This window comes from Cryobacterium tepidiphilum (genome assembly GCF_003716325.1).
Taxonomy (GTDB): domain Bacteria; phylum Actinomycetota; class Actinomycetes; order Actinomycetales; family Microbacteriaceae; genus Cryobacterium; species Cryobacterium tepidiphilum.
Genome location: NZ_RDSR01000014.1, coordinates 1 through 54196 on the forward strand (window position 1 = coordinate 1; position 54196 = coordinate 54196).

Sequence of the window (54196 nt, forward strand, 5' to 3'; positions counted from 1 at the left end):
TGGAGTTCGCCGCCCGCCACGAGTTGCACAACACCGCCGTCGTCGCGCTCGAGGGCTCGCCCGACGGCGGGGGAGCCGTCGACGAGGGTCTGCAGACCGGCCCGGGCGAGCCGGCCTAGAGCGGTCCGGTCAGCGTCCGCCGTCTTCGCACGGCGGCTCGGGGGCGCCCGCGCGCAGGCGATCACACAGCGAGATCAATTGGGTGAGTTCGTCGTCGCTCAGCGCCCCGCCGACCCGCTCGGCGATGGAGCCCATGTGCGCCACGGCAACCCGCCGGAACAACTCGTACCCGGCATCCGTCAGCGTCACAACGGCCCCGCGCCCGTCGGCGGGGTCGCTCTCCTTCGCCACGTACCCGCGCGACACCAGGCGATCCACCAGGCGGCTCACGCTGGGCTGGGTGAGCAGCACATGCTGGTTGAGGTCGCGCAAACGGATGCGACGCTCCGGCTGGCGCGACAGATTGAAGAGCACGTCGTATTCGTTGAGGGAGATCTCCCGGGACGGGAACGTCGCGGCCAGGCAGCGCATGACGCTCACCTGCGCGCGGAACAGCGACTCCCACGCCGTGACGGCCAGATTGCGGTTCGACATCGCGCTCCTCTCGCTGCTCCAACAATAGGGAGTGTCGCGCGGATCGGCAGGGATGCGCTCAGTGGCCCGGGAGGTGCCGTTCGGCGTGACCGGTGTACGGGGCCGTCATCGGTGGCGGCAGCGGGCCCTTGATCCTGCGCCGGGAGCCGCTCTCCTCCCACGCGTGGGCGAGGATCCCGACCGACCGGCTGAGCACGAACAGGCCGCGCGCGAGCTCCGGCTCGAAGCCCAGCTCGGCGTAGATGGTGGCGGTCGCCCCGTCGATGTTCATCGGCACGGGCTTGCTTCCCCGCCGCGCGAGCGCGGACTCCAGCGCGGTGATGTTCGCGAGATGGTCGCCCGAGATCTCACCCCGCCCGGCGGCCTCCTGCAGGAGCGTCAACAGCGGGTCCCGCCGCGGGTCGTGCCGGTGGAAGCGGTGACCGAACCCCGGGACGAAGCCGCCGCGCTCCCGGTAGCCGGCGACGATGGAATCTGCCACCTCGGCCCTGTCCTGGCCGGCGTCGACGCGCCGTTGCATGCCGTGCAGCAGGCCCAGGCACTCCTGGCCGGCGCCGCCGTGCACGTCGCCGAGCGTGTTGACGGCGCTCGCCATGGCACCGTTCAGGCCGATCCCGCACGTGATCGCCATCCGTGCCACGGCGATGGACGGCGCCTGCGGGCCATGGTCGGCGCCCGACATGAGCGCCGCCTCGAGGAGGGCCGACTGCGCTGGAGTGGGAAGGTCACCGCGCACGAGGAGCCAGATGGTGTCGACGAAACTGACCGCGCCGATCAGTTCCTGCACGGGGTAACCCCGGTACTGGATGACGTCCGGCTCGATCCGGCTCACACCGGTCGACCACCAGTTGGCCGCATCCGCGGCTGTCGGTGAGGCGGGCATGGTCATAGTCCTCCTTCGTTTCGCAACCGCAGAATGTCAGCGGCGGTGAAGCCCACTTCGACGAGCACCTCGTCCGTGTGCTGGCCCAGGCGCGGCGGCCCGGTGCGTGGAACGCTCGTGCCGCCGTTGACGTGAATGCCGTGCCCGATCACCGCCACGACGTCGGACTCGGCGACAGAGCCCTCATCGCCCGTGGACGGGAACGGCACGTGGTGAACGAGATCCCGGTGCCGGATCTGCTCATGCTCGAGTGCGCGCGCGACCGGCAGCACCTGGCCCACGGGCACGCCGGCCGCGGAGAGCACGCGCTCCCAGTTCTCCGCCGTGTCCTCAGCCAGGGCCGCTTCCAGCTCGTCGCGGAGGGCGTCGCGGTTCCGCTTGCGCGGTTCGCGCTCGCTGAAGCGAGCGTCGCCGGCGAGGTGCTCGGCGCGGAGGAGCCTGCAGAGCGTCTCGAACTGGCTCTGCTCGTTGGCGGCGATATTGAGCAGGCCCTCGCGGGTGCGGAACGTGCCCGATGGCGCGGCCGTGAAATTCTCGTTCCCCATCGGGACGGGCTCCTTGCCGGCCACGAGGTAGTTGGAGACGACCCAGCCCATGGAGGTCATGGCGGTCTCCAACATGGAGATGTCGATGACCACCCCCGCCCCGGTGCGCGCGCGGTGATACAGGGCAGCGCTGATGGCGAATGCCGCGGCCGTTCCGCCGAGCGTGTCTGCGAGGGGGTAGCCGGCGCGCATGGGCCCGGTGTGCCCCGTGCCCGTGGACGACATCATGCCGCTCAGGCCCTGGATGATCTGGTCGTAGGCCGGCCGGTCCCGCAGGGGCCCCGTCGCCCCGAACCCCGAAACGGCGCAATAGACGAGTGTGGGTTGAATGGCCAGCAACTGCTCTCCGCTGAAGCCCAGACGGGCGAGGACCCCCGGACGGAAGTTCTCCACCAGCACATCCGCGCTCTTCACCAGTGCGGTGAAGGCCTCCTTGCCGGCCGCCGTCTTGAGGTTGACGGTGATCGACCGCTTGCCGGCGTTCTGGGCGATGAAGGATGCGCCCATCTTCTGGGCGTTCAGGGCCGGGTCCGCCCCCAGCTGCCGGGCCAGATCGCCGGTTCCCGGCGTTTCGACCTTGATCACGTCGGCCCCGAGCAGGCTGAGCTGGTAGCTGGCGAACGGGCCGGCGAGCACGTTGGTGAGATCGAGGACGCGGACGCCGCCGAGGAGGTTCGAATCGCCGGGAAGGGACGTCGGGGAGGTCACTGGTGCGAAATCCCGTTCATCGGCTGCCGAGATTCGTCAGGTATTCAGCGGATGCGGAGCTCATGGTGTTCGGAACGCCGAGGTCGGCGAGGTACGACGAGGTGTCCCGCATCTCCTGGGCGCGGCGCTTGGCGTGGGTCACGCTGCCCGTGCGGAACCGGTCGATGACGGCGTAACCGTCGCCGGCGAGCTGGTTGGCCACCTGGTCGCGGGTCCAGTCGACCAGGTCAGCGGCTTCCGCCGCCTCCATGGCTTCGCAGATGATGGACGCGAGGCCCTTCATGAACACGCTTCGCAGGAGTTTGTGTGCCATGGCGTCGCCGGGCCGCGACCCAGGCAGGAGCTCCACGTCCGCGCCGCAGGCGGTGAAGAGGTCGGCAGCGACGGCGGTCTGCGTGCCGGCGATCATCACCGGCGTGCGGGAACCGTGAACGGAAACCGGACCCAGGACGGCGACGTCGACGAAGTGTGCGCCGCTGGCATCCACCCGCTCGCCGAGCGCGGCCATGACCTTCGGCGACGCGGAGGTCAGGTCGATGTAGCTGCAGCCAGCCGGGAGGTGGTCGATCGTGGCGTCGACGATCGCGGGGGCCACGGCGGCGCCCGTCATGACCAGGACCGCATCGGCACCCGCCACCGCCGCGGCGGGCGAGTCGACGAGGGTGACACCCGGCACGCCCGTGATGACGGGGTCGAAGCCCACCACATCGTGGCCGTTCTCCAGCAGTGCAGCGGCGTATCGTGAACCGACCTCACCGAGGCCAATGACTGCACATTTCATTCCGTTCGCTTCTTTCTGTTTCAACTCGGGGTGTTCTTCAGCTGGTGGGGTGCGTCAAGTCAGGCGGCCGATGGCGTGCGCCGCCCGGGTCACCTCGGGAACCAGGGCTTCCAGGTCTTGCCTGGTGTGGGTCTCCGTGGGACTCAGGAGCGCGAGGATGGCGATGACGTCACCGGAGGCATCCGTCACCGGAACGCCGAGGCTTCGGGTGCCGATGGCCCGCTCCTCTTCGGAGACGTGGTATCCCCGGGCGCGGATCTGCTGGAGTTCCTGCCACAGATCGTCGGGGGTGAAGACGTCGCCCCTGATGGTGCGCATGGTGCCACCGACAGCGTCCATGAGGGCGTCGAACTCCGGCCGCTCCATGTACGCGGCGAAGACCTTTCCCGCACCGAGGTGCAGGGGAAGGGGGCGGCCGTTGGGAAGTTCGTAGCGCAGCGGATCCTTGCCGCTCACCCGGGCGATCGGCACGCGCTGGAGTCCGTACCGCACCTGCAGGGCGACCGACAGGCCGGTTGCCGCGGCCAGCTCCTGCATGAAGCGCTTCGCGTGGCTGGACAGGGTGTCGTCGCGCGTGAACGCGTACGAGGTCACGAGGTTGACGACGCCGAGCCGGTAGCGGAGGTTCTCGGCGATGACGAACTGCCTGCGTTCGAGCACGGTGAGAATTCGCAGGGCCGTCGCGGGAGAGAGGCCGGTCGCCTGGGCGATGTCCACCAGGCGCTGGGGTTGGCCGGCGTGCGCGAGCGCTTCGAGGACGTCGAGCGATCGTTCAAGCGATCGCATGCCGCCCGGTCGGGTCTTGCCGTCGTTCGCCTCGGCCAGCGTGGTTTCCGTCATCGTCTCCGCCTCGTTGTGGGTGGGGGCCGCGATCATCTGACCACGGCCCCCGTTCCGCTCATCCTGCCGCTAATCCTCGTCGCTCGGCGTGGCCAGCCGCGCCAGGATGCCGGCTTCTTTTTCGCGCTTGACTTCTCCCGCTTCGATGACGGAGTCGACGTGGGCGGGTGCGATCACGACAACGCCGTCCGCATCGCCGATGATGTAGTCGCCGGGCAGCACCGCGACGCCGCCGACCGACACGGGCACGTTGATCCTGCCGGGACCGAACTTGTACGGCCCCGCCGGGGTGACGGCCCGCGCGAACACCGGAACTCCGAGCTCGGCGAGGCCGTCGACATCCCGCACGGCCCCGTCGATGACGAAACCGGCACCCCCGGCGACCTGTGCGCGCCGGCCGATGAGCTCGCCGATCAGCGCGCGCGTCTCGTCTCCTTCGCCGCTGATCACCAGCACGTCGTCCTGGCGCACGAGCGGGAGGGCCTCGTGGATCGTCTTGTTGTCGCCGGCCCGCGTCCAGATCGTCAGGGCGCGTCCGACCAGCACCGCACCGCGCCACATCGGCTTGATCGCCGAGTGCATGAGGCCGAGCCGGTCCATCACGTCACCGAGAGTCGCGGTGGGAACGAGTGCGAGGCGCTCAAGCCGTTCCCGTTCGCCCAAGCCCGGCAGCACGCCGGCTTCGATCGTGTCCGTCATTTCGCGTCGGCCATCATCTGTGGGAGGAGCTTCTTGTACTGGGTCTCCTGCTTGGTCCAGTAGTCGATGTAGTCCGCCGAGTTCAGGTACGCCGTGGGGAGTCCGAGCTTGTTCAGCTGGTCCACGACGGCGGGGTCCTGGATCACCTTGCCGAGGGCATCCTCGAGCTTGGTGGCGACATCCTCGGGAAGGCCGGCCGGGGCGACGTAGCCGCGAGCGGTTCCCTCATCCACGTCGTAGCCCTCTTCCTTGAACGTGTGCGCATCCGGCAGGGAGGGGCTGCGCTCCGCGCCCATGACGCCGATTACCCTGATGTCGTTCGACCCGGAATCCACGATGTCGGAGACGTTCCCGACGTAGATGTCGACGTGGTCGCCGAGGAACGCGGCCATGGCGGATGCGGCACCTTCGGAGAACGCAACGAGGTTGAACTTGGCACCGGTTGCCTCTTCGACAGAGGTCATGGCGAAGTGCTCACCGGTCTGGATGCCGGTGGTCGTGGCGGAGAGCTCGCCCGGGTGCGCCTTCGCGTAGTCGATCAGGGCACCGAGGTCCTCGAATTTGCTGTCCTTCTTCACGGCGATGACCTGCGGGTCGAAGACCTGGCGGGCCAGCGGGAGGAAGCTCTCACGGGTGAAGGTGGCACCGCGGGACGGGTCGAGCGGGGTGACGACGACCGACGGAGCACTCACGGCGCCGATCGTGTAGCCGTCCGGCTTCGAGTTGGCCAGGGCGGTGTAACCGATCTGGCCGCCGGCTCCCGGCTTGTTGGTCACCTGCACGTTGACGCCCAGTTCTTTCTCGAGCGCCGGAGCCACCACGCGAGCGGCCGTGTCGACGGAGCCGCCGGGGGCGTAGGCGACGATGAGGTCGATGGTCTTTCCCTTCTGGGGCCAGTTCGACTCGGACTTCGCTGCGGGGCCGGACGCGCCGCCGGCGGCATCCGCTGTGTTGCTGCATGCGGTGAGGCCGGCCAGCAGGATTCCTGCGGACAGGAGGGCGGCGATCTTCGTTGATTTCATGTCGTTCCTCTTTCTTTGGTGGTGGGGTGGATCAGGCTTCGGGGTCGACGTTCAGTGCCGCGGGCTTGCGGATCTTCAGGAGGGGCGTCAGCAGCACGAACGCGCCGATGACGATGAAGGTCAGGGCGAACGGCCGGGTGAAGATGGAGAAGTCGCCCTGGGAGATCTCGAGGGACTCCCGGAGGGAGCGTTCCATCAGCGGGCCGAGCACGAGGGTCAGCACGAGGGGCGCGAGCGGGATGTCGAGTCGGCGGAAGACGAGTCCCACGATGCCGAACAGGATCATCACGAAGACGTCGAACACGTTGTAGTTGATCGTGTACGAGCCCACGACCAGGAAGATCATGATGATGGCGAGCAGGATGCCGTGGGGGATCTTCAGGATCGACGTCCACACACCGATGAGCGGCACGTTGAGGATCAGGCAGATCAGGTTGCCGATGAACAGGCTGGCGATGATCGCCCACGCGACCTCGGAGTGCTGGGTGAACAGCGAGGGACCCGGGGTGAGGCCCTGCTGCAGGAACGCGCCCATCAGCACGGCGATCGTCGGCGAGGCGGGGATGCCCAGGGTGAACAACGGGATGAGGGCCGAGTTCGCGTGTGCGTTGTTGGCCGTCTCGGGCCCGGCGACGCCCTCGATGGCGCCGGTGCCGAGTTGCTTGCGGAAACGGGAGAACTTGCTCTCGGCCCCGTAGGACAGCAGCGAGGTGACGGTGCCGGTGAGGCCCGGCACGAGGCCGGTGGAGAAGCCGATCACGGTTCCGCGACCGATGGCCGGCGCTGCCCGGCGGAGGTCCTGCCGGTTCGGCAGCATCCCGCGCAGTCCGCCGGTGAGCGACTTCGTGGAACCCTGCGCCGTTGCGCTCACGAGGATCTCGCTGAGGCCGAAGATGCCGACGATCACCGCGACGAAGCTGACGCCGTCGAGCAGGTTGGGCGAGCCGAAGGTGAACCGCGGAGCCCCGATCGTGGGGTCGATTCCGACGAGTGCGATGAGGAGCCCGATCACGCCGGAGAGCAGCGCCTTGACCATCGACTTGCCCGCAAGTGCGACCAGCAGCGAGATGCCCAGGATCATGAGGCCGAAGAACTCCGGCGGCCCGACCTTCAGGCCGAGGGAGCCCAGCGGCTTTGCCGCCACGACGAGTCCGGCCGTCGCGACGGTGCCGCCGACGAAGGAGCCGATCGCCGCGATGCCGAGGGCGACGCCCGCGCGGCCCTTCTTGGTCATCTGGTAGCCGTCGATCACTGTGACAGCGGATGCCGCCTCGCCGGGTGTGTTCAGCAGCACGCTCGTGATCGTTCCGCCGTACTGGCTGCCGTAGAAGATGGCGCCCAGCATGATGATGGCGCTCGTCGGGTCCATGCCGAGGGTCAGCGGGATCAGGATAGCGGTACCGGCGACCGGTCCCACGCCCGGCAGCACGCCGACGAGAGTGCCGATGATGCAGCCGATCAGGGCGAACAACAGGTTCTGCAGCGTGAGGGCGCTGGCGAAGCCGCCGAGCAGATCGTTCAGAACGTCCATGGGTCAGAGTCCGATCGTGTTCAGGAAGCCGAACATCGAGAGGGGCAGCGTCACCGACAGAAGGTCGGTGAAGACGTGGAAGACGCCGACGCTTCCGGCGAGGGCGATGATCAGCGATGTGTACCAGGTGCGCTTGGCCCGGATGGCCAGGTGGAAGTAGAGGAACAGGAACATCGCAATCTGGTAGCCGAGGACGCCCATGAGCGCCGCGAGCACGATGAGGCTCACGATCACCGTGACCACGTGCGGGTAGTCGATGGCCTCGTCGATCGCGGTGTCGCCGGCGGCGCCCGATCGAATCGCTCGCCGCGACTGCACGATCCAGGCCAGCACGAGCAGGCCCATCGCGATCGAGAGGTAGAAGGGGAAGAACCCGGGGCCCGGACCGAACGCGACCATCAGGCCGAGGTCCAGGGAGTTCAGCGCGGTGACGATCGCGACGATGAAGAAGAACGCCTGCACGCCGAGCTCGAGGCGACGATAGCCGGCAGAATCCGCCGGGCGGCTGGGGGGAGCGTCGACGATGTCCGTCGCAGGGTGCGGAGAATCAGGGAGCACGCGTGTACCTTTCGCCATTGAAAAGCCGTCGGCCTGGAGCCGACGCATCGAAGGGAAGTGAGGAGGAGAGAAACGACAATTTCATTGTGTGAAACTTCGTTTTATTTTCTTGCCTAACTAAAACCTACGTCCGGAAAGATGTCAAGCGCGGGGCCACGTTCCGCGTGCTCGAGCCGCGTGGCCGCAAAGCAAAAGGGTCGGTCACGAAGGACCGACCGAAATGCCACCGCAAAAAAACTTCTGAAAAATAACGGTTGGATAACTGGCGCCCGTTACCCGTTCGTTATATATTGATTGAGCGTCAACCGTTTGCTGTGGCGGGGAAACGCGAATGTGATTGCAGGACACTCTTGGTGCAAGGGAAGAGGGTCGGTCGTTAGCCTCTACGACCGGCCCTCAATCACGTTAACCGCGACCCGCGGCATCCGTTGCGGTGCGACGCGCGGGTTGAACGCCGTTACGCGCGCTGAATTCAACCCGCGCAGGGGCGTTCAACCCGCGCAGCTCCAGACTCAGGGCGGGGGCGGGCGCGCAGCCCGCGCCGCGTCTCAGAAGAGGTCGGGGCTCGGCGTCGACGCCTGGCGGATCGACACATCGGCGTGACGATCGAAGCGGTAGCCGACACCGCGCACGGTGCGCACGATCCCCTCGTAGTGCCCGAGCTTGGAGCGCAGCCGGCGCACGTGCACGTCGATCGTGCGCTCGCTGGGAACGTCGTCCTCGTCGGCGGCGCTCCACAGTGACGAGATGAGCTCGGTGCGCTCGATCGTACGGCCCTCCCGCAGCACCAGGTACTGCAGCAACTCGAACTCCTTGTAGGTGAGGGAGGCCGGCTGGTGGTCGAGCAGCACGCGCTTGCGCGAGATGTCGATGACGACACCGTCCCGCGCGCGGTCGAGCTCTTCGTGCTCCCGCTGGCCGGCGAGGGCCGACGGGTCCTGCAGCGCCAGCCGCACGACGTCGACGTCGCGTCCGCCGGCACCCTGCGGGGCGAGCGCCACGGCCGCGTAGGTCTGCGAGTCGGGCGCGAGGTCTGCCGTGAGCGACTTCAGGGCCTCGACGATGCGGTGCAGGCTGGTGCCCGCCGCCGCCGCCTTGGCCTCGTCGATCCCCACATAGAGCACGAACCCGCGGGCTTCGGTGCCTTCGGGCACCGCGCGGATGCGAGGTGCCGGTGCGGCAGGCGCAGGCGCGGCCTGGGCGCGAGCCGGGAATGCCGGGTGGGCGATGCGAGTGGCACGGGCGGAATCGATCTGGGCGAGGGACATGGGAGAAATCCTTTGGAATGATGATGCGAGTGAACCCGGCGCGTCAGCGCCAGAACGGGTTCATGAGTGTGTTGGCCGCTCACGGGGAGCGGGGCCGGCCTGCGAGGCCGGGGCGAGGCTGGTGGTCAGCGACACATTCGGCAACACATGACCGCGCGCATGCCGGGCATCATCATGCCGGCAGTCCCAGGGGCCTCAACGGAGGTCAGGGGGTGCACGTTCGTGGTCATGAGTGCAGTAAACCCGAGTGTGACTTTGTGTGTCAATTCAACGGATGCGTGGGCGTAACATTCCGCCGAACGTCCCGGCGCCCCACCCCGCGCCCCGCGGCAGAAACCGCGCCCATCCGTTGATTCAGAGAAGGATCGGCTAAAAAGACGCTATCAAAAAAAGTTCCTTGCATTCCGACTGGGCTGCGCGCCGGCCGCCCGCAGAAGCTGCAGCAGAGGGCGGCGTCAGACCAGGCCGTAGAGCCGGTCACCGGCGTCACCGAGGCCCGGAACGATGTATCCGTGCTCGTCCAGGCGCTCGTCCACGGCACCGAGCACGATGGTGACCTCCCGGCCGGCCAGTGCCTTCTCCACGGCGGCGAGACCCTCGGGCGCCGCGAGGATGCAGATCGCCGTCACGTCGACCGCGCCGCGGTCGAACAGGTACTCGATGGCCGCGATCAGCGAGCCCCCGGTGGCGAGCATGGGGTCGAGCACGAAGCACTGCCGGTCCGACAGGTCCTCCGGCAGCCGCTCGGCATAGGTGGTCGGCTGCAGCGTCTCCTCGTTGCGCGCCATGCCCAGGAAGCCGACCTCGGCGGTGGGGAGCAGCTTCACCATGCCTTCCAGCATTCCGAGCCCCGCCCGGAGGATGGGGACGATGAGCGGCCGCGGGTCGCTGATCTTCACGCCGTGCGCCTCCGCCACGGGGGTCTGCACCGCCACGCCTTCAACCCGCACGTTCCGGGTGCCCTCGTATGCCAGGAGCGTCATGAGCTCTTCCACGAGCGCCCGGAACATGGGCGACGGGGTGGTCTTGTCGCGGAGCACCGTGAGCTTATGGGTGACGAGCGGGTGGTCGGCAACGTGGACTCGCATAGGCTCAATACTACGAGGCACGCGAGGAGCAGGCTTGGGCCGGTACGACGAGTGGATGGGGCTGGCCCTGGACGCTGCCCGCGGCGCCCTCGCGACGCATGACGTCCCGGTCGGCGCCGTCGTGCTCGACTCCGACGGAACGGTCATCGGCCGAGGTGCCAACGAGCGGGAACGCCGGCAGGACCCGACCGCCCACGCCGAGATCGTCGCGATCCGGCAGGCGGCGGAGGCGACCGGCGACTGGCACCTCACCGGGTGCACCCTCGTTGTCACGCTCGAGCCGTGCGTGATGTGCGCGGGCGCCATCCTGGCCGCGCGCCTGCCCACGGTCGTCTTCGGCGCGTGGGACGAGAAGGCCGGCGCCTCGGGCTCCGTCTACGACGTGCTGCGCGACCGGCGGCTCAACCACCGCGTCGAGGTGTTCGCCGGGGTGCGCGAGGGCGACTGCGGCGACCTGCTGCGCGACTTCTTCGAGGACCCGGCGCGGCGCGGCATCCGCTGAACCGGAACCGACCCTGCCGAGGGCGCTACTCGAGGCCCTTGATGACGATCGCGTCGGTGCTCGGGTTGGCGCCTTGCGGGTCGGCGTAGACGTCGGGTTCGATGTAGATGACGCGGGCGATCGGAACGGCCGAGCGGATGCGGGTCTCCACCGTGTCGATGGACGCCGCCACGTCGGCGAATCGGCTCTTCGCATCGAATGCCAGCTTCGCGGCCACCAGGAGCTCGTCCGGCCCGAGGTAGAGGGTCTTCATGTGGATGATCCGCATGGTCTCCGGCCCGTCCAGAATCGCCGAGCGGATCGACTCCAGGTCTTGCGGCCCCGCCCCCTCGCCCACGAGCAGGCTCTTGGTCTCGATGCCGAGGACGACGGCCACGGCCACCAGCAGCACGCCGATGGCCAGGGTGCCGATGCCATCCCACACCGGATCGCCGGTGAGGACGGTGAGGCCAACACCGAGGAAGGCGAAGACGAGGCCGGTGAGCGCGGCGACGTCCTCGAGCAGCACCACCGGCAGCTCGGGCGCCTTGGCGTGCCGGATGAACGCCATCCAGCTCTGTCCGTTGCGGTGCGGCGCGGCCTCCTTCATGGCGGTGCGGAGGGAGAACGACTCGAGCCCGATGGCCACCAGCAGCACCACGATGGGGAGCCACGGCACCTCCAGGGGGTGCGGGTGCTTCAGCTTCTCGATGCCCTCGTAGATGGAGAAGATGCCGCCCACGGAGAACAGGATGATGGCGACGACGAAGGCGTAGACGTAACGCTCGCGGCCGTGCCCGAACGGATGCTCCTGGTCGGCCTCCCGCCGGGAGCGCCGGCCGCCCAGCAGCAACAGCAGCTGGTTCGCGGAGTCGGCCACGGAGTGGATGGCCTCGGCGAGCATCGACGATGACCCGGAGAAGAACCAGGCGATGAACTTCGTCAACGCGATGCCGAGGTTGGCCGCCAGGGCGGCGAAGATGGCCTTGTTTCCACCCGATGCGCTCATGCGCCCCATCCTAGGGTGAGCGGGCGATCGGCGAGCGCCGCGCCGTAGACTCGCTGCATGAGCGCCGACGCGACCGTGACCCTGCCCACCATCGCCTTCCTCGGGGCCGGGTCGATGGCCCGCGCCATCCTCACCGGGCTGCTGCAGCCGGGCGTCACCGTCGAGGGCGGCATCCGCACAACGAACCGCACCGCGGCGAAGGCCGCCGAGCTGGCCGACGAGCCGGCCGTGACGGCGCTCGCCACCGAGGCCGACCCGCAGGCCAACATCACGGCGGTGACCGGCGCCCGGGTCGTCGTCGTCGCCGTCAAGCCGCACATGGTCCCCGACCTGCTCGCCGAGATCGCTCCCAGCCTGCAGCCCGGCACTCTCGTCGTGAGCGTGGCCGCCGGGATCACCCTGCACACCTTCGAGGCGCTGCTTCCCGACCACGTAGCGGTCGTGCGTTCGATGCCGAACACCCCGGCGACCGTCGGTCACGGCGTCACCGGGCTGAGCGCGGGCGCCCGCTGCACCGACGAGGACCTGGCTCTCGCCGTGGCGCTGTTCGAGACCGTGGGCGAGGTGCTGGTCGTTCCGGAGGAGAAGATCGACGCCGTCAGCTCCATCTCCGGCTCGGGGCCCGCCTACGTCTTCTATCTCATCGAGCAGCTCACCGCGACGGCCGTGGCGAAGGGTTTCACGCCGGAGCAGGCCGCCGTCATGGTCAACGGCACCTTTCTGGGTGCCAGCCTGCTCCTCGAGGAGCAGGGCCTGCCGCCGGCGGAGCTGCGCCGCCGGGTCACCAGCCCGAAGGGCACCACCGAACGTGCCATCGAGGTCCTCGAGCAGGCCGACCTGAAAGCCCTGTTCGACACGGCGACGGATGCGGCGGTCGCCCGCTCGCGCGAGCTCGCCGCCGCCTCGGCCCCGAAAACGCCGTAGCCCCTCGCGTCGCGGCCCGGTCCTCTGTTCCGTATTCAGCGCCCCTGGGGCGCTGAATACGGGACCGGGGCAGGAGGGACGAGGAGGGGCGAGAGCGCGCTAGGCCTCCAGTGCCGCGAACCGCTCGATGTCGCCCTCGGTGCCGGCCACGATGATGAGGTCGTGGTTGGAGACCACCGTCTCGGCCGTGGCATAGGTGAACGGCTTGCCGGGGCTCTTCACCCCGACCACCGTCACCCGGTACTTGCTGCGCACGCCCGACTCGATGAGGTTCTGACCGCGGATGGGCTTCGGCGGGTACATCTTCACCAGCGCGAAGTCGTCGTCGAACTCGATGAAGTCGATCATGCGCCCCGACACCAGGTGCGCCGTGCGCTCGCCGGCCTCCGCCTCCGGGTAGATCACGTGGTTCGCGCCGATGCGCTCCAGGATCTTGCCGTGCGACTTCGAGATGGCCTTGGCCCAGATCTGCGGGATCTTCAGGTCGACGAGGTTCGCGACGATGAGCACGCTGGCCTCGATCGAGGAGCCGACGGCGCACACGGCGATCGAGAAGTCCTGCGCGCCGATCTGCCGCAGCGCATCCATCGACCGCGCGTCGGCCTGCACCGCGTGCGTGACCCGCTCCGCCCACTTCTGCACCAGCGCGTCGCTCGCGTCGACCACGAGCACTTCGCGGCCGAGTCGGTCGAGCTGGCCGGCCGTGGCGGCGCCGAAGCGGCCGAGGCCGATCACGAGCACCGGCGCATCCGGTTTGTTTCGATCAACCAACGATGGGCCTCTCTTCCGGGCGTTTGAACAGCTGCCTGCTCGTCGACGCCGCCAGTGCCGCGGCGAGTGTCACTGTACCAACCCGGCCCATGAACATGGTCGCCGCCATGATGATGACACCGGATGGCGGCAGATCCTGGGTGAGGCCCGTCGAGAGCCCGCAGGTGGCGAAGGCGGAGATCACGTCGAAGAGCACGTGGTCGAGCGGCGCGTGGGTGATCTGCAGGATGAGGATGCTCGCGACGGCGACGGTGGTCGCCCCCCACAGTACGACGCTGACCGCCAGGCGCAGGATGTCGCGGGGGATGCGGCGGCCGAACGCCTCCATGCTGACCTTGCCGCGGGCCTCCGCGAAGGCGGCGAGGAAGAGCACGGCGAGGGTGGTCACCTTGATGCCGCCGCCCGTTGACGCGGAGCCGCCGCCGATGAACATGAGCATGTCGCTCACCAGCAGGCTCGAGCCGTGCAGCTCGCTGACATCGATGGTCGAGAAGCCGCCCGACCTCGTCATCACCGAGAGGAAGAGCGACTGGAAGACCGTGTCGCTCGCATCGAGATCGCCGAAGGTCTCGGGGTTGTCGAACTCGAGGATGATGTAGAGCACCATGCCGGCGACCATCAGCAGGAGCGTGGTGAGCAGGGTGAGCTTGACGTGCACCGACCAGCGGCGGGGGTTTCGCCACCCGCGTGCGAACGCGTAGATCACCGGGAAGCCGAGGCTGCCGAGGAAGACCCCGATCATGAGCGCGCCGAGAAACCAGTAGTCGTTCTCGAACGGGGTGAGCCCCTGCGCGTTGGGGTTGAAGCCCGTGTTGGTGAACGCCATGGCCGAGTAGTAGACGCTGTGCCAGAGGGCGTCACCGAGCGCGACCCCGTCGATCAGCATCCGCGGGAACAGCATCGCGGCGACGATGGCCTCGATCGCCAGGGCGCTCACGATCACGGTCAGCAGCAGGTTGCCGACCTCGCCGAGCCGCACCGCCTGCCCCTCGTTGACCGGGCCGACATGGATGCGGGACGGGTTGGTGTCGCTCGCGGCCATGAGCCGGGCGCGCAGTCCCAGGCGGCGGGAGATCGCCATGCCGAGGATCGACGCGAGGGTCAGCACGCCGATGCCGCCGATGTTCACGCCGATGAAGACGAGCGAGTTCCCGAAGCCGGACCAGTGCGTGGCCATGTCGACGGTGGACAGTCCCGTGACGCAGATGACGGACACCGCGGTGAACAGGGCGTCGTGCAGGTTCGTCACCGTGCGGGTCGCCGACGAGATCGGGAGGGAGAACAGCAGGGTGAACAGCAGGATCAGGGCGGTGAAGACCAGGATGGCGAACCGCGCCGGCGACGAACGCGCCAGTCCGTCGATAGCGTCGCGCACTCGGCCGTACCAGCTCATCGCACGATGGGGCGCGCGAGCCTGAAGTCCCTGTGCTCGCATCGTCGCCTTTCGTTGGGTGCCGACGAGGTGTCAATGGTACTCCTCCCGCGGAATGGCTACCCTTATGCCATGGGAGACATATTTGACGTCGTGGCGGATTCGACCCGGCGGGACATCCTGCAGATCCTGCTGGACCGCCTGGATCATGCCGGGGACGCCGGCGGGGAGATCAGCGTCTCCGACATCGTCCTCGCGCTCGGGCTGAGCCAGCCGACCGTCTCCAAGCACCTCAAGGTGCTGCGCGAAGCCGGCCTCGTCGCCGTGCGGGAGGAGGGCCAGCACCGCTTCTATCGGTTGGACCGTGCCCCGCTGGAGCAGGTCGAGGACTGGCTGATGCCCTTCCTCAGCGTCGATTTCGCCGGTCATGCGCAGGGCGCGGTGGCCGAATTCGAAGCCGGCCTGCGCCACGAGCAGCGCGCGTTCGCGGCATCGATCGGCAAGGCGATCGCCGACACGTCTTTCCAGGTGGCGCACGTCGTGAAGGACGCCACCCCGCGCAAATGGCGCAAGGGGGACTGAAGCCTCACTTTTTCCGGTAGAATGGGGCTTTCGTGTGGGTTGCGAGTTTCGCACCCGAACCAATTTCTTGTGAGGTCTGTGTGGGTTCTGTAATTAAGAAGCGACGCAAGCGCATGGCGAAGAAGAAGCACCGCAAGCTGCTTCGCAAAACTCGCCACCAGCGTCGCAACAAGAAGTAGACGGTCACCGACCACCTGCTGGCGTAAGCGTTAGGCCCTCGGGGTCTAACGCTTTTTGCTGTGTCGGCCCGGTGCTCGCGGCATGCGTCCAGCGCGCACCCCTAGTGTGGTGGGATGCAACCCGCCCACCTCACCCTGATCGGCAAGCCCGGCTGCCACCTGTGTGACGACGCCCGCGACGTCGTCGAAAGCGTCGTCGGCAAGCTCGCCGACGACCCGTCGGCACCCCCCGTGGTGCTCGACGAGCGTTCCATCCTCGACGACCCCGATCTCCACGCTCGGTTCGTCGAGGACATCCCCGTGCTCCTCATCAACGGGACCGTCCACAACTACTGGCGCATCGACCCGGTGCGTCTTCGCACCGCACTCCTGGAGCTCGCATGACCATTCGCCACATCGTCAGCTGGCAGCTGGCCGCCACCGATCCCGCCGAGAAGGCCGAGAGCGTGCGCACCATCAGCACGGCGTTGCACTCCCTCGTCGGCGTGGTCGACGACATCCGCTCGCTGCATGTCGGCACGGATGTGGTCGGTGGCGGCAACTGGGACATCGCGCTGGTCGCCGACTTCGACGACGTCGACGCTGTGGGTCGGTACCAGGTGCACCCGGCGCACCAGGAGGTCGCTGCCCTCGTCCGCTCGCTCGTCTCCGCGCGCGCCAGCGTCGACTTCGAGGTCTGACGCGAGCCGCACCCCGCCCCATGAGTGCGGGCTAACTGCCGCCTCCCGATGAGGCGCACGGCGGAAAGTCCGCACCGGCGGAGACGCCCCGTTCGCCGGTGCAGCCTACCTGCCGCCTCGCGGATCGAAGGGCGGCAGGTACCCCGCACCGGCGGGGGACCCGGAGCAGCTAGGGGAGCAGCTAGGGGAGCAGTCGCGTCGGGCCCCGGAAGAGGTAGGTGACCTCGCGGATCGACGCCTGGTGCAGCATGAGCATCAGCACGCGGGCGAGGCCCATGCCGAAACCGCCATGCGTCGGCGCGCCATAGCGGAAGAAGTCGAGGTAGAAGCCGAGCTCCTCCGGCTCGAGCCCCTTCTCGGTGGCCTGCTCGATGAGCACGTCGACGCGGTGCTCGCGCTGGGCGCCGGTCGAGATCTCGGTGCCATTGAAGATGAGGTCGTAGCTCTTCGTGAGGCCCGGCTCTCCCTCGTGACGCATGTGGTAGAACGGGCGGATGCTCGACGCATAGTCCGTGAGGAACACGAACTCGTGGTCGTAGGTCTCCTTGACGTACGCCGCGATCTGGCGCTCGCCCTCCGGGTCCATGTCGTCGTCGTCGCGCGGCACCTCGTAGCCGCGCTGCTTGACGATCTCCTTGGCCTCGGCCAGCGGGATGCGCGGGAACGGCGTGGTCGGAACGGTGATCTCGACGTCGAACAGCGCTGTGATCTCGTCGCCGTGCTTGGCCTTGACGGCGGAGAAGCCGGCCACGAGCAGTTCCTCATGCAGCTTCATGACGTCTTCGTGGCTGTCGATCCAGCTGATCTCCGCGTCGATGCTGGTGAACTCCGTGGCGTGCCGGCTGGTGAACGACGGGTCGGCGCGGAACGCGGGCGCGATCTCGAAGACCTTGCCGAGCCCGGCTGACTGCGCCATCTGCTTGAAGAACTGCGGGCTCTGCGCCAGGTAGGCCTTGGTGTCGAAGTAGTCCACCTCGAACAGCTCGGCCCGCGACTCGCTCGCACTCGCCATGAGCTTGGGCGTGTGGATCTCGATGAAGTCGCGCTCCACCCAGTAGGTGCGAAGGGCGTGCTCGAAGGTGGTCTGGATGCGGAAGATCAGGTTCTGCTTCGGGTTCCTGAGGTCGAGGAAGCGCCAGTCCATCCGCTTGTCGAGGCTCGAGTCCGCGGCGATCGGGGTCTCGGCGATCGCGTGGCTCTTCACCTCGACCGACGCCAGCTTGATCTCGATCCCGCCGAGCTTCACGCGCTCGTCGTGCTTCAGGTCGCCGGTGACGGTGATGAAGCTGCCCTGCGACAGTGCGGAGATCGTGGTGGCCGGCTCGTCGGCGACGACCACGCCGTCGGCATCCGTGGTGCGCGGGTTGACCAGCTGCACGGCGCCGGACTCGTCGCGCAGCACCACGAACTGCACCTTCTTCTGGTCGCGCACGGTGTCGACCCAGCCCGACACCGAAACGGGGCCGTCGTCTTGCGCGGAAAGGTCCTTGATGAGTACGCGAGAAGTCACACGCGCCAGTTTAGCGGCAGGGCCGTGCGGCCGCCCGGCGGCCGGGCGTTCGGCTAATTCATAGGCACCGCCTCCGTAGACTGGATGCCGTGGTAGCAAGCCAGGTGCATCTCGTGCGTCACGGCGAGGTTTTCAACCCCGAACGTGTGCTGTACGGCAGGCTGCCCGGATTCGGCCTTTCCGATCTCGGCGTGCAGATGGCCCGCGCGGCCGCCGACGACCTCGTCGAGCGCCAGCGCCACGTCGCCCGCGTGATCTCGTCGCCGCTGCAGCGCACCCAGGAGTCGGCCGAGCCGATCGCCGCCGCCTTCGACCTGCCCATCGACGTCGACGATCGCCTCATCGAACCCACCAACCGCTTCGAGGGCCGGCGGATGCGCGGCGCCGGCGGTGCGCTGCGCGACGTGCGCAGCTGGCCGGTGATGGTGAACCCCATTCAGCCGAGCTGGGGCGAGCCGTTCCGCAGCATCTCCTCGCGCATGCTCAGCGCCATCACCGACGCCTACCGTTCCGTCGACGACGGGGACGTGGTGCTGGTCAGCCACCAGCTGCCGATCTGGATGGTGCACCGCACGCTGGCGCGCACCTCCCTTCCGCACGACCCGCGCAAGCGCCGCTGCGGCCTCTCGAGCATCACGACGCTCGCCTGGCAGGGCGACCGGTTCGTGGAGATCGGCTACGCGAACCCGGCTGCCGAGCTGCAGGCCGGCGCGAGCGACGTGGGGGCGGTATGAGGCTCCACCGCCTGGCGCTCGTCGTCGCGGGCGTGGTCACCGCCGCCACGCTGGCCTTGACCGGATGCTCGTCCGACCCCCTCGCCGAGCAGTACCGGGCGGGAACCAACAAGGGCTACATCGCGGGCGACGGCAGCGTCACCGAGATCCCGGCCGCCAAGCGCGGTGAACCCGTCGAGTTCAGCGGCACGACAGCGAGCGGTGACACCGTCACCTCCCACGAGCTGGCGGGCACGGTCGTCGTCCTCAACTTCTGGTACGCCGGCTGCGCCCCCTGCCGGGCCGAGGCCCCCGACCTCGCGAAGCTGAGCGAGGAGTTCGACGGGAAGGGCGCCCAGTTCCTGGGGGTCAACGTGCGCGACCAGGCGGCCAGCGTCACCGCGTTCAACGCGAGCTACGACATCCGCTACCCGTCGGTGCTCGACGTCAACGACGGCAGCATGCAGCAGGCGTTCAGCGGCACCATCCCCCCGAACGCCGTGCCGACCACGCTGGTGCTCGACGGCTCCGGGCGGGTGGCGGCGCGCATCCTCGGCGAGCTGGAGGCCCCCTCGATCCTGGAGACCCTCATCCGCGACACGATCGCCGAGGCCGGCTGAGCGTGGGTAACCCGTTCGGCGAGATCGTCTTCAGCGGCCAGCTCCTCCTGGCGATCCCCGTGGCCATCCTCGCGGGGCTCGTCTCGTTCGCGTCGCCGTGCATCCTTCCCCTGGTCCCCGGCTACCTCGCCTACATCGGCGGCTTCACCGACGGTCGCAGCCGCGCACGCCGCGGCGACACCCGGGGGAGGCGCCGCCTCCTGGCCGGTGTGGCCCTGTTCATCCTCGGGTTCACCCTGGTCTTCGTGCTCACGGGCGTGGTGTTCGGGTTCGCCGGGTTCTGGCTCAACCAGTACCGCGACGTCATCACCCGGCTCGCCGGTGTCGTCGTCATCCTGATGGGGCTGGTCTTCGTCGGCCAGATCCGTTTCGCGCAGCGCACGGTGAAGAGCGGATGGCGCCCCCGCATGGGCCTGGCCGGCGCGCCCGTGCTCGGCGCCGTCTTCGCCGTCGGCTGGACGCCCTGCACGGGGCCCACGCTCACCGCCATCAACTCACTCAGCCTGAGTGCCGGCTCGCCGGGCCAGGGCGCCCTGCTCGCCGTGTTCTACGCGCTCGGGCTCGGCATCCCGTTCCTGCTGATCGCCCTCGGGCTCAGCTGGGCGACCGGGGCCGTCACATTTCTCAAACGGCATATCCGCGCCATCAACCTACTCGGAGGGACCCTCCTCATTGTCATCGGTGTGCTCATGGTGAGCGGCGTGTGGAACAACTGGCTGCTGGCGTTGCAAGGGGTGATCGGCGGATATGTCCCGGCCATCTGACCACTACGACTCGAGGCCGCCCGCCGCCGAAGACCTCCTGAACCAGCCCCGCCTCGGCGTCATGGGCTGGCTCCGCTGGACCTGGCGGCAGCTCACGAGCATGCGCACGGCGCTGTTCCTGCTCCTGATGCTCGCGATCGCCGCCGTGCCCGGGTCGCTGGTGCCCCAGCGCAGTTCCGACCCGAACGGCGTCACCCAGTACTTCGCCAACAACCCCGACCTCGCGCCGATCCTCGACAAGGTGCAGGCCTTCGACGTCTACTCCTCCGCCTGGTTCTCGGCCATCTACCTGCTGCTGTTCGTCTCGCTCATCGGCTGCATCATCCCGCGCACCCGGCACCACCTGCAGGCCCTGCGCGCCCGGCCCCCGAAGACGCCCGCCCGGCTCTCGCGGCTGGCCGGCTTCACCGAGCGCGAGGCGACAACGGATGCCCCGGCCGCCATCGACGAGGCCGCCCGGCTGCTGAAGGGCAGCGGCTACCGCACCGCCCGCTACGACGACGCCACCGTCCCCGGCCGCCGCGAATACTCCGTCTCCGCCGAGCGGGGCTACCTGCGCGAGACCGGCAACCTCGTCTTCCACTCGGCGCTCGTGGGGATTCTCGTCACCGTGGGCTTCGGCAGCGGGTTCGGGTTCAGCGGCCAGCGCGTGCTGGTCGAGGGCCAGACGTTCGTCAACACGATCAGCGCCTTCGACTCGTTCAACCCGGGCCGGTTCTTCAGCGACACGAGCCTCAACCCCTACAAGCTCACCCTGAAGGACTTCTCGGCCACCTACGAGTCGAAGAACATCCACGCCTACGGGCAGCCCATCGACTACACCGCCGACGTGGCCGTGACCCCCAAGGGTTCCCCGGCGCGAGACGCCCAGGTGAAGGTCAACGCGCCGCTCCGCACGGGCGGCACCGACGTCTACCTCCTCGGCAACGGCTACGCCCCCACCATCACCGTGAAAGACCCGAGCGGGAAGGTCGTCTTCACCGACTCCATCCCGTTCCTTCCCCAGGATGCGAACCTCACCTCCCTCGGCATCGTCAAGGTCCCCGACGGGCTGGCCAAGCAGATCGGCATGGTCGGCTTCTTCTACCCGACGCAGGCCGTGGGCCAGAGCGGCGCGTTCTACTCGGTGTACCCCGACCTCGAGCTGCCGGTGCTGACGCTGCAGGTCTACGCGGGCGACCTTGGCCTTGACAAGGGTGTCCCGACATCCGTGTACGCACTCGACGTCGACAAGCTCACCCAGATCGCCGGCGGCAAAAGCGGTGTGAAGTCGTTGGAGCTGAAGCCCGGCCAGACCGAGCAGTTGCCGAACGGCCTGGGTTCGGTCACATTCGAGAACGCCAGCCCCAACGCCGCACCGGGTGACTACTCGAACTCCGTGCTCCGGTTCGCGTCGTTCGACATCCACCACGACCCCACAGGTGGATGGGTGCTGTTCTTCGCGGTGCTGGTGCTGCTGGGCCTGCTCACCTCGCTGTTCGTTCCCCGCCGCCGGGTGTGGGTCAAGGCCACCGAGCAGGAGGACGGCTCCGTGCGCCTCGAGTACGCCGGCCTCGCCCGCGGTGAGGACCCAGCGCTCGAAGCGGCCGTCACCGCGCTCGCCGACCGGCACGGCGCCCTGCTGCCCGCCCCCACCGTCCCCGCCGATCAGACTTAGGCTTGTCACGTGAACCCCAACGATCTCTCCATCCTCAGCCTGTACTCGGCCATGGTCGTGTACGCCCTGGCGTTCATCGCCTTCGCGATGGACCTGGCCCGCCGGTCGTCGGCGGTGAAGGCGAGCACCGAGGCTGAGCCAACGGATGCCGTGCTGGTCGGCGCGAGCGTCGCGGCGGCGGGGGCCGGGGGTTCCGCCGGCGGCGCACCGTCCCGCCCGAACCGGCTCAGCCAGCGCCTGGCCAACGACGCCGCCATGCCATACGGCCGCTCGGCGAGCCTCCGCGTGGGGGTGTCGCTCACCGTGCTGGCCTGGGTGCTGCACCTCTTCGCCGACGTGATGCGCGGCGTCGCCGCCGGCCGGGTGCCCTGGGCGAACATGTACGAATTCGCCATGACCGGCACCCTGATCATCATGACGGTCTTCCTCGTCGTGCTCACGCGGGTCGACCTGCGCTTCCTCGGCACCTTCGTCACCGGCCTGATCCTGGTGCTGCTCGGCATCGCGACCCTCAAGTACTACGTGGTCGTGTCGCCGCTGCCGCCGGCGCTGCAATCGGTGTGGCTCGTCATCCACGTCTTCGTCGCCACCCTCGGCACCGGGTTCTTCGCGCTCGGCTTCGCCCTCTCGGTGTCGCAACTGCTCCAGGCGCGACGCGAGGCCCGGCCCGCCGCCATCGCGACCGAAGGCCCGCTGCGGCTGCTGGCGACCCTGCCGTCGTCGTTCACGCTGGAGAACCTCGCCTACCGGGTCAGCATCATCGGGTTCATCCTGTGGACCTTCACCCTCATGGCCGGCTCCATCTGGGCCGAGAAGGCGTGGGGCCGGTACTGGGGCTGGGACACCAAGGAAGTCTGGACCTTCATCATCTGGGTCATCTACGCCGGGTACATCCACGCCCGGGCCACCCGCGGCTGGCGCGGCTCCCGCTCGGCGTGGCTCGCCATCATCGGCTTCGCGGCCGTGCTGTTCAACTTCGGCATCGTCAACGTCTTCTTCAAGGGCCTGCACGCCTACTCCGGGCTCTGATCCCGACCCTCGCCGCCCAAACGGTCGGTTCCGGTCGAGACCCACCGGCGCGCCCGGCGGTTTCGCCGCAGGCGTCGGTCTCGGCGGTGGGCCGCGCGTCAGCCGGCGAGCACGGCGTAGGTACGGGCCAGGCGCGCCAGCCACCAGTCGCGCCGGCCGGCGGATGCCGCGTGGCGCTCAAGCAGGCCGCCGTCGACCTCGACGCGACGCACCGGGATCGACCCGTCCCAGGGCACCAGCGGGTCCCCGGTCACGTCCGCCGCCAGGAGCGACGCCGTCCCCAGTCCGCAGTCGAACTCGAGGCCGGGCACGGCGGCGGCCAGGTGGGCGCCCATCGCGATGCCCACGGACGTGTCGAGGGCGCTGGAGATCACCACCGGCAGTCCTGCCTCGGCGACGATCGACAACGCCTGGCGGATGCCGCCGAGCGGCTGCGCCTTGATCACCAGCAGGTCGGCGGCCCCGGCCCGCGCCACGGCCAGCGGATCGCTCGCCTTGCGCACGCTCTCGTCAGCGGCGATGGGGATGTCGAGATACCTGCCGGTGCGCTCCCGCAGCTCGGCGAGCTCGCCCACCGTGGCACACGGCTGCTCCGCGTACTCCAGATCGAACGGGGCCAGGGCGTTGAGGGCGTGTTCGGCCTCGTCGACGTTCCACAGCCCGTTCGCGTCGACCCGCACGCGCCCCTCCGGCCCGAGCGCCTCGCGCACGGCGGCAACGCGCGCCACGTCGTCGGCCAGGTGCTGGCCGGGGTCGGCGACCTTCACCTTCGCGGTGCGGCAGCCCGGGAACCGCTCAAGCACCCCGGCGACAGCGGATGCGGGCACGGCGGGCACGGTGGCGTTCACCCGCACCGACGACCGCAGCAGGCCAGGCGGCTGCTCCCAGCCGAACTCGACGGCGGCGCGCAGCCAGTTGGCGGACTCGGCGTCGTCGTACTCCACGAACGGCGAGAACTCGCTCCAGCCCTCGGGCCCGCGAAGCAGCAGCGCCTCGCGGGTGTCGATGCCGCGGAACCGGGTGCGCATCGGGAGGGAGACGACGCGGGCAGCGTCCAGCAAGTCGGCCAGGGGAGGGAGCATCGGGCGCGGCTCAGAGCAGGTCGGGGATGGCGATGCCGCCGCCCGATGCCTCGTTGTCGCTCTGGCCGAGGTCGGAGGTTCCGCTCGGGGTGGGATTGACGATGGAGATGGGAATGCCGGGCGTGATGAGGATGAAGGCGTCCTGCCCGAGCCCCTCGCCGTTCTGTACCTGCAGCCAGTGCGACCCGCTCCCGCGCAGCGCGTGGTCGACAGTGTCCCGCACGGATTCCATGCTGGTGTCGGGGATGGAGTAGATCCGGCCCTGGTAGTGCACCTCGACGCGCTTCATCAGAGCTCCGTCGTGTTGCCGTTGGGCTTGGGCTCGGGCACGAGCTGCAGGCCGCCGGCGGAGTTGGCACTCACCATGAGGGATTCGATCCAGTCCCGGTTGAGCTTCGGTGCGCGGCCGCCGAAGTACTTGAAGGCGAGCGGGATTCCCGGGTTCAACCAGATGGTGCTGCGGCCGTCGCCGACCGCCGGGTCGTCCTGCCAGCTGAAGTAGAACGACTCGCCCCGGCGCAGCTTCGCGCCGATGACCATCTGGATGTGCGCGAGTACGCGATCGTCGAAATCCGCGGTCATCGTGGAGTCGTAGGTGAGCTTTCCCATGGACCCTCCTCGTCGTTACGGTTCCGAGACTACCGTGATGAGGCTCAGTCCCTCAGGTAATTCTGCAGGCAGGGAACGTTGAGCAGTCCGAGGGCCCGTTTCTCGAGCTGCCGTACGCGCTCCCGAGTGACGCCCTCGACGAGGGCGATCTGGTCGAGGGTCTGCGGTTCCGCGCCGTCGAGGCCGAACCGCGCCTGGAGGATCGAGCGCTCCCGGGGCGGCAGGGCCTCGAGGTAGAACGTGATGTCGGCGCTCCGCATGGTGATGGTGGCGTACTCGTCGGGTTGCGGCATGTCGTCGTCCACGATCAGCTCGCTGATGTCGCCCAGCCCGTCGCCCACGGGCGTGTGCAGCGACACCGGCTCGTTGTCGTAGCGCAGCAGCTTGTTCACGTCCTTCAACGGCACCTGCGACGCATCTGCGATCTCCTGCGCCGTGGGCTCCCGGTCGAGCACCCCGGTCAGGTCGCGCCGGATGCGCTTGATCTTGTTGAGCTTCTCGACGGTGTGCACCGGAATGCGGATCATCCGCGACTTGTCCGCCATGCCACGGTGGATGGCCTGCCGGATCCACCAGGTGGCGTAGGTGGAGAACTTGTAGCCGGTCGTGAAGTCGTATTTCTCGACGGCACGCAGGAGGCCGATATTGCCGTCCTGCACGAGGTCCATGATCGGCACCCCGCGACCGGAGTAGTGCTTGGCGATGCTCACGACGAGACGGAGGTTGGCCTCCACGAACCGGTTCTTGGCCCGCTCTCCCTCGTGGGCGAGCGTCGAGAGCTCCCGGCGGAGTTCGGGGTCGTCGACCCCCTGCAGCAGCTTCGCACCGGCGAACAAGCCCACCTCGATGCGTTTGGCCAGGTCCACTTCGCCTTCCGCGCTGAGGAGCGGCCCCTTCCCGATCTGCCGAAGGTAATCCCCGAAGGTGTCGGTCGCCCGGCTGTAGGTCGCCCGCTCCTGAACCACTGCGCTCATCTCGAACCTCCCCGATGTGGTTGAGGTTCCAGTACACGCCACCGCACACCCCCCGTTCAAGGGGTTGACTTATCCTCATCACGCCGATACCGCTGACGAGCGGTTGCGGCCGGGAGGTCAGGGGCGGGAGCGGCCCCGGGACAGGCGCAGGATGCGCCCATCGCGCACGTCGCCCGCCTCGGCGAGATCGGCCTTGACGATCTGCTGCCGATCCCGCGTCTCGAGCCGCAGGTTCTCCTCCGCACGGATGCCGCCCTGGAGCTCGCGGCCCCGTTCCAGCTCGGAGTCGAACTCGGCGCCGAACAGCAGGGCGAGGTTGGCGATCCACAACCAGAGCAGGAAGACGATGACGCCGCCCAGGGAGCCATAGGTGCGGTCGTAGTTGGCGAAATTGCTGACATAGAAGCCGAAACCGAGGGTGGCCACCCCCAGCACGAGGACGGCGAGGATCGAGCCCAGGCTCACCCAGCGGAAGTGCGGCTGCCTGACGTTCGGAGTGGCGTAGTAGAGCACGGCGACCATGAGGATCACCGCGGCGGCCAGCACCGGCCATTTGGCGATGGACCAGATGAGGAGCGAGGTCTCGCCGAGGCCCACGACGTTGCCGATCGCCTGGGCGATGGGGCCGGAGATGATCAGGATCGTGGCGATGACGATCACGAGCACCATCGCGGTGATGGTGACAAGCAGCTGGACGGGCCGCAGCACCCACACCGGCCGGCCCTCGCGCGTCTCGTAGATGCGGTTCATGGCCCGTCCGAAGGCGCCCACGTACCCCGACGCCGACCAGAGGGCGCCCAGGATGCCGATGACGAGCGTGAAACCGGTGGCCGGCGACTCGGTGAACTGCTGCACGGTGTCGCGGAGGATACCCACCGTGTCGCCCGGCGCGAGCTGCTCGACGACGCGGAGCAGGGCATCCGTTGTCTGCTGCGCCTGCCCCACGATGCCGAGCAGCGACACGAGCGCGAGCAGGCCGGGGAACAGCGACAGCACCATGTAGTAGGTGAGCGTCGCGGCGAGGTCGGTGCAGGAGTCGCGGCCGAACTCGTGCAGTGTCTGGCGGAGGATGTAGTGCCAGGTGGGGGCGTGCAGCTTGGTCGGGCTGGAGGGCTTGCGCCGCGTCGGATCGGCCGCGGTGCCGGGCGGTGGCCCGGTCTGCCCGGTGTCTTTGAGCGAGCGGATGCCCGCCGTCACGACAGCGACGACCGGCACTGCGGCGACGATGCCCCGCAGAACCGGCCGATGCCTGCGTGCCATGGCCTAGACGGCGCCTCCGGTCGATGCGGTCGACGTGTCGCCAGAGCCGCTGGTGTCTTCGTGGGCGGTGTCGTCGCCGGCGCTGGACACGGCCTCGGTCGCGTGGCCGAGCGCGCTGGAAACCTTGCTCTGCGCGGCTCCGGCCGTCTCCTTCGCGAGTGTTCCGGCCTGCGACACGGTCTTCTGCACGGCGGGGCTCTCCCAGAGGTCGCTCGCCTGCGACTTGATGCGCTCGTAGGCCTGGCGTCCGGCCTTCGACCCGAGCACGTAGCCCGTTGCCAAACCGGTGGCAAAGAGAATCTTTCCCTTCACGGGATACCTCCTGTGTGTTGTGGGTGAGCTCGTTGTACCCGACCATATGCCCCTCCCGAGGCGCGCAAAAGGGGTCTAGCGTGGGGCCAAAGGCAGCCATCGAGAAGGAAGGACTCCAATATGAGTGGAACCGACAAGATGAAGCACGAAGCTGAAGAAGCAATCGGCAAGGGAAAGGAAGCCATGGGCGACGCCACGGACGACCGGGACCTGAAGGCGGAGGGCAAGGGCGACCAGGCCAAGGCCAACCTCAAGCAGGCCGGTGACGACGTGAAAGACGCCTTCAGCTGATCCAACCCCGAGAAAGGAAGCCCCGTCGGCATTGCCGGCGGGGCTTCCCGCGTTTTCCCCGCACGTAGGCTGGAGTCATGACTCAGAAGGTTTCCGACCTCTTCGATCCGGCCAGCTGGCGTGACGTCGACGGTTTCGAGGGCCTCTCCGACATCACGTACCACCACGACGTCGAGGGCCGGGTCGCCCGCATCGCCTTCAACCGCCCCGAGGTGAGGAATGCCTTCCGTCCGCACACCGTCGACGAGCTGTACGCGGCGCTGGAGAACGCCCGGGTGAATCCGCGCATCGGTGTCGTGCTCCTCACCGGGAACGGCCCGAGCCCGAAGGACGGCGGCTGGGCGTTCTGCTCGGGAGGCGACCAGCGCATCCGTGGCCGAGACGGCTACAAGTACGCCGAGGGCGAGAGCGCCACGGGCATCGACGCGGCGCGGAACGGCCGCCTGCACATCCTCGAGGTGCAGCGTCTCATCCGCTTCATGCCCAAGGTCGTCATCGCGGTCGTGCCCGGGTGGGCGGCCGGCGGCGGCCACTCGCTGCACGTGGTGTGCGATCTCAGCATCGCCAGCCGCGAGCACGGCAGGTTCAAGCAGACGGATGCCGATGTCGGCTCGTTCGACGCCGGCTACGGCAGCGCCTACTTCGCCCGGCAGGTCGGCCAGAAGGCCGCCCGGGAGGTGTTCTTCCTCGCCCGGGAGTACTCGGCGGACCGCGCCTACGCGATGGGCGCCGTGAATGCCGTCGTGCCGCACGCCGAGCTGGAGGCCACGGCGCTGGACTGGGCGCGGGAGATCCTGACCAAGTCGCCCACCGCCATCCGCATGCTGAAGTTCGCATTCAACGCCGTCGATGACGGCCTCGTGGGCCAGCAGGTCTTCGCCGGGGAGGCCACGCGACTCGCCTACGGCACCGACGAGGCGGTCGAGGGCCGCGACGCGTTCCTTGAGAAGCGCGAGCCCGACTGGGCCCCCTACCCCTGGCAGTTCTGATGCCTCCCCACACCGCGAGTCGTGGCTTGTGGTCGTTCTGCACGCGTTGTAGCGAGCACACCTACGGTTTCGCGGGGGGAGTGCGGGGGATGCCGGAGGTGGCGCGGTGACGCGGGCGCTGCGGGTGGTGCCCGCGGAGGACGCGGGCGCGCTGGCGGCGGCGCTGCGGGATGCGCTGGCCGGTGACGGGCCGGCGATCCTTCCGGTGCCGGGGCGGGAGGCCTCGCGCCCGGTGCCGGCGGAGGTGCCCCGTGCCGTCGCGGTCGTCATCGAGACGTCGGGGTCGACGGATGCGCCGAAGCGCGTCATGCTGTCGACCGACGCGCTCCTGGCCAGCGCCGCCGGAAGCAACGCTGCCCTCGGCGGCCCGGGGCAGTGGCTGCTCGCCCTCCCCGGCCACTACATCGCCGGCGTGCAGGTGCTCGTGCGCTCCATCGCGGCCGGAACGACGCCGGTGATCATGCCGCCCGGGCACTTCGACCCCGCGGCCTTCGCGCCCGCCGCCGAGAAGCTCGCCGAGCCGGTGCGCTACACGTCGCTTGTTCCCGTGCAGCTCGCCCGGCTCGTCGATGCGGCCGCCGATGACGCCCGCCTCCGTCGGGCGCTGCGCCGCTTCGACGCCATCCTCGTCGGCGGCCAGGCGCTCGAGCCCGAGCTCCTCGCGCAGGCCGAGCGGCTCGACCTGCGCGTGGTGCGCACCTACGGCTCCTCAGAGACGGCCGGCGGCTGCGTCTACGACGGTGTGCCCATCGGCAACGCCGCCGTGCGCGCGCGGCCGGTGGATGGCGTCGACCAGCTCGAGATCTCCGGCAGCATGCTGGCACTCGGCTACCTCGGCGACGACGACCGCACCGACTCGCGCTTCATCGACGAGCACGGTGAGCGCTGGTACCGCACGGGCGACCTGGGCGAGGTCGACGGCAGCGGCCACGTGCGCGTGCTCGGCCGCGCCGACAACGTCATCATCTCCGGGGGCGAGAAGGTCTCGCTCGACGCGGTTGAGCGCGTGGTGCGCTCGCTGCCGGGACTCGCCGCAGCCGTGGTGGTCCCCGCGGACGACCCGGTCTGGGGGCAGGTGCCCGTCGTCGTGGTCGACGAAGGGGAGGGGCGGCCGGCGCTCGCCGCGGTGCGCGCGGCCGTCGCATCCGTTCTCGGGGCCCCGGCCCGACCCGCCCGCATCGTCAGCGTGCAGCGGATGCCGATGCTCGCGTCGGGCAAGCCCGACCGGCGGGCGCTGCGCCGGCTGGGCGCCGGCTCCTGACGACCGGCCGCTAACATGTCCCTGTGGCACAGGGAGCACGGCCGGCACGGCCGAAACAGCAGCGGCAGACCTCCTCCGGCAGCAGCGCGCGGTCGGGCAATCCGGCGAAGCGTTACGGCGGCGTCGCGGGCCCGGTGCGTCCCGCGACCGTGGCGGACTGGATCGGCGGAGCGCGGCTCCGCACCCTTCCCCTCGCCGTCGCCCCGGTCCTCCTCGGCACCGGCGCGGCGGTCGTCGCGAGCAGCAACGGCGCCTTCCACTGGGTGCGGGCACTGCTGGCGCTCGCCGTGGCCGTGTGCCTGCAGGTCGGCGTGAACTACGCCAACGACTACTCCGACGGCATCCGCGGCACCGACGCCCACCGCGTGGGCCCCAGCCGCCTGACCGGCTCTGGTCGGGCCAAGCCGCGGCACGTGCTCGTCGTAGCACTCGCCTTCTTCGCCCTCGCGGCCGTGGCCGGACTGGTGCTCGTGGTGGTGACGCAGCTCTGGTGGCTGCTCCTGGTAGGCGCCGCGGCGATCGTGGCCGCCTGGTTCTACACCGGCGGCAAGCGACCCTACGGATACCTGGGCCTCGGCGAGGTGTTCGTGTTCGTGTTCTTCGGGCTCGTGGCCACGGCGGGAACCACGCTGGTGCAGGTCGGCTGGGTCAACACCGAGAGCTGGCTGTCGGGTGTCGCCATCGGCCTCATGGCGTGCGCCGTGCTGATGGTGAACAACCTGCGTGACCTCGCACCCGACAAGGCGGCCGGCAAGCGCACTCTCGCGGTGCGCATCGGCGACCGGGCCTCCCGCGCGGTGTTCTGCGTGTTCCTTCTGCTGCCGTTCGTGATCGCCGGTTTCTTCGCCGTGCTCTACCCGGCGGCGCTGCTGACGCTCTTCGTGCTGCTGCTGGCGCTCCCCGCCTGCCTGATCACGGTCACGGCGGGCTCGTCACGGGAGCTCGTGCTTGCGCTGAAACTCACCAGCTTCGCGGCGCTCGCTTTCGGTCTGCTGCTCGGCGCCGCCTTCGCCCTCTGACAGCGGGGTCGCGGGAGTCGTTTCGTCGATCGCGGCGTCTTCGACGTCGGCGTCCGACGGCGCGGGCGTCGACGGCTCGTGGCGTGCCCGGTACACGGTGTCGGCCATCCGTGCCCGCGGGGTGCGCAGGAAGATGTACGACAGGCACAGCCCGATGATCGCCGCGATGATCGTCGCCACGATGGGGCCGACGCCGGTGACCAGGAGAATCACCAGCGGCACCGCGAACAGCAGCAAGCGGATGACCGAGTACGACAGCCACGCCGGAACAGACTTCATGCGTCAAGTCTAGGTCGCCGCCCCGCCCGCAGACGCCGGTCCGGTCCCGTCCGCACACGCCACGTTCACAGGCGGCGCGCGTAGAATCAGGTCATGGCCCGGGTCTGGTTCCTCCTCGCATTGGTGGTCATCGTCCTGACCGTCTACACACTGGTCGAGTGCGCGCTCATCGACCGGAACCGCATCCGTGCGCTGCCCCGCTGGGCCTGGCTCATCGTGATCATCGTGGTGCCCGTCATCGGCCCGGCCATGTGGGTGCTGCTCGGCCGCGGCGGCCGCCGTGATTCCGGTGCGCGGCCCGCGCGATCGTCCGCTCCCGACGACGACCCGGAGTTCCTGCGCCGGCTCGAACGCGAGAAGACCCAGCAGGAGCGCATCCGCAAACTCGAGCGTGAGCTGGCCGACCTCGACGAACCCGGGCCGACCGACGGCACGGGAACGGCGGGCACCACGGGCGCGCCGCCGAAGAAGACCGAACCGGGCGACGGCGACGTACCGGACCGCCGGGATGCCTGAGGGACCCACAGGCAGCCCCGCCACTGACTTCAGCGTGGCCCTGCTGCGCGCCTTCGTGAGGCACGGGGTGCGCCACCTCGTGCTCTCGCCCGGCTCCCGGTCGCAGGCGCTGGCCCTGGTCGCCGCCGAACTCGAACGCCTCGGCGAACTGCAGCTGCACGTGCGCGTCGACGAACGCGGCGCGGGATTCCTCGCGCTCGGCCTCGCCGTGGAGTCCGGCGCACCGACCCTGGTCGCGACCACCTCCGGCACGGCGGTGGCGAACCTGCATCCGGCCGTGCTCGAGGCCCACCACTCCGGGGTGCCCCTGGTGCTGCTGACCGCCGACCGGCCGGAGGAGCTCCGCGGCATCCGCTCGAACCAGACCACCGCCCAGCCCGGGATCTTCGGCGCCGCCACGCGGTTGAGCGTCGACGTGCCGGCGCCGAGCGACGACGATGACGCCGCGTCCGCCGTGTCGCTCGCCGGGCTGGCGATGCAGGCCGCCACCGGCGCGGCCGACCGCGACCCGGGCCCCGTGCAGCTGAACCTCGCCTTCCGCGAACCGCTGTCGGCCCACGTGAGGCTGGAGCCTGCGGCGGCGGCGCCGGCCGAGACGCCGGCGGTGGACCTGCCCGAGGACGGCGTGCTGTCCTCCCTCACCCTCGAGCCCGGCCCGCGCACGGTCGTGGTCGCGGGGGCCGGCGCGGGAGAGGACGCGGAGGAGCTCGCGCGCGCGGCAGGCTGGCCGCTGCTGGCCGAGGTGACCAGCGGCGCGCGCTTCGGGCCCAACCTTATCGCCGGCTACCGCGAGCTGCTGCAGGAGCCCGACTGGGGCGGCCGCATCGAGCGCGTCGTCGTGTTCGGGCACCCGACCCTCAGCCGCGAGGTGCCGGCGCTCATCCAGCGAGCGGATGTCGAGACCATCGTCGTGTCGCCGGCCGGCCTCGAGTGGTACAACCCCGGCCACGCCGCCCAGCAGTTCGCGCGGGCGGTCAGCGCGTCGCCGGCATCCGTTGCCGAAGCCGGCAGCCGCGAGGCGCGGGAATGGCTCGGGCGCTGGGTGGTCGCCGGGCGGCAGCTGCGCGACGCTCTCGACGCCTCGGAGCAGCCGCCGGATGTCGAGGCGGCCCGGTCGAAGGACTACCGGGTGCGCGGCGGTTTCGCAAAGGCGGAGCTCGCCGCCCTGCGAACGCCCGTCACGCGGGGGATGCTCGTCGACCAGGTGTGGCGCGCCAGCTGGCCCCACGACCGGCTCGTCTTCGGGGCCTCCCGCCTGATCCGCGAGGCGGACCGGCGGGTGCCGGGCAAGAAGATGCGCGTGCACGCGAACCGCGGCCTTGCCGGCATCGACGGCACCGTGGCCACGGCGCTCGGCATCGCGCTGGCCAGCCAGGGCGGTGACGACCCGGCATCCACGGGCGTCACCCGCCTGCTGCTGGGGGACCTCGCGCTGCTGCACGACGCCGGGTCGCTGCTGTTGCCCGCCGGCGAGGAACGACCTCGGCTGCAGGTGATCGTGGGCAACGACGGCGGCGGCACCATCTTCGACTCGCTCGAGGTCGCGGGCACGGCGCCGGCCGCCGCCATGGATCGGGTGCTGTTCACGCCGCAGGCCGTCGACCTCGCCGCGCTCGCCGCCGCCTACGGCTGGGAGTACACGCGGGCGGCCACCCGCAGCGAGCTCGAACGCGCCCTCACGGCACCGCACCCCGGCCTCTCCATCGTCGAGGTTCCGCTCGCCCGCGACTGAGCCGCCCGCCCCACGCGCTCGCCCCTGCCCGAGCCGTGTGCAGGAGCGCGCTCGGTGTGGCGCAGCGCCGCCGCGTGTTTCCGTGGCGCCGGCTGCCCGCGCCCGGCGCGCCTCCTGAAAACGGACCGGTGCGAACTGCGTGGTCCGGGAGCAGAATGGCCGGGAACGGAGGGCACAACGTGGGCAAGCACGATGCGAAGTGGAAGGCGAAGGAGGCCCGGCAGGCGTTGCGCGTCGGCGAGGGCTTCGACCTCTCCGCCGTCGACCCCGCCTCCACCCCGGGTTTCGGCGGCAAGAAGGAGGACGGCGAGCGGGCGCTGGCACGGGATGCGCAGCACCTCTCCGACCTGCAGGAGATGTTCTTCGCCGGGAGCCGGCACGGCGACACCCGCACGGTGCTGCTCGTGCTGCAGGGCATGGACACGTCGGGCAAGGGCGGGGTGGTGCGGCACGTCGTGGGCGCCATCGACCCGCAGGGCGTCGAGCTCACGGCGTTCAAGGCGCCCACCAAGGCCGAGCTGTCGCACGGCTTCCTCTGGCGCGTGCGGGGGCGCCTGCCCGGCGCCGGCATGATCGGCGTCTTCGACCGCTCGCACTACGAAGACGTGCTCATCGGCCGCGTGCAGCAGTTGGCGCCCGCCGACGAGATCGAGCACCGTTACGACCTGATCAACGACTTCGAACGCGATGTCGCGGGCGATGACACCACGATCATCAAGGTGATGCTGCACATCAGCAAGGAGGAGCAGCGCGAGCGGCTCCGGAAGCGGCTGGATCGGCCGGACAAGTACTGGAAGTTCGACCCCGGCGACATCGACCAGCGGATGCGCTGGGACGACTACCTCGAGGCGTACCAGGCGGCCCTCACCCGCACCTCGACCGAGCACGCGCCGTGGTTCGTCGTGCCCGCCGATCACAAGTGGTACGCCCGGCTGGCCGTGCAGCACCTGCTCCTCCACGCGCTGTCGGGCATGGACCTGGCGTGGCCGCCGGCCGACTTCGACATCGAAACCCAGAAGCAGCGGCTCGCCGACAGCTAGCACTGCACGGAAAGGCACCCATGCCAGGACAGACCGTCGCCAGCCCTCCCTCGAAGCTCAGGCAGGCCATCACCGGTCCGCTGCTCTACCTCTTCATCCTGGGCGACGTCCTCGGCGCCGGCATCTACGCGCTCATGGGCGTGCTCTCCGCCGAGGTGGGCGGCGCCCTGTGGGCGCCCCTGCTCCTGGCGCTGCTGCTGGCGCTCTTGACCGCCGGCTCCTATGCGGAACTGGTCACCAAGTATCCGAAGGCCGGCGGGGCCGCCGTGTTCGCCGAGCGGGCCTTCCGGCGGCCGATGCTGTCGTTCCTGGTGGGGTTCAGCATGCTCGCGGCCGGCGTCACAAGCGCCGCCGGGCTCTCGCTCGCGTTCGCCGGCGAATACCTGTCCACTTTCCTCGACGTCCCCCGGGTGCCGGCCGCGATCGTCTTCCTGGCGCTCGTGGCCTGCCTTAATGCACGCGGCATCAGCGAATCGCTGAAGAGCAACGTGGTGATGACCGTCATCGAGGTCTCCGGGCTCGTGATCGTCGTCGTATCCGTCGCGCTCATGCTCGGCGGGGGCGGCGGAGACGTCAGCCGCGTCGGCGAGTTCCGCGACGGGGTGTCACCGGCTGTCGCCACGCTCGGCGCGGCCATCATCGCCTACTACTCGTTCGTCGGATTCGAGACGTCGGCCAACGTCGCCGAAGAAGTGCGGGACCCGAGCCGGGTGTACCCGCGCGCCCTGTTCGGTGCGCTCCTCACCGCCGGTGTCGTCTACGTGCTCGTCGGGGTCGCCAGTTCGATCGCCCTTCCGCCCGACGACCTGGAGGCGTCGACCGGCCCCCTCCTGGCCGTGGTGTCGGCCAGCGGCGTGGTGGTGCCGGACTGGCTGTTCAGCCTGATCGCGCTGATCGCCGTCGCCAACGGCGCCCTTCTCACCATGATCATGTCGAGTCGCCTTGCGTTCGGCATGGCCGAGCACGACCTGCTCCCGTCGGCGCTCGGCAGTGTGCTGTCCAACCGGCGCACCCCGTGGGCGGCCATCGTGGCGACGACGCTCGTCGCCATGATCCTGACCCTGATCGGCGACCTGGGCCTGCTCGCATCGACGGTCGTCCTCCTGCTGCTATTCGTGTTCATCAGCACGAACGTGGCCGTGCTGGTGCTGCGTCGGGACAAAGTCGAGCACGACCACTTCCGCGTCTGGACGATCGTCCCGGTGCTGGGCGTGGCATCCTGCGTTCTGCTGCTCACCCAGCAGCCGGGCGAGGTCTGGCTCTACGGCATCCTGCTGCTCGCCGTGGGCGTGGTGCTGCACCTCGTGGCGAAGCTCACCCGTCGCCGGGCCGCGTCGCGTGCCGGCAAGCGCGACGACGAGACGGCCTAGCCGAAGGCCTCGACGACCGGGCGGAACTTCATGCGCGTCTCGGCGAGCTCCCGCTCGGGGTCGGAATCGAGCACGATCCCGCAGCCGGCATAGGCGGTGATGTCCCCGTCGGGGCCGAGCTGCGCACAGCGCAACGCGATCGCCCACTCGCCGTCGCCGTCCGCACCGACCCAGCCGACCGGGCCGGCGTACCGGCCGCGGTCGAACGGCTCCAGCTCGCGGATGAGCGCGAGGGCCCGATCGGTGGGCGTGCCGGCGACCGCGGCCGTGGGGTGCAGCGCGGCGATGAGGTCGAGCGACGTGGAGCCGTCGCTCAGCGTGCCCTCCAGGTCGGTCGCGAGGTGCCAGAGGTTCGGCAGCTTCACCGTGAACGGCACCTCGCTCGCCGTGATGTGCGAGGTGTGCGGCCGGAGCGACGCCAGCACGCTCTGGACCGCGAACTCGTGCTCGTCGCCGTCTTTCGCCGACGTGGCCAAGGTGAGGGCGGCCTCGGTGTCGGCGTGGGCGTCGAGGCCACGGGAGATGGTGCCGGCCAGCACCCGCGCGTTCACCTCGCCGTGGTCGGCGCGGATCAGCGTCTCGGGGCTGGAGCCGATGAGGCCGTCCACCGCGTAGGTCCAGCAGTCCGGGTAGCCGAGGGCGAGGTCGCGCACCAGCCGTCGCCGGTCCGACTCGGCCGGCAGGTGACCGACGAGGTCGCGGGCGAGCACGACCTTGCTCACGTCCTGCCTGGCGATGTGATCCACCGCCTGCGCGACGGCGTCCCGGTACCCGCCCGGCGACAGCGCGCCGGGTAGCAGGGAGATCCGGTACTCGGTGCCGAGGGGCCGCAGGGCGAGCGGGATGTCGGGCGGCGTCTCACCGGTGGGCCAGATGCGCGTCACCCAGCACTGCCCGTTCTCCCGGCCGACGATGACCTGCGGAACGATGAGCACGCTCGGCTCCGCCGACGACGCGTCGAACGCGAAGGCGCCGAACGCGAGGAGGCCCGTGCCGGTGCGCGCGAGCGGATCGGTCACAGTGGATGAGGCGACGACGTCTCGCCAGGCCGCCGCGGCATCCGTCATGCGGGTCTCACCCGAGAACTCCAGCCGCAGGGCGGTGCCGATGCCGGCCAGGCCCTGGTTGCGGCGCATCCAGAGCAGCGGCTCGTGCTGATCGAGAAGCAGAATCAGGTGATGGATGTCGTCGATCGGGGTGGTCTCGGCCGTCAGAGCCAGTGCGTTCACCGGTCAAGCCTATGCCCGCCATCTACACTGGAGGGGTGAACAGAGCCGACCTCAGCAAGCAGCCCGCCGACGTCGCGGCGATGTTCGACGAGGTGTCGACCCACTACGACCGCACGAACGCACTGCTGTCGGTGGGCAACGCTGCGTTGTGGCGCGTCGCGACCACCCGCGCCGTGAACCCGAAGCGGGGCGAACGCATCCTCGATGTGGCCGCGGGCACCGGCACCTCCAGCGCCGCGCTCGCCACCACCGGCGCGCACGTGGTCGCCGCCGACTTCTCCGAGGGCATGATCCGGGTCGGCCGGCAGCGCCAGGCCGGCAACTCGCGCGTCGAGTTCGTGCAGGCGGATGCGACGAAGCTGCCGTTCGGCGACGACGAGTTCGACGCCGTCACAATCTCCTTCGGGCTCCGCAACGTGGTCGAGCCGCAGAAGGCCCTGGCCGAGTTCTACCGGGTGACCAAGCCCGGCGGCCGCGTCGTGATCTGCGAGTTCTCAACCCCGCCGGCCCGCGTCATCCGCAGCGCCTACTTCGCATACCTGCACCACGTCATGCCCGCCGTGGTCAAGCTCGCCTCCTCCAATGCCGAGGCCTACGACTACCTGGGCGAATCCATCGCCGCCTGGCCCGACCAGAAGGCCCTCGCCGGCTGGCTGCGCGAGGCCGGCTATGCGCACGTCGCCTACCGCAATCTCACCTTCGGGATCGTCGCCCTGCACCGGGGTGTGAAGGGCCACACAGCCGCGCAGGATTAAGCGGCTGTCGCCGCTCCCCGGGTTGGTTAGGCTGGCAGGGTGAAACCGAGCGCGCCCGTGGTCCGTCGCAGCACGTCCATGACCTCCCAGCTCGGCCTGACCGACCGTATCTTCTCGACCGCGTCCGACCGGGGCCTGGCAGCCGACATCGACAAGGCACTGGACCAGGTCGAGGCGATGCTCCTGTCGGAGGTCGTCTTCGCCGACGAGATCGCCGACGTGACCGGCCGCTACCTCCTCGACGCGGGCGGCAAGCGGGTGCGCCCCATGCTCGCGCTGCTCACGGCCCACCTCGGCAGCGGCGACGTCACCGACGTCGTGACCGCCGCCACGGCCATTGAAATCACGCACCTCGCATCCCTCTACCACGACGACGTCATGGACGACGCGGACCGCCGCCGCGGGGTGCCCAGCGCCCAGACCGTGTGGGGAAACTCGGTGGCCATCCTCACCGGCGACCTGCTCTTCGCGCGGGCCAGCCAGCTCATGGCGCGGCTCGGCGAGGGCGCAATCCGGCTGCAGGCCGACACCTTCGAACGGCTCGTGCTCGGGCAGCTGCACGAGACGGTGGGGCCCCGTGCCGGCGAAGACCCGGTGACGCACTACATCCAGGTGCTCGCCGACAAGACCGGCTCCCTGATCGCCTCGGCCGCGCAGGCCGGGGTCATCTTCTCCGACGCTCCTCCGGAACTCGAGGGTCCCGTGGTGGAGTTCGGCGAGAAGATCGGCATTGCCTTCCAGCTCATCGACGACGTGATCGACCTGTCGCCGCAGCCGGCCGAGACCGGCAAGGTGCCCGGCACCGACCTCCGGGCCGGCGTCGCCACGCTCCCGCTGCTCCGGCTGCGCGAGCTGGCGGCAACGGATTCCGACGCCGCCGGCCTGCTCGACCGCCTGCAGAGCGACGTGCTCGACCGTGCGGGCGAGGCGAACAGCCCCGAGCAGACGTCGGCGGCCGACGCCGCCATCGCGGCCCTGCGCGAGCACCCGGTGACCCGGGCGACCCTCCAGGAGGCGCACCGCTGGGCGGCCGAGGCGGTCGCCGCACTCCAACCGCTGCCGAGCGGATCGGTGAAGAAGGCGTTGACCAGGTTCGCCGAGACCATCGTCGATCGCTCCAGTTAGACCTGTACGTGTCAGAAGGGCTTGTATGACCACGTTGCGCTTGGCCATCATCGGTGCGGGACCTGCCGGAATCTACGCGGCCGACATCCTGCTGAAGGCCGAACGGCACTTCGACGTCTCGATCGACCTGTTCGATCACCTCCCCGCGCCCTACGGGCTCGTGAGGTACGGCGTCGCCCCCGACCACCCGCGCATCAAGGGCATCATCAATGCCCTGCGCGATGTGCTCGACCGCGGGGACATCCGCCTGTTCGGCAACGTGCGTTACGGCACCGACATCACGCTCGACGACCTCAAGCGGCACTACAACGCCGTCATCTTCGCCACCGGCGCCGTGCGCGATGCCGATCTGAAGATTCCCGGCATCGAGCTTGAGGGTTCCTACGGCGCCGCCGAGTTCGTGAGCTGGTTCGACGGGCACCCGGACTTCCCGCGCAGCTGGCCGCTCACGGCGAAGGAGGTGGCGGTGATCGGCAACGGCAACGTGGCACTCGACGTCTCCCGCATCCTCGCCAAGCACGCCGACGACCTGCTGCCCACCGAGATCCCCGACAACGTGTACCAGGGCCTCGCCGAGTCTCCGGTGACCGACGTTCACGTCTTCGGACGGCGGGGACCGACATCCGTCAAGTTCACGCCCCTCGAGCTGCGTGAGCTCGGCGAACTGCGCGACGTGGACATGATCGTCTACGACGAGGACTTCGACTACGACGACGCGGCGCGGGATGCGATCGCGACCAACAAGCAGGTCCTGGTCATCGACAAGGTGCTGAACCAGTGGCGAAAGCGCGAGACCGGGCAGGCGAGCCGGCGACTGCACCTGCACTTCTTCGCCAAGCCGCTCGAGATCGTCGACGACGGCACCGGGCGCGTGGGCGGCATCCGCTGGGAGCGCACCGCCCCCGACGGCGCGGGCGGCGTCGTGGGCACCGGTGAGATCCGCGAGCTGCCGATCCAGGCGGTGTACCGCGCTGTCGGCTACTTCGGTTCGCCCCTGCCGGGCATCCCGTTCGACAAGAAGCGCGGCGTGATCCCGAACCGGGAGGGGCAGGTGCTGCGGAAGGCCGACCCCAGCTCAGGGTCGTCGACCTGGACCGAGCAGATGTACGGCGTCTACGCCACGGGCTGGATCAAGCGCGGACCGGTGGGCCTCATCGGGCACACCAAGTCGGACGCGATGGAGACCGTGCGGCACGTCATCAACGACTCCGGCAACTGGTGGCGCCCAGAGTCGCCGTCGGAGCAGAGCATCGTGGAGCTGCTGGACTCGCGGGGGATCGCCTACACCGACCTCGACGGGTGGCACAATCTCGACCAGCACGAGCTGGCACTGGGCTCGGCGCAGGGCCGCGTGCGGGTGAAAGTGGTTCCCCGCGACGAGATGGTGAACATCTCCCGCGACGAGGCCTGACCCGCTTCTTCGCCTGAATTCGCCCCCCGATCCCCGAACTGGGGGTAGGGGCGCGGCGCCTCGCCTGCGTAGCGTGGCAGCGCACATCGACCATCGTCGACCCGCTTCACCCGAAGGAGCGAAAATGCGCACTCGTCGCACCCGCCTAGCCCGGCCCGCCCTGATATTCCGCGGCGAAAAGCCGCCGCAGGGCTGCAGTCCCGGCGCGCCCTAGCGTCGCTAGCACCCGTCAGCTCGAGGCCTTGAGGCACCGGGCTCTTCGGCGTGCCCGAACCCAGAAGGCTGCTGTGGGCAAAGTTGTCCTACCCCCGGTCGCTGGCCCTCGCAAGGGGGGTTGGTGAAGAAGTCTCAGCTCCGGATAGCTTTCGATCACTTCCTCGGTCAACCCGAACCGGGAAAACACAGAATGGAATACATCATGAAGACCCTGACCCGAATTCAGGCTCGTATCAACAGCATGCGGAACGAAGACGGCGCCACCGCCGTGGAGTACGGACTCATCGTCACGCTCATCGCAATCGCCATCATCGGCGGAATCACGGCAGTTGGGACCGCCCTGGACGGCGTGTTCAGGAATGACATCGCCGGCAACCTTTAGCAAGCACCCCGGCCGCGATCGTCCGCCGCAGGGCTCACTCGTGCAGTGGTGGCGGCGTCCGCACTGGACGCCGCCACCACTCTCTCAGAAAGGTTCCCCCCATGATGTGCAGGCGTCACAGCACCGGCCAGGGTGAACGCGGCGCGGCAGCGGTCGAGTTTGCGCTCGTCCTTCCGGTCCTTCTCGTGCTCCTGCTGGGCATCGTCGAGTTCGGACGCGTGTTCAATGTGCAGGTGTCGGTGACGAACGCCGCTCGCGAAGGCGCCAGGGTGATGGCGATCGAAAATGATCCGGCCCTGGCCCGTGCGGCGGCGACTGCGGCAGCGCCATCCGTGAACCCGGCCATCGGAGCCGGCAACATCACCGTCACCCCGTCGGACTGCGACGGCGGTGGCACTGCCCGGGTGACGATCGACTACCCGGTCGACCTGCTCACCGGCTGGTTCGATTTCCTGCCCCCCATCAACCTCACCGGAACGGGAGTCATGCTGTGCGGTGGATAGTGTCTCGGATTCGGTCTGACGGTGGCGCCACCGCCGTGATGGTTGCCCTCCTGATGGTGCCGCTTGTGGGCTTCGCCGCCATCGCGGTCGACGCCGGCGCGCTCTATGCGGAGAAGGCGCAACTTCAGAACGGTGCGGATGCGGCAGCGCTTGCCGTTGCGCAGCACTGTGCCGTCGATGCCTGTGGGGATACGGCGTCAACCGCTGAGGACTTCGCCAGCGCGAACGCCAACGACGGGGCAGCGAACGTGTTCAACATCGAACTTGGCTCGAACACCGTCACAGTCTCGGACTCGACCCGCACCGCCCAGGGTTCGGGCGCGATGTCCCATCCCCTGGCCGCTCTCATCGGCGTCAATTCCTCCACCGTGCACGCCACCGCTACCGCGGAGTGGGGCGGCCCGGGCTCCGGGCCGGCTGTCCTTCCCATCGCGCTCTCCTACTGCGAGGTCATCAATGCCCTCGAGCCAGGCGTGGCCATGACTATCCGCACCGACACGAACCGGCCATGCCACCGCGCTGCGGGCGAACCCGAGATCCCCGGCGGGTTCGGCTGGATCGACCAGATCGACGGCTCGTGTGAATCGTACGTCGACGTGACCAACGGTGAGCTGTGGGTCGGAAGCGATCCCGGCAACAATGTTCCAACGCTCTGCAAGGACAAGCTCGACGAGCTCAAGGGCCAGACCATACTCATCCCGGTCTACGACGGGGCTCGAGGCAATGGCCAGAACGCGGAGTACCGCATCTACGCCTTCGCGGCGTTCACGATCACCGGCTGGAATTTCAGCGGTTTCAGCGACACCGACCCCGCCGCCTCACCGAGCTGCACAGGCAACTGCCGCGCCATCCAGGGTTACTTCCAGAAGTGGGTGAGCGTCGACAGTGCCTTCGACCTCGGCGGCCCCGACCTCGGCGGATCCGTCGTACGACTCATCGACTAGGAGAACAATATGAAGACCCGACTCATCGGCGCGATCCTGGCGATCGTGCTCGCGCTTTCCGGCACGGTCGTACTCACCGGCTATGTGCGGGGCGCAGACGCCCGCGCGGCTGCGGGTGCCGAGCTGGTGCCCGTGTTTCTGGTCACCGCTGAGATTCCTGCGGGCACCACGGCCGAGCAGGCGCAGAAGAGCATCACGGCCAAGAAGATCCAAGCTAGCGCCGTCGCGCCAGGCCACGTCACCAAGCTGAGCGCGCTCGCCGGCAAGGTTGCGGAGGTGGACCTGAAACCGGGCGAACAGCTGCTCTCCTCCAGGTGGGTCGATCCCGCCGCGCGAGCCGCCGCCGGTGATGTTCCCCTTCCGGTGGGAAAGCAGGCGGTCACGGTCGCGCTCCGCGTGGAGCAGGTCGTGGGAGGCGCGGTGGAACCGGGCGACACTGTGGGCGTAGTGATCTCCGCCGACAAGGCTCCGGGAGCCGCCGACAACCCGTTGACCGCGCAGGCGCTACACAAGGTTCTCGTCACTGCCGTGCAGGAGGGCGAGACCACGGCCCCCGTCCAGGACGTGAAAACGCCGGCCGAACCGGCGAGCACCATCATGGTGACCCTCGCCCTCACGACTCCGGACATCGAGAAACTGGTGTGGGGCCAGGAGTGGGGCTCCGTCTGGCTCACGCTTGAGCCGGAGGATGCCAACGAAAAGGGCTCGCGGGTCGTCAACGGCAAGGTGGTGTTCCCGTGACGCACACACTCCTCGTCAGCCGAAATCGCAAGTTCGAGGCCCGGCTGCGGGCCCTGCTCGGCGACGACCTTGAGACGATCATGGGCGATGTCCTCGGGAAGGGGCCCATGGCGGCCCTCGGCAGGCTCCGTGCCGGCGATCGTCCGCAACTGGCGCTGCTCGGGCCGTCCCTTTCCTATGCACAGACCTACGAGCTGTCTGCCGGGCTTCGGACTCTGTACCCCGGCCTGGGAATCATGCTTGTCGCCGAAGGCACAAGAGGCATGGGCAGATGGGCCACCGAGCTGCCCGTCCAGGCGGTGCTGAGCCCCAGTGCTTCCGACGCGGCGCTGCTGGAGGCCGTCGACCGGGCGCCCCGCGGAGGCACCGCTCCGGCGCCAGAGCCCGCTCAGTTTGTGGCGGCAGTGGAATCATCGGAACACACGGCCGATCCCTCGCTTGAGTCGTTCAAGGCAGGGGCCGACAGGTCGGGCGATTCCGAGATCAGCCGGCGGCCGGGCGACGACTCGCTCGCTGAACCGACAGCCGGTCTGGATAACCTGGCCGACGGCATCCCGAGCCAGGTCATCGCCGTCGTCTCGCCGAAGGGCGGAATGGGCAAGACGACCGTAGCCACCAACCTGGCTGTCGGCCTCGCCAAAATCGCCCCATTTTCGGTCGTGCTCGTCGACGCCGACGTGCAGTTCGGCGACGTCGCGACGGCCCTGTCGCTCACGCCGTCATCAACCCTTCCCGACGCGGTCTCCGGGGCAGCATCAAGTGACACGATGGTCCTGAAGAGTTCGCTCACGTCCCACCCCAGTGGCTTCTACACGGTGTGCGGGGCGGAGTCGCCGATCGACGGTGACCGTGTCACCGGAGAGCAACTCGGCCACCTCATCGAGCAGCTCGCGCAGGAGTTCCGATTCGTTATCGTCGACACCGCTCCTGGCCTGGGGGAGCACACGCTCGCCGCTCTCGACGCCGCCACGGACGCCGTGATGCTCTGCGGCATGTCGGTCACCAGCATGAGGGGACTCCGAAGCAACCTCGACGTGCTGTCCCGAATTGGGATCAGTCCGGGGCGACGCCACGTTGTACTCAACTTCGCCGATCGCACGAGCGGGCTGACCGTGCGCGACGTGGAAGCGACGACCGGAGTGCCGGTCGATCTCGCCATCCCGCGCTCGAAGCTGGTCGTTGTGTCGACCAACCGCGGCATTCCGATCCTGCAGGCCGGCGGCAGGAACCCGGCCGCCACCGCCCTCGCCGGTCTCGTGGCACGGTTCGATTCCTCAGCGCCGCCGAAACGGCGTCGCCTTCACAGAAGGGTGGTAGTCGCGTGAAACTGACCGATCGAGTCGAGGCGCTCACGTCCACCACCGCGGGGCCGGCATCCCGCGTGGTGCAGCCGGCCGCAAGCAAGACGCGCATGGCCGAAGCGGCTCCCTCCGTGCTGACCACGATGAGGCCGCCCCTGGCTGCCGCGACAGTGGCTGCGCATCCGTCGCAGGTCGAACCTGTCGTCGACCCGTTCAGTGAACTGAAAGAGCGGGTGTCGCAAACCCTCTTCGAGCGGATCGGAGCGAGGCTCAACGACCCCAGCCTCTCCGAGGAGCAGCTGCACAGCTACGCACGCGCCGAACTCACCGGAATTGTCGCCGACGAGCAGATGCCCCTGAACTCCGACGAGCAGGCGAGGCTCATCGTGGAGATCGCCGCTGATGTGCTCGGGTACGGGCCACTCGAAGCGTTGCTTGCCGACGATGATGTGACTGAGATCATGGTGAATGGCCCGGAGCAGATCTTCGTGGAGCGGCGTGGCCGCCTCACTGAGAGCAGCGTGCATTTCGCGAGTGAGTCGCAGCTGCGGAGGGTCATCGAGCGGATCGTCTCAAAGGTGGGCCGTCGCATCGACGAGTCGTCGCCGCTCGTGGACGCCCGCCTCGCCGACGGTTCTCGCGTCAATGCGATCATCCCGCCGCTCGCCGTTGACGGTTCGTCGCTCACGATCCGCAAATTCTCCCGCCAGGCACTGACGGCGTCCGATCTCATCGCCCTCGGCACGATGAGCCCTGACGTGGCCGACGTGCTCCACGCGTGTGTCGAAGCCAAACTCAACATCATCGTCTCCGGCGGAACCGGCACCGGCAAGACCACCCTCCTTAACGTGCTGTCCGGGTACATACCGGGAGACGAGCGCATCATCACCATTGAGGATGCCGTGGAGCTGCAACTGCAGCAGCAGCATGTCATCCGCCTCGAATCGCGGCCTGCGAACACGGAGGGCAAGGGCGAGGTGACGATCCGGGACCTGGTGCGGAACTCTCTCCGCATGCGCCCTGACCGCATCGTGATCGGGGAGTGCCGTGGCGGCGAGAGCCTCGACATGTTGCAGGCAATGAACACCGGGCACGAAGGGTCGATATCCACTGTGCACGCGAACTCGCCCCGCGATGCGATCGCCCGTTTGGAGACTCTGGTGCTGATGGCCGGGATGGACCTCCCGCTTCGCGCCATCCGGGAACAGATCTCTTCGGCGATAGACGTGATCGTGCAGATCACCCGCCTGAAGGACGGCTCCCGTCGGATCACGCACGTGACCGAGGTGCAGGGCATGGAGGGCGACATCGTCACGCTGCAGGACGCGTTCGTCTTCGATCACCGAGCCGGGTTGGATTCGGACGGACGGATGCTTGGCACCGCCGTCGCGACCGGTGTGAGACCTCGCTTCGCCGACCGCTTCACGGAACTCGGACTACCACTGTCTCCGACGGTATTCCAGGCCACCCTCGCCACGAGGGGTGTGCGATGAACCCGGCGCTGCTTTACGCCGGTTGCGCGCTGGTCCTGCTCGCGCTCCTGGCGATTGTGTTCTTCGTGGTCGCCCCCGCGCAGCCCCTGGTACCGCTGGAGCGGCGGCGGGCACCCGGAGCGATTCCCGATGTGTCACCGCTGACGGTGATGACTGATCGCACGTTGGGCGTCATCGACCGAGCGCTGCGGCATAGTCGGCGTCCGGCATTCAGCACGCACGAGCTCGAACTTGCCGGCATCCGGATGCAACCGTCCGGCTTCATCATCATGGTGATTTCCGCCTCGGCCGTTCTCGCGCTTGTCGGCATGCTTCTCGGCCGCGGGACGATCTGGAGCCTCCTCCTCATGGTGGCCTTCGCTGCCCTCGGCCCGGTCGGCGCCAAGGTCGTTGTTGGCGTGCGAACAAGCGGGAGACGAGCAAAGTTCGCCGAGCAGCTCGATGAGTCGCTCGCGCTGCTCTCCGGTGGCCTTCGGGCCGGCCACAGTCTCCTCCGCGCCGTGGATGCCGCGTCTCACGAGGCGGAATCACCCACAGCCGAGGAATTCGCCCGCGTCGTGAATGAGACCCGGCTCGGCCGCGACCTCGGCGATTCGCTCGACAACACCGCTCAGCGGATGCGTAGTGACGACTTCAAATGGGCTGCACAAGCCATCGCCATCAACCGGGAGGTGGGTGGAAACCTATCGGAGGTACTCGACCAGGTAGGACACACGATCCGGGAGCGCAACGAGATCAGGCGGCAGGTCAAGGCGCTCGCCGCGGAGGGCAAGCTGTCGGCCTGGATCCTGGTTCTCCTGCCGATCGCCGTCTGCGGCTTCCTCCTCCTGACCAACCCGGGCTACTTCGCTGCCTTCTTGGAAAACATCATCGGGCTTGCGGCGCTCGTCGTGGGCGCCATCCTCCTCATCGTCGGCTCGGTGTGGATGGCCGCCGTCATCAAAGTGAAGTTCTAGGAGGAACCCATGCCATCACTCATCGCCATAGCGGCAGCGATAGCGATCGCCGGCGGATTCGGAGCGCTCGTAGGGATCCTGGTCGGCGGTCGAGCCCCGCAACACGCCATCGAGGAAGGTGCAGCAGCACCTGTCGTTCCCCGGGGCACTGTGAAAGACAGTCTCCACAAGATCGCGCCTCGCGGCTATCTCACCTGGCTGGAACGCCAGTATGTGCTTGCCGGGCGCCCGGCCGGCTGGACGGTCGACAAAGTCGTCATGGTCAAGCCGCTCGCGGCGGCGGGTGGCGCCGTGCTCGCCCTGTGGTGGATCAGTGGCGACCCGGTGCCGCTGCGCTTCCTTCTCGGTCTCGCCCTGACCGCCCTGTGCTTCTCCGTCCCTGACCTGCTCCTGATGAGCCGGGGGCAGGAACGTCAGGAGAAGATCCAGCTGGCCCTGGCCGACACGCTCGACCAGATGACGATCTCGGTGGAGGCCGGACTCGGCTTCGAGGGTGCGATGGCGAAGGCCGCGACGAACGGCGATGGGCCGCTCGCGGAAGAGTTCATCCGCACCCTGCAGGACATGAGCATCGGCCGCACCCGGAAGGATGCCTACCTCGCACTCGGCGAGCGCACCACGTCGGCCGACCTCCGTCGCTTCACGCGCTCTGTCATCCAGGCCGACACCTACGGGCTCGCCATCGCTGACGTGCTCCGGGTGCAGGCTGGGGAGATGCGCCTGCGTCGCCGGCAGCGCGCGGAGGAGAAGGCCATGAAAGTGCCGGTGAAGGTGCTCTTCCCGCTGGTCTTCTGCATACTGCCGGTGCTCTTCATCGTGCTGCTCACCCCGGCCGTGATCGGCATCGCGAAGGCGTTCTTCTAGGGGGAAGAGCGCCCCGCTCGCCGAGACGGAGCGTTCCGGTCGAGACCGCCAGGCGCGCCCGTCGGTCTCGACCGGAACTGGCTATGTCGGAGCACCACGAATGCCGCGGAAGCCGTTGCCCAGGGTGGTGTGTGGGATATGGCCCCGAAGCGACTGCCTAGCGGAAGTTCACGAACTGCAGGGCGACGTCGAGGTCCTTGCCCTTGAGCAGCGCCATGGTGGACTGCAGGTCGTCGCGGCTCTTCGAGCTCACGCGGATCTCGTCGCCCTGGATCTGGCTCTTGACGCTCTTGGGCGCCTCGTCGCGGATGATCTTGTTGATCTTCTTCGCGTTCTCCTGGTCGATGCCGGCCTTCATCGACGCCTCGATGCGGTATTCCTTGCCGGAGGCGAAGGGCTCGCCGGCGTCGAGGCTGCGGAGTGAGATGCCGCGCTTGATGAGCTTCGCCTCGTAGACCTCGAGGATGGCCTTGACCCGCTCCTCGCTCGTGGCCTTCATCAGCACCTTCTCGCCGCTCGGCTCGATCGACGCCCCGACGTTCTTGAAGTCGTACCGCTGTGCGACTTCCTTCTGGGCCTGGTGGAGCGCGTTGTCCGCCTCCATCTGGTCGACCTTGCTCACGATGTCAAACGTTGAATCAGCCATGCACCCGATTCTAGGCGGCACCCGTTCCGCAGGTGAGGGCGAGGATTTCCGGCAGCGGTTCGGAACCGGTATCCTTAACCGGCGCCTGCGGGCGCATGGCGAGTTACCCAAGTGGCCAAAGGGATCTGACTGTAAATCAGCCGTCGTAGACTTCGGGGGTTCGAATCCCTCACTCGCCACAGGATGAAAAAAGCCACCGGATTCCGGTGGCTTTTTTCATGCCGGCTCAGCACAGAGCGCTGGGCTGGCTCAGAGGCGAAACGATTGCGCGGGTCGGCGTGGGTGTGCGATCATTCCCGTGATCGTGATCCATTCGGCAGGAGGTGAGACCCATGTACGCAGTATCCGTAATGGCGCTCCCCTGCAGGACAGGATCACGCGACTGAGGTAGTCGCAGCAGGGAGTGCCGACAGGCAATTCGCGAAGGGCGACTCCCATGAACACAACATTTTCTTCACGGCCCAACGGCGGGCCAGACAAGCGGGCCCTGGTGCTTGCCGGCGCCGGAGCGGCAGGCAACGCGTGGGAGATCGGCCTCATCGCCGGCCTGTGCGAAGCCGGGCTGGATGTGACCCGGGCCGACCTGATCATCGGCACATCGGCAGGATCCACCGTGGCAGCCCAGGTCACGAGCGGCACACGGCCGGCAGACCTGTACGCGGCAATTCTCGCCGAGGTTCCCCCACTGCGGGCCAGCGACGCCGGACCGCAGGCGCGACGCGCTCCCCATCCCTCCGGGCACACCTACATGGAGTGGTCGAACGGAATCATCGGTTCTGCCGAGGATGCGTCCGACATGCGTCGCCGGATGGGCGCCGCTGCCCTCGAAACGGATGCGTCCAACGGCTCCGGCCCGTCCCGGTGGCGCGACGTCGTTGCGGCTCGGCTTCCCAGCCAGCACTGGCCGCAGCAGCCAGTGCTCATCACGGCGGTCGATGCCCGATCGGGTGAACCGGTCGTGTTCGACAGCCACAGCGGAATCGACCTCGTGGATGCGGTCGCGGCCAGCACCAGCAACGGTTTCGGAGGCGCATACCGGATCGGCGATCACCGGTACATCAACGGCGGGTACCGACGCAGTGAGAACGCCGACCTGGCGGCGGGATGCGGACGGGTGCTCGTGCTGTCGCCGTTCGGCGGCAGGTCACGCATGCCGCTGGAGTGGGGCATGGACCTCGCTACCCAGGTCGCCGAACTTCGTGCCGGGGGCAGCAGGGTTGAGACCGTGTTTCCGGATGACGGCGCGGGTGACGTCTTCAACGTCAATGCGATGGATCCGTCGACGCGCCTGCAGGCCGCACGAGGGGGCTATGAGCAGGGCACAGCGCTCGCCGAGCCGCTCGCAGCATTCTGGGAGTGACGCCCGGAATCCGTCGAACACACTCCCGTCTCGGGGAGCACGAGCTGCACCCGGCGAGCCGCCTCGCTGTTGCCCGCGAGCTCGTCGGCGATGGATCGGACCTGCTCGTAGCCGGTGAGGAGGAGGAACGTGGGGGCGCGCCCGTAGCTCTTCATGCCGGCGATGTAGAAGTTCGCCTCCGGGTGGGCGAGCTCGGCGACGCCGTGCGGGTACACCGTGCCGCAGCTGTGGAGGTTGGGGTCGATGAGGGGCGCGAGCCTCACGGGTGCTTCCACGACCTCGTCGAGCTGCACGCGGAGTTCGCGGAGCATGTCGGTGTTCGGGCGGAAGCCGGTGGCGTTCACGATGATGTCGGCTTCCACGGCCTCCACCTCGCGCCCGCGCCTGCCCAGGGCCCGCACGCGCCCGTCATCCGTTGCCTCGACGTCGTCGATCTCGAACCGGTCGACCAGGGTGACCTTTCCGGCGCGCACGAGGTCATGCACGACGCTGCCGAGCCGTCCGCGCTCCTCGAGGTCGTCGTTCTCAGAGCCGTACACGCGCACCGGACTCGCGTTTCGAATCGCCCACGTCACCGTGGTGCCCGGTGCCTGCCCGGCGAGCTGCGCAAGCTTGATCAGGGTATTGGCGGCAGAGTGGCCGGCGCCGACCACCAGCGCCGCCCTGCCCGCGAAGCGCTCTCGGTCGGCGCCCAGCACGTCGGGGAGCGCGTGGGTCACGTGCGCCCGTGCTGTGTCGCGGCCGGCCGGTTGCAGCCCGCTGGCAAGAAGGCCGTTCGCGGTCGAGTACGTGCCCGACGCGTCGACGACGGCCCGGGCCAGCAGCTGCTCGACGTGCCCGTCCCCGTTCTCGACCCGGATCAGGAACGGCGTGCCGGCACGGCCGGTCGAGCGGGTGCGGTCCATGCCCTGGCGGCTGACCGCAGTGACCGTGCTGCCATAACGGATGCGCGGTGCCAGTTCGGGCGTGGCGGCGAGCGGCTTCAGGTACTCCTCGACGAGCTCCCGGCCGAAGGGGAGGTGACGGGACGAGGGCGGCTGCCAGCCTGTCGGGGCCAGGAGCCGGGCGGCCGCCTCATCGATCAGGTACTCCCACGGCGAGAACAACCTCGTGTGGCCCCACGCCGCGACGGCTGCCCCGGCGGAAGCGCCGGCCTCGAGCACGATCGTGTCGACTCCGCGCTCCAGAAGCTGGGCGGCGGCCGCGAGCCCCACCGGGCCCGCGCCGATGACGGCGACGGGAAGGCCGGTGAGCCGGTCGTGCGCCGTGAGCGCGGGGGCGGGCGCTTCGGTGAGCGTCATGACGGTTTCTTCTTTCTGTCGGCGAAGGTCAGATGGTGACGAGCAGGCGGGCCAGGGAGTCGAGCGCGCCCGGCGCGAGGCGGTAATACGCCCACTGGCCGCGCTTGGACCGGGTGAGGAAGCCCGCCTCGGTGAGGATCTTGAGATGGTGTGACACGGTCGGCTGGGAGAGCCCGAGCGGTTCGATGAGGTCGCATACGCACGCCTCGCCGCCGTCGTGGGCGGCGACCAGCGAAACGAGGCGCAGCCGTGCCGGGTCCGCCAGCGCCTTCATCGACCGCGCCAGTGCCTCCGCGTTCTCCGGCGACAGCGATTCACGGCTGAGGGGAGCGCAGCAGGCGGTGACATCGGTGACCGGAAGGCCCATCGTTGAACTCATAGTGCGATGATGCCCGGTGCATCGATGCTTGTCAATATTCACATTCGTAAATATGCTGGGCGCAAGCGATGCCCGACAGGTCTCAGGAGAAGAAAGCGAGGTGCCCGATGGCCACGAAGCCCAGTGTGCTTTTCGTGTGCGTTCACAATGCGGGGCGGTCCCAGATGGCCGCCGGTTTCATGCGGGCGCTGGCGGGCGACCGCGTCGACGTCCTGTCCGCAGGTTCCGAGCCGAAAGACCAGATCAACCCGGTCGCCGTCCAGGCCATGGCCGAGGAGGGCATCGATATCGCGAACAACGTGCCCGCCATCCTCACGACCGATGCGGTGCGTGACTCCGACGTCGTCATCACCATGGGCTGCGGGGACGCCTGTCCGATCTTCCCCGGCAAGCGGTACGAGGACTGGCAGCTCGACGACCCCGCCGGCCAGCCCCTCGAGGCCGTGCGCCCCATCCGCGACAAGATCAGGCAGCGCGTCAGCTATCTCCTCGCCGAGATCCTCGCCGACGAGGCGAAGCACTAGCGAGTTGGCCGCCTGACTGTTACCTTGTAGTTCTATGTACCTTGCAGCTCTAGGTACGTAGAACGTCACGGTGTGGAAAGGGGCAGCGGATGCGCATCGGAAAAGACCTGGTGGCGGCGGCGGCGACACCGCTGGTGCTCGGCATCCTCGCGGAGGGGGAGTCGTACGGGTACGCGATCCTGCAGCGGGTCAGCGAGCTCTCGGGCGGCGAACTCCAATGGAGCGACGGCATGCTCTATCCGCTGCTGCACCGGCTGGAACGGCTGGGCCACATCGAGTCGACCTGGGGTGAGTCACCCAGCGGGCGTCGCCGCAAGCACTATCGCCTGAGCGCGAGCGGCACCGCCGCCTTCGCCGAGCAACGCAAGCAGTGGGCGGTCGTCGGTGAAGCCCTGCAGCACGTCTGGCACGACGGCCGCGGCACCTCGCTTGCGTTGGGAGGTGCGTGGTGACCTACGACGAACGGGGCGTCGACGAGGCGGGTCGCGACGAGCTGGGCCTCGACGAGCAGATCACGCTTTGGCGAAGCTACATGGCCGACCGCCCGGCGGTCGCCCAGCCGGACGTGGACGAACTCGAAGCCCACCTGCGCGACCAGATCGACGCGCTCACGGCATCCGGCCTCGCCCCCGACGAAGCGTTCCTCGTCGCCGTGCGCCGCCTCGGCAGGATCGACGACCTGTCACGGGAGTTCGCGCGCGAGCACTCCGAACGCCTGTGGAAGCAGCTCGTCATAGGTGAGCCGCACGCAGCCAGGCGGGAACCCGCCGGACTCTGGACGGCACTCCTGCTCGCGATCGCCGCCGGCGTGGGCCTCAAACTCCCCGCCCTGTTCGGCGTCACCCTCTCCAGCGACCCCGATTTCTACCTGCGCAACGCCCCCGTCCTGGTGCTGCCGTTCCTCGCCGCCTACTTCCTCGTTCGCCGGCGCTCCGGCGCGGCGACCGTCGCCGCGGTCGCGGCGTTCTTCATCGCCGCGGCAGTCGTGCTGAACGCCTACCCGTTCGCGGAGGCAGGCGCGACCGAGCCGCTCGCCGTGGTGCACGCGGCCGTCGCGCTGTGGATCGTCACCGGCATCGGCTACGTGAACGGCGATTGGCGGTCGGGCCGGGTCCGCATGGACTACATCCGCTTCACCGGCGAATGGGTCGTCTACTTCGTGCTCATCGCCCTCGGTGGGGGAGTGCTGGCCGCTCTCACCCTCGGGGTGTTCAGCGCCATCGGCATGGACGCGTCGCAGTTCGTCGCAGAATGGATGCTCCCGTGCGGTGCCACCGGCGCGGTCGTCATCGCCGCCTGGCTCGTCGAGGCCAAGCAGAGCGTCATCGAGAACATCGCCCCGGTGCTGACCAAGCTCTTCACGCCACTGTTCACCCTGATGCTGCTGGCGCTCATCGCATCCGCTGTGGTGCAGCACGACTTCATCGACAGCCAGCGCGACTTGCTGATCATCTTCGACGTGGTGCTCATCGTGACCGTCGGCCTGCTGTTGTACTCGATGTCGGCGCGCGACCCCGAGCGCCCGGCCGGCTGGTTCGACACCCTGCAACTGGTCATGGTCGCCGCAGCGCTCGTGGTCGACCTGTTCGTGCTGATCGCCATGATCGGCCGTATCGACGCCTACGGCGCCAGTGCCAACAAGCTCGCTTCCCTGGGTCTCAACCTGATCCTGCTGGTCAACCTGGCCGGTGCGGCCTGGCTGCAACTGCGGTTCGTGCGTGGCACCGTGCGCTACCCGGCGCTCGAGCGCTGGCAGACCTCTTACCTGCCGATCTACCTGGCCTGGGCGGCCATCGTGGTGGCGGTGTTCCCGCCCATTTTCGCGTTCGCCTGACAGGCGGGCGTCGCGTGAGCCCGGCTCGGTGAGCGGATGCCGCCGGCCGGGCACACAGGTACGGTGAAGGCATGACCGCACCGGCTGAGTTTCTCGACATTGCCCGCCAGGCCGCCCTTCGAGGCGGCGAGCTGGCCCTGCGGCGGCGACGCGAAGGCGTGCAGGTCGCGGCGTCGAAGTCCACGCCGGAAGACATCGTCACCCACGCCGACCGCGAGACCGAGGAGCTCATCCGTGACTTCCTCGCCGACGCCCGCCCCGACGACGGTTTCCTCGGGGAGGAGTCCGAAGCGAGCACCGGTTCCTCGGGGCTCACCTGGGTGGTGGACCCGATCGACGGCACCGTCAACTTTCTCTACGGCATTCCGTTCTGGGCGGTCAGCATCGCCCTGGTCGAGGGGGACCCGGACCCGGCGACGTGGAACACGCTCGTCGGCGCGGTGTTCAGCCCGACGGCCGACGAGATGTACACCGCGGCAGCGGGAGGGGGAGCGTTCCTGAACGGTCGTGCCATCGCGGTGAACCAGGGTGTGCAGCTGCCCCTCGCGCTGGTCGGCACGGGCTTCTCGTACAGCGCGCAGCGGCGGGTGCGACAGGCGGATGTCGTGAGCAGCCTCGTCGGCCGCGTGCGGGACATCCGTCGCCTGGGCGCTGCGTCGCTCGATCTGTGCGCGGTCGCGGCCGGCCGCC

General features: G+C 68.8%; 61 protein-coding genes and 1 tRNA gene (1 of these 62 cut by a window edge). 36 read left to right on the forward strand and 26 right to left on the reverse strand.

Features of this window, described 5'->3' with window-relative positions; genetic code table 11:
* Positions 1-129 precede the first annotated feature (129 nt).
* The 11 genes from EEJ31_RS09095 to upp form a co-directional block, all read right to left on the reverse strand.
* On the reverse strand, positions 130-594 hold the full coding sequence (locus EEJ31_RS09095) for a MarR family winged helix-turn-helix transcriptional regulator (RefSeq protein WP_123045992.1): 465 nt from the start codon (positions 592-594) through the stop codon (positions 130-132).
* A gap of 58 nt (positions 595-652) precedes the next feature.
* A complete protein-coding gene (locus EEJ31_RS09100; protein ID WP_123045993.1) occupies positions 653-1483 on the reverse strand; it encodes a citryl-CoA lyase in 831 nt (276 codons plus the stop codon).
* On the reverse strand, positions 1480-2730 hold the full coding sequence (locus EEJ31_RS09105; protein WP_123045994.1) for a CaiB/BaiF CoA transferase family protein: 1251 nt from the start codon (positions 2728-2730) through the stop codon (positions 1480-1482). The genes EEJ31_RS09100 and EEJ31_RS09105 overlap by 4 nt, the downstream gene beginning before the upstream one ends.
* Positions 2731-2746: 16 nt before the next feature.
* Positions 2747-3511 carry an NAD(P)-dependent oxidoreductase gene (locus EEJ31_RS09110; RefSeq protein ID WP_123045995.1) on the reverse strand — a complete coding sequence of 255 codons (765 nt, stop codon included), beginning with the start codon at positions 3509-3511 and terminating at the stop codon, positions 2747-2749.
* Between the two features lie 54 nt (positions 3512-3565).
* Entirely contained in the window at positions 3566-4351 is a 786-nt protein-coding gene (locus tag EEJ31_RS09115) for an IclR family transcriptional regulator (protein ID WP_158603936.1), read from the reverse strand.
* Between the two features lie 69 nt (positions 4352-4420).
* A complete protein-coding gene (locus EEJ31_RS09120) occupies positions 4421-5050 on the reverse strand; it encodes an RraA family protein (RefSeq protein ID WP_123045997.1) in 630 nt (209 codons plus the stop codon).
* Positions 5047-6072, reverse strand: coding sequence for a tripartite tricarboxylate transporter substrate binding protein (locus EEJ31_RS09125; RefSeq protein WP_123045998.1), 1026 nt, complete (start codon positions 6070-6072; stop codon positions 5047-5049). The genes EEJ31_RS09120 and EEJ31_RS09125 overlap by 4 nt, the downstream gene beginning before the upstream one ends.
* A gap of 31 nt (positions 6073-6103) precedes the next feature.
* On the reverse strand, positions 6104-7603 hold the full coding sequence (locus tag EEJ31_RS09130) for a tripartite tricarboxylate transporter permease (RefSeq protein WP_123045999.1): 1500 nt from the start codon (positions 7601-7603) through the stop codon (positions 6104-6106).
* 3 nt (positions 7604-7606) lie between these two features.
* Positions 7607-8161 (reverse strand): tripartite tricarboxylate transporter TctB family protein, encoded by a 555-nt coding sequence (locus tag EEJ31_RS09135; RefSeq protein ID WP_158603937.1) that lies wholly within the window; start codon positions 8159-8161, stop codon positions 7607-7609.
* 548 nt (positions 8162-8709) lie between these two features.
* Positions 8710-9429, reverse strand: coding sequence for a winged helix-turn-helix domain-containing protein (locus tag EEJ31_RS09140; protein ID WP_123046001.1), 720 nt, complete (start codon positions 9427-9429; stop codon positions 8710-8712).
* A 455-nt stretch (positions 9430-9884) separates the two neighbouring features.
* Positions 9885-10517, reverse strand: a complete 633-nt coding sequence (gene upp / locus EEJ31_RS09145; RefSeq protein ID WP_123046002.1) for a uracil phosphoribosyltransferase — start codon at positions 10515-10517, stop codon at positions 9885-9887.
* A 55-nt stretch (positions 10518-10572) separates the two neighbouring features.
* Here upp and EEJ31_RS09150 point away from each other — a divergent pair, with 55 nt between their 5' ends.
* The gene (locus EEJ31_RS09150) at positions 10573-11019 is read left to right on the forward strand and encodes a nucleoside deaminase (RefSeq protein ID WP_123046058.1); all 447 of its coding nucleotides are present in this window, start codon (positions 10573-10575) and stop codon (positions 11017-11019) included.
* A gap of 25 nt (positions 11020-11044) precedes the next feature.
* On the opposite strand, the gene EEJ31_RS09155 is transcribed toward EEJ31_RS09150, so the two are convergent.
* Entirely contained in the window at positions 11045-12007 is a 963-nt protein-coding gene (locus EEJ31_RS09155) for a cation diffusion facilitator family transporter (protein WP_123046003.1), read from the reverse strand.
* 57 nt (positions 12008-12064) lie between these two features.
* Here EEJ31_RS09155 and proC point away from each other — a divergent pair, with 57 nt between their 5' ends.
* Positions 12065-12931 carry a pyrroline-5-carboxylate reductase gene (proC, locus tag EEJ31_RS09160; RefSeq protein WP_123046004.1) on the forward strand — a complete coding sequence of 289 codons (867 nt, stop codon included), beginning with the start codon at positions 12065-12067 and terminating at the stop codon, positions 12929-12931.
* A 99-nt stretch (positions 12932-13030) separates the two neighbouring features.
* Here the strand turns inward: proC and EEJ31_RS09165 are convergent, their stop codons facing one another.
* Together EEJ31_RS09165 and EEJ31_RS09170 are read right to left on the reverse strand one after the other, a co-directional pair.
* Positions 13031-13702: a potassium channel family protein gene (locus tag EEJ31_RS09165; RefSeq protein ID WP_123046005.1), complete on the reverse strand. Its 672-nt coding sequence runs from the start codon at positions 13700-13702 to the stop codon at positions 13031-13033.
* A complete protein-coding gene (locus EEJ31_RS09170; RefSeq protein ID WP_233563820.1) occupies positions 13695-15095 on the reverse strand; it encodes a TrkH family potassium uptake protein in 1401 nt (466 codons plus the stop codon). Before EEJ31_RS09170 ends, EEJ31_RS09165 begins: the two co-directional genes overlap by 8 nt.
* Before the next feature lie 111 nt (positions 15096-15206).
* Here EEJ31_RS09170 and EEJ31_RS09175 point away from each other — a divergent pair, with 111 nt between their 5' ends.
* The 4 genes from EEJ31_RS09175 (at position 15207) to EEJ31_RS09190 (ending at position 16515) form a co-directional block, all read left to right on the forward strand.
* The gene (locus EEJ31_RS09175) at positions 15207-15656 is read left to right on the forward strand and encodes an ArsR/SmtB family transcription factor (RefSeq protein WP_123046007.1); all 450 of its coding nucleotides are present in this window, start codon (positions 15207-15209) and stop codon (positions 15654-15656) included.
* Between the two features lie 80 nt (positions 15657-15736).
* The gene (locus EEJ31_RS09180; protein ID WP_003792170.1) at positions 15737-15835 is read left to right on the forward strand and encodes a 30S ribosomal protein bS22; all 99 of its coding nucleotides are present in this window, start codon (positions 15737-15739) and stop codon (positions 15833-15835) included.
* 114 nt (positions 15836-15949) lie between these two features.
* Positions 15950-16219: a glutaredoxin family protein gene (locus EEJ31_RS09185; RefSeq protein ID WP_123046008.1), complete on the forward strand. Its 270-nt coding sequence runs from the start codon at positions 15950-15952 to the stop codon at positions 16217-16219.
* Positions 16216-16515, forward strand: coding sequence for a Dabb family protein (locus EEJ31_RS09190; protein ID WP_123046009.1), 300 nt, complete (start codon positions 16216-16218; stop codon positions 16513-16515). Before EEJ31_RS09185 ends, EEJ31_RS09190 begins: the two co-directional genes overlap by 4 nt.
* Before the next feature lie 181 nt (positions 16516-16696).
* Here the strand turns inward: EEJ31_RS09190 and aspS are convergent, their stop codons facing one another.
* Positions 16697-18025, reverse strand: a complete 1329-nt coding sequence (aspS, locus tag EEJ31_RS09195) for an aspartate--tRNA(Asn) ligase (RefSeq protein WP_123046010.1) — start codon at positions 18023-18025, stop codon at positions 16697-16699.
* Positions 18026-18114: 89 nt separating this feature from the next.
* On the opposite strand from aspS, the gene EEJ31_RS09200 reads away from it, so the two are divergent.
* The 5 genes from EEJ31_RS09200 to ccsB are packed head-to-tail and all read left to right on the forward strand — an operon-like array spanning position 18115 to position 22808.
* Positions 18115-18759, forward strand: coding sequence for a histidine phosphatase family protein (locus EEJ31_RS09200; protein ID WP_123046011.1), 645 nt, complete (start codon positions 18115-18117; stop codon positions 18757-18759).
* The gene (locus tag EEJ31_RS09205) at positions 18756-19358 is read left to right on the forward strand and encodes a TlpA family protein disulfide reductase (RefSeq protein WP_123046012.1); all 603 of its coding nucleotides are present in this window, start codon (positions 18756-18758) and stop codon (positions 19356-19358) included. Before EEJ31_RS09200 ends, EEJ31_RS09205 begins: the two co-directional genes overlap by 4 nt.
* 2 nt (positions 19359-19360) lie before the next feature.
* Positions 19361-20122 (forward strand): cytochrome c biogenesis CcdA family protein, encoded by a 762-nt coding sequence (locus tag EEJ31_RS09210; protein WP_123046013.1) that lies wholly within the window; start codon positions 19361-19363, stop codon positions 20120-20122.
* Positions 20106-21779: a cytochrome c biogenesis protein ResB gene (gene resB, locus EEJ31_RS09215; RefSeq protein WP_123046014.1), complete on the forward strand. Its 1674-nt coding sequence runs from the start codon at positions 20106-20108 to the stop codon at positions 21777-21779. The genes EEJ31_RS09210 and resB overlap by 17 nt, the downstream gene beginning before the upstream one ends.
* Positions 21780-21830: 51 nt before the next feature.
* Positions 21831-22808 carry a c-type cytochrome biogenesis protein CcsB gene (gene ccsB, locus EEJ31_RS09220; protein ID WP_123046059.1) on the forward strand — a complete coding sequence of 326 codons (978 nt, stop codon included), beginning with the start codon at positions 21831-21833 and terminating at the stop codon, positions 22806-22808.
* 98 nt (positions 22809-22906) lie between these two features.
* On the opposite strand, the gene EEJ31_RS09225 is transcribed toward ccsB, so the two are convergent.
* The 6 genes from EEJ31_RS09225 to EEJ31_RS09250 form a co-directional block, all read right to left on the reverse strand.
* Positions 22907-23890, reverse strand: coding sequence for an o-succinylbenzoate synthase (locus tag EEJ31_RS09225; protein ID WP_123046015.1), 984 nt, complete (start codon positions 23888-23890; stop codon positions 22907-22909).
* A gap of 10 nt (positions 23891-23900) precedes the next feature.
* Complete coding sequence (locus EEJ31_RS09230; protein ID WP_123046016.1) at positions 23901-24179, reverse strand: hypothetical protein; 279 nt, start codon at positions 24177-24179, stop codon at positions 23901-23903.
* Entirely contained in the window at positions 24179-24499 is a 321-nt protein-coding gene (locus tag EEJ31_RS09235) for a DUF7882 family protein (protein ID WP_123046017.1), read from the reverse strand. The genes EEJ31_RS09230 and EEJ31_RS09235 overlap by 1 nt, the downstream gene beginning before the upstream one ends.
* A gap of 44 nt (positions 24500-24543) precedes the next feature.
* Positions 24544-25473, reverse strand: coding sequence for a sigma-70 family RNA polymerase sigma factor (locus EEJ31_RS09240; protein WP_123046018.1), 930 nt, complete (start codon positions 25471-25473; stop codon positions 24544-24546).
* A 117-nt stretch (positions 25474-25590) separates the two neighbouring features.
* Positions 25591-26733 (reverse strand): YihY/virulence factor BrkB family protein, encoded by a 1143-nt coding sequence (locus tag EEJ31_RS09245; RefSeq protein ID WP_199727317.1) that lies wholly within the window; start codon positions 26731-26733, stop codon positions 25591-25593.
* A gap of 3 nt (positions 26734-26736) precedes the next feature.
* Positions 26737-27045 (reverse strand): hypothetical protein, encoded by a 309-nt coding sequence (locus tag EEJ31_RS09250; RefSeq protein WP_123046019.1) that lies wholly within the window; start codon positions 27043-27045, stop codon positions 26737-26739.
* A 120-nt stretch (positions 27046-27165) separates the two neighbouring features.
* On the opposite strand from EEJ31_RS09250, the gene EEJ31_RS09255 reads away from it, so the two are divergent.
* The 4 genes from EEJ31_RS09255 (at position 27166) to EEJ31_RS09270 (ending at position 30605) form a co-directional block, all read left to right on the forward strand.
* Positions 27166-27336, forward strand: coding sequence for a CsbD family protein (locus tag EEJ31_RS09255; protein WP_123046020.1), 171 nt, complete (start codon positions 27166-27168; stop codon positions 27334-27336).
* Positions 27337-27413: 77 nt separating this feature from the next.
* Positions 27414-28325 (forward strand): 1,4-dihydroxy-2-naphthoyl-CoA synthase, encoded by a 912-nt coding sequence (locus EEJ31_RS09260; RefSeq protein WP_123046021.1) that lies wholly within the window; start codon positions 27414-27416, stop codon positions 28323-28325.
* Between the two features lie 106 nt (positions 28326-28431).
* The gene (locus tag EEJ31_RS09265) at positions 28432-29586 is read left to right on the forward strand and encodes an AMP-binding protein (protein WP_233563821.1); all 1155 of its coding nucleotides are present in this window, start codon (positions 28432-28434) and stop codon (positions 29584-29586) included.
* Positions 29587-29609: 23 nt separating this feature from the next.
* A complete protein-coding gene (locus EEJ31_RS09270) occupies positions 29610-30605 on the forward strand; it encodes a 1,4-dihydroxy-2-naphthoate polyprenyltransferase (protein ID WP_233563822.1) in 996 nt (331 codons plus the stop codon).
* Here EEJ31_RS09270 and EEJ31_RS09275 read toward each other — a convergent pair.
* Positions 30519-30884 (reverse strand): DUF4229 domain-containing protein, encoded by a 366-nt coding sequence (locus EEJ31_RS09275; protein ID WP_123046023.1) that lies wholly within the window; start codon positions 30882-30884, stop codon positions 30519-30521. The two genes, EEJ31_RS09270 and EEJ31_RS09275, sit on opposite strands and share 87 nt — an antisense overlap.
* Before the next feature lie 93 nt (positions 30885-30977).
* Between EEJ31_RS09275 and EEJ31_RS09280 the strand changes: the two genes are divergently transcribed.
* The 4 genes from EEJ31_RS09280 (at position 30978) to EEJ31_RS09295 (ending at position 35542) form a co-directional block, all read left to right on the forward strand.
* Complete coding sequence (locus tag EEJ31_RS09280; protein ID WP_123046024.1) at positions 30978-31400, forward strand: PLDc N-terminal domain-containing protein; 423 nt, start codon at positions 30978-30980, stop codon at positions 31398-31400.
* Positions 31393-33132 (forward strand): 2-succinyl-5-enolpyruvyl-6-hydroxy-3-cyclohexene-1-carboxylic-acid synthase, encoded by a 1740-nt coding sequence (gene menD, locus EEJ31_RS09285; protein ID WP_123046025.1) that lies wholly within the window; start codon positions 31393-31395, stop codon positions 33130-33132. The genes EEJ31_RS09280 and menD overlap by 8 nt, the downstream gene beginning before the upstream one ends.
* A 155-nt stretch (positions 33133-33287) precedes the next feature.
* Positions 33288-34172 (forward strand): PPK2 family polyphosphate kinase, encoded by an 885-nt coding sequence (locus tag EEJ31_RS09290; RefSeq protein ID WP_123046026.1) that lies wholly within the window; start codon positions 33288-33290, stop codon positions 34170-34172.
* A gap of 20 nt (positions 34173-34192) precedes the next feature.
* Positions 34193-35542, forward strand: coding sequence for an APC family permease (locus EEJ31_RS09295; protein WP_123046027.1), 1350 nt, complete (start codon positions 34193-34195; stop codon positions 35540-35542).
* Here the strand turns inward: EEJ31_RS09295 and EEJ31_RS09300 are convergent.
* Entirely contained in the window at positions 35539-36771 is a 1233-nt protein-coding gene (locus EEJ31_RS09300) for an isochorismate synthase (protein WP_233563823.1), read from the reverse strand. The genes EEJ31_RS09295 and EEJ31_RS09300 overlap by 4 nt on opposite strands.
* Positions 36772-36806: 35 nt before the next feature.
* Between EEJ31_RS09300 and EEJ31_RS09305 the strand changes: the two genes are divergently transcribed.
* The 11 genes from EEJ31_RS09305 to EEJ31_RS09355 all read left to right on the forward strand — a co-directional run bounded on the left by EEJ31_RS09305 (position 36807) and on the right by EEJ31_RS09355 (position 47462).
* On the forward strand, positions 36807-37526 hold the full coding sequence (locus EEJ31_RS09305) for a demethylmenaquinone methyltransferase (RefSeq protein ID WP_123046028.1): 720 nt from the start codon (positions 36807-36809) through the stop codon (positions 37524-37526).
* Between the two features lie 39 nt (positions 37527-37565).
* Entirely contained in the window at positions 37566-38651 is a 1086-nt protein-coding gene (locus EEJ31_RS09310) for a polyprenyl synthetase family protein (RefSeq protein WP_233563824.1), read from the forward strand.
* Positions 38652-38676: 25 nt separating this feature from the next.
* Entirely contained in the window at positions 38677-40062 is a 1386-nt protein-coding gene (locus tag EEJ31_RS09315; protein ID WP_123046030.1) for an FAD-dependent oxidoreductase, read from the forward strand.
* 337 nt (positions 40063-40399) lie between these two features.
* Complete coding sequence (locus tag EEJ31_RS09320; protein WP_233563825.1) at positions 40400-40660, forward strand: Flp family type IVb pilin; 261 nt, start codon at positions 40400-40402, stop codon at positions 40658-40660.
* 101 nt (positions 40661-40761) lie between these two features.
* On the forward strand, positions 40762-41163 hold the full coding sequence (locus EEJ31_RS09325; protein WP_233563826.1) for a TadE/TadG family type IV pilus assembly protein: 402 nt from the start codon (positions 40762-40764) through the stop codon (positions 41161-41163).
* A 35-nt stretch (positions 41164-41198) separates the two neighbouring features.
* On the forward strand, positions 41199-42107 hold the full coding sequence (locus EEJ31_RS09330; protein WP_148040156.1) for a pilus assembly protein TadG-related protein: 909 nt from the start codon (positions 41199-41201) through the stop codon (positions 42105-42107).
* Between the two features lie 9 nt (positions 42108-42116).
* Positions 42117-42848, forward strand: coding sequence for a Flp pilus assembly protein CpaB (cpaB, locus tag EEJ31_RS09335; RefSeq protein WP_123046033.1), 732 nt, complete (start codon positions 42117-42119; stop codon positions 42846-42848).
* Positions 42845-44173 (forward strand): AAA family ATPase, encoded by a 1329-nt coding sequence (locus EEJ31_RS09340; protein WP_233563827.1) that lies wholly within the window; start codon positions 42845-42847, stop codon positions 44171-44173. The genes cpaB and EEJ31_RS09340 overlap by 4 nt, the downstream gene beginning before the upstream one ends.
* Positions 44170-45642: a CpaF family protein gene (locus EEJ31_RS09345; protein WP_407643228.1), complete on the forward strand. Its 1473-nt coding sequence runs from the start codon at positions 44170-44172 to the stop codon at positions 45640-45642. The genes EEJ31_RS09340 and EEJ31_RS09345 overlap by 4 nt, the downstream gene beginning before the upstream one ends.
* Entirely contained in the window at positions 45639-46598 is a 960-nt protein-coding gene (locus tag EEJ31_RS09350; protein ID WP_123046034.1) for a type II secretion system F family protein, read from the forward strand. The genes EEJ31_RS09345 and EEJ31_RS09350 overlap by 4 nt, the downstream gene beginning before the upstream one ends.
* 9 nt (positions 46599-46607) lie before the next feature.
* Positions 46608-47462, forward strand: coding sequence for a type II secretion system F family protein (locus EEJ31_RS09355; RefSeq protein WP_123046035.1), 855 nt, complete (start codon positions 46608-46610; stop codon positions 47460-47462).
* Between the two features lie 157 nt (positions 47463-47619).
* Here EEJ31_RS09355 and EEJ31_RS09360 read toward each other — a convergent pair whose 3' ends face one another.
* Positions 47620-48108, reverse strand: coding sequence for a YajQ family cyclic di-GMP-binding protein (locus EEJ31_RS09360; protein WP_123046036.1), 489 nt, complete (start codon positions 48106-48108; stop codon positions 47620-47622).
* 97 nt (positions 48109-48205) lie between these two features.
* On the opposite strand from EEJ31_RS09360, the gene EEJ31_RS09365 reads away from it, so the two are divergent.
* Together EEJ31_RS09365 and EEJ31_RS09370 are read left to right on the forward strand one after the other, a co-directional pair.
* Positions 48206-48287 (forward strand) — tRNA-Tyr (locus tag EEJ31_RS09365).
* Between the two features lie 257 nt (positions 48288-48544).
* Positions 48545-49468, forward strand: a complete 924-nt coding sequence (locus tag EEJ31_RS09370; RefSeq protein WP_123046037.1) for a patatin-like phospholipase family protein — start codon at positions 48545-48547, stop codon at positions 49466-49468.
* Here the strand turns inward: EEJ31_RS09370 and EEJ31_RS09375 are convergent.
* Both EEJ31_RS09375 and EEJ31_RS09380 read right to left on the reverse strand, forming a co-directional pair.
* Positions 49417-50769: an FAD-dependent oxidoreductase gene (locus tag EEJ31_RS09375; RefSeq protein WP_123046038.1), complete on the reverse strand. Its 1353-nt coding sequence runs from the start codon at positions 50767-50769 to the stop codon at positions 49417-49419. The two genes, EEJ31_RS09370 and EEJ31_RS09375, sit on opposite strands and share 52 nt — an antisense overlap.
* 28 nt (positions 50770-50797) lie before the next feature.
* Positions 50798-51148, reverse strand: coding sequence for an ArsR/SmtB family transcription factor (locus tag EEJ31_RS09380; protein WP_123046039.1), 351 nt, complete (start codon positions 51146-51148; stop codon positions 50798-50800).
* A 107-nt stretch (positions 51149-51255) separates the two neighbouring features.
* On the opposite strand from EEJ31_RS09380, the gene EEJ31_RS09385 reads away from it, so the two are divergent.
* From EEJ31_RS09385 to EEJ31_RS09400, 4 genes are all read left to right on the forward strand, one after another.
* A complete protein-coding gene (locus EEJ31_RS09385; RefSeq protein ID WP_123046040.1) occupies positions 51256-51672 on the forward strand; it encodes an arsenate reductase ArsC in 417 nt (138 codons plus the stop codon).
* 89 nt (positions 51673-51761) lie between these two features.
* On the forward strand, positions 51762-52124 hold the full coding sequence (locus tag EEJ31_RS09390; RefSeq protein WP_123046041.1) for a PadR family transcriptional regulator: 363 nt from the start codon (positions 51762-51764) through the stop codon (positions 52122-52124).
* Positions 52121-53506: a permease prefix domain 1-containing protein gene (locus EEJ31_RS09395; protein WP_233563828.1), complete on the forward strand. Its 1386-nt coding sequence runs from the start codon at positions 52121-52123 to the stop codon at positions 53504-53506. Before EEJ31_RS09390 ends, EEJ31_RS09395 begins: the two co-directional genes overlap by 4 nt.
* 71 nt (positions 53507-53577) lie before the next feature.
* On the forward strand, positions 53578-54196 hold the 5' portion of the coding sequence (locus EEJ31_RS09400; RefSeq protein WP_123046042.1) for an inositol monophosphatase family protein. It continues 215 nt past the right edge of the window; the window shows 619 of its 834 coding nt (coding positions 1-619); the start codon lies at positions 53578-53580; the stop codon falls past the right edge of the window.

Coding starts and splice junctions, on each gene's coding strand:
- EEJ31_RS09095 (WP_123045992.1), bottom strand. CDS start 594: ATGTCGAACCGCAATCTGGCCGTCACGGCGTGGGAGTCGCTGTTCCGC.
- EEJ31_RS09100 (WP_123045993.1), bottom strand. CDS start 1,483: ATGACCATGCCCGCCTCACCGACAGCCGCGGATGCGGCCAACTGGTGG.
- EEJ31_RS09110 (WP_123045995.1), bottom strand. CDS start 3,511: ATGAAATGTGCAGTCATTGGCCTCGGTGAGGTCGGTTCACGATACGCC.
- EEJ31_RS09115 (WP_158603936.1), bottom strand. CDS start 4,351: ATGACGGAAACCACGCTGGCCGAGGCGAACGACGGCAAGACCCGACCG.
- EEJ31_RS09120 (WP_123045997.1), bottom strand. CDS start 5,050: ATGACGGACACGATCGAAGCCGGCGTGCTGCCGGGCTTGGGCGAACGG.
- EEJ31_RS09125 (WP_123045998.1), bottom strand. CDS start 6,072: ATGAAATCAACGAAGATCGCCGCCCTCCTGTCCGCAGGAATCCTGCTG.
- EEJ31_RS09130 (WP_123045999.1), bottom strand. CDS start 7,603: ATGGACGTTCTGAACGATCTGCTCGGCGGCTTCGCCAGCGCCCTCACG.
- EEJ31_RS09140 (WP_123046001.1), bottom strand. CDS start 9,429: ATGTCCCTCGCCCAGATCGATTCCGCCCGTGCCACTCGCATCGCCCAC.
- upp (WP_123046002.1), bottom strand. CDS start 10,517: ATGCGAGTCCACGTTGCCGACCACCCGCTCGTCACCCATAAGCTCACG.
- EEJ31_RS09150 (WP_123046058.1), top strand. CDS start 10,573: ATGGGGCTGGCCCTGGACGCTGCCCGCGGCGCCCTCGCGACGCATGAC.
- EEJ31_RS09155 (WP_123046003.1), bottom strand. CDS start 12,007: ATGAGCGCATCGGGTGGAAACAAGGCCATCTTCGCCGCCCTGGCGGCC.
- proC (WP_123046004.1), top strand. CDS start 12,065: ATGAGCGCCGACGCGACCGTGACCCTGCCCACCATCGCCTTCCTCGGG.
- EEJ31_RS09170 (WP_233563820.1), bottom strand. CDS start 15,095: ATGAGCTGGTACGGCCGAGTGCGCGACGCTATCGACGGACTGGCGCGT.
- EEJ31_RS09175 (WP_123046007.1), top strand. CDS start 15,207: ATGGGAGACATATTTGACGTCGTGGCGGATTCGACCCGGCGGGACATC.
- EEJ31_RS09185 (WP_123046008.1), top strand. CDS start 15,950: ATGCAACCCGCCCACCTCACCCTGATCGGCAAGCCCGGCTGCCACCTG.
- EEJ31_RS09190 (WP_123046009.1), top strand. CDS start 16,216: ATGACCATTCGCCACATCGTCAGCTGGCAGCTGGCCGCCACCGATCCC.
- EEJ31_RS09205 (WP_123046012.1), top strand. CDS start 18,756: ATGAGGCTCCACCGCCTGGCGCTCGTCGTCGCGGGCGTGGTCACCGCC.
- resB (WP_123046014.1), top strand. CDS start 20,106: ATGTCCCGGCCATCTGACCACTACGACTCGAGGCCGCCCGCCGCCGAA.
- ccsB (WP_123046059.1), top strand. CDS start 21,831: ATGGTCGTGTACGCCCTGGCGTTCATCGCCTTCGCGATGGACCTGGCC.
- EEJ31_RS09225 (WP_123046015.1), bottom strand. CDS start 23,890: ATGCTCCCTCCCCTGGCCGACTTGCTGGACGCTGCCCGCGTCGTCTCC.
- EEJ31_RS09230 (WP_123046016.1), bottom strand. CDS start 24,179: ATGAAGCGCGTCGAGGTGCACTACCAGGGCCGGATCTACTCCATCCCC.
- EEJ31_RS09235 (WP_123046017.1), bottom strand. CDS start 24,499: ATGGGAAAGCTCACCTACGACTCCACGATGACCGCGGATTTCGACGAT.
- EEJ31_RS09240 (WP_123046018.1), bottom strand. CDS start 25,473: ATGAGCGCAGTGGTTCAGGAGCGGGCGACCTACAGCCGGGCGACCGAC.
- EEJ31_RS09245 (WP_199727317.1), bottom strand. CDS start 26,733: ATGGCACGCAGGCATCGGCCGGTTCTGCGGGGCATCGTCGCCGCAGTG.
- EEJ31_RS09255 (WP_123046020.1), top strand. CDS start 27,166: ATGAGTGGAACCGACAAGATGAAGCACGAAGCTGAAGAAGCAATCGGC.
- EEJ31_RS09260 (WP_123046021.1), top strand. CDS start 27,414: ATGACTCAGAAGGTTTCCGACCTCTTCGATCCGGCCAGCTGGCGTGAC.
- EEJ31_RS09275 (WP_123046023.1), bottom strand. CDS start 30,884: ATGAAGTCTGTTCCGGCGTGGCTGTCGTACTCGGTCATCCGCTTGCTG.
- EEJ31_RS09280 (WP_123046024.1), top strand. CDS start 30,978: ATGGCCCGGGTCTGGTTCCTCCTCGCATTGGTGGTCATCGTCCTGACC.
- menD (WP_123046025.1), top strand. CDS start 31,393: ATGCCTGAGGGACCCACAGGCAGCCCCGCCACTGACTTCAGCGTGGCC.
- EEJ31_RS09290 (WP_123046026.1), top strand. CDS start 33,288: ATGGCCGGGAACGGAGGGCACAACGTGGGCAAGCACGATGCGAAGTGG.
- EEJ31_RS09295 (WP_123046027.1), top strand. CDS start 34,193: ATGCCAGGACAGACCGTCGCCAGCCCTCCCTCGAAGCTCAGGCAGGCC.
- EEJ31_RS09315 (WP_123046030.1), top strand. CDS start 38,677: ATGACCACGTTGCGCTTGGCCATCATCGGTGCGGGACCTGCCGGAATC.
- EEJ31_RS09325 (WP_233563826.1), top strand. CDS start 40,762: ATGATGTGCAGGCGTCACAGCACCGGCCAGGGTGAACGCGGCGCGGCA.
- cpaB (WP_123046033.1), top strand. CDS start 42,117: ATGAAGACCCGACTCATCGGCGCGATCCTGGCGATCGTGCTCGCGCTT.
- EEJ31_RS09350 (WP_123046034.1), top strand. CDS start 45,639: ATGAACCCGGCGCTGCTTTACGCCGGTTGCGCGCTGGTCCTGCTCGCG.
- EEJ31_RS09355 (WP_123046035.1), top strand. CDS start 46,608: ATGCCATCACTCATCGCCATAGCGGCAGCGATAGCGATCGCCGGCGGA.
- EEJ31_RS09360 (WP_123046036.1), bottom strand. CDS start 48,108: ATGGCTGATTCAACGTTTGACATCGTGAGCAAGGTCGACCAGATGGAG.
- EEJ31_RS09370 (WP_123046037.1), top strand. CDS start 48,545: ATGAACACAACATTTTCTTCACGGCCCAACGGCGGGCCAGACAAGCGG.
- EEJ31_RS09375 (WP_123046038.1), bottom strand. CDS start 50,769: ATGACGCTCACCGAAGCGCCCGCCCCCGCGCTCACGGCGCACGACCGG.
- EEJ31_RS09380 (WP_123046039.1), bottom strand. CDS start 51,148: ATGAGTTCAACGATGGGCCTTCCGGTCACCGATGTCACCGCCTGCTGC.
- EEJ31_RS09385 (WP_123046040.1), top strand. CDS start 51,256: ATGGCCACGAAGCCCAGTGTGCTTTTCGTGTGCGTTCACAATGCGGGG.
- EEJ31_RS09390 (WP_123046041.1), top strand. CDS start 51,762: ATGCGCATCGGAAAAGACCTGGTGGCGGCGGCGGCGACACCGCTGGTG.